Here is a 55846-nt window from a genome sequence, read left to right as displayed (position 1 = left end):
GTGATCGAAGTCGTCCGCTCGGCGACGTTCCTCTTCGCCGCCGGCCAGGAAACCACGGCCAAGCTGCTCAGCGCGGCGCTGCAGGTGCTCGGCGACCGGCCGGACATCCAGCAGGAGCTGCGTGACGACCGCAGCCTCATCCCCGGGTTCATCGAGGAATCGCTGCGGATGGACAGCCCGGTCAAGAGCGACTCCCGGCTGGCCAGAAGGGCCACCACCGTTGGCGGAGTCGACATTCCGGCCGGCACGGTCGTCATGGTGCTGCCGGGGGCGGCCAACCGCGACCCGCGCCGGTTCTCCAACCCGCACGAATTCGACCTGCACCGGCGCAACGTGCGCGAGCACATGGCGTTCGCCCGCGGCGTGCATTCCTGCCCCGGCGGACCGCTCGCCCGAGTGGAGGGCCGCGTCTCGATCGAGCGTCTGCTGGACCGGATGTCGCACATCGAGATCGACGAAGCCCACCACGGGCCGAGCGCCGACCGTCGCTACACCTACGAGCCGACGTACATCTTGCGCGGCCTGAGCGAACTGCACCTGAGGTTCACCACCGCGGACGCGGTGGCGGTCGCGGGCTGACTCAGAGGTTCAAGCCGACGAAATAGCAGCCGAGCATCGCGGCGGCCATCACCGCAACCCACGCGTCGGTGAGCCGGCACAGCACCACCGGAGCGTTGCGGACTTCCATGAACTCGCGAAAAATGATGCGCACCTTGACGAGTGCGATCACGATGACGCTCGACGTGACCACCGCGCTGGATCTCAGCGATCCGCCGGCGGAATGGTCTATCCACAGATAGGCCAGCGTCAGCGACGCCAGGATCAGCCACACCACCAGCAGCCGTTTGTTGAATTTGATTCCGATCACCTCACCACGTAGAGCAGCGCGAAGATGAGCACCCACAGGAAATCGACGGTGTGCCAGTAGGTCGCGCAGGTTTCGACGAGCTGCTGAGACTCCTTCGACTCGTGGGCTTTTCGCGCCTTGACGCGAAGTTGGTAGACGATGACGCCGAGGGCGACGAAACCGATCAGCAGGTGCACGAAGTGGATGCCGGTGAGGAAGAAATAGTAGGTGAAAAAATCGTTACTGCCCAGGCCATTTCCCATGCGGACCAACCGGGCCCATTCGAAAACCTTGCCGAACAGGAAGAGCACCGCGAACCCCGCCGTGATGAACGCGTCCCGCAGCGCCGCCGGGTAGGCGCCGGCGCGGGCGGACTGGACACACCGCGCCACCGACCACGAACTCAGCAGCAGCACAAGGGTGTTGACGACGCCCACGCGAAGGTCTAGCTGTGCCTGCGATTGCAGGAACAGTTCGGGGTTGCGAGCTCGGGAGAACAGGTAGAAGCCGAAATACGCGGTGAAGACTAGGGTCTCGAACAGCACGAAAGCCCACATGTCGGGTTGACCGGGCACGAATCTGACCCGTCGGTTCCCGTCGGCCGTCTCGGTCATCGAGCGGCCGCCTCTTTTGCCGGCAGCTCGGGCAGTGGCCCGGTGCCGAAGTCTTCGCGGCGGATCATTTGAAACAGCATGACGATGAAAGTTACTTGGTAGACGCCGAATACGACCATGTCCAGCCACCAGGCGATCTCGCCGTCCCACGCGAACACGCCACGCCGGAAGATCCAGCACGGCGCCACCACCACCTCGGTCAGTGCGTTGCACAGGTTCAAATACCCGAACCACTTGGGGAACACCCGATTCTTGTCGAGCAGGATGGCGAGCATCCAGATCAGCGAGCCGATCAGGAACACCCCCATGGTGCCGTCGAAGGACAAGAAGGCGAAGTCGTACAGCCAGCCGATCGCCTCGGGGTCGCGCTCGGGTCGCAGGGTGCCGACGATCAGCGCGATGTTGAGCAGCAGCATGCCGGGAACGGCGCTGAGCGAATAGATGAGCAGATACGAATACGCGAAGGCGCGGCTGACCGACATGCGCCGCATCGAGTAGGCGATGATCGCATTATTGAACGCGATCATGCCGCTGATCGCGAAGATGACGCCGAAGCCGAAGGGTATCCCTAGGTGGCGCTCGGAGAACCAGTGCGCCTGCGTGGCGAGATCCCAGGTGGGCTCCGGCGGGGGCTGGACCTGCGCCACGATGAAGAACATCGGGAAGAAGAGCGTGTAGAACACCATCAGGAAGCCCCACGCCAGCCACAGTTCTCGCTTGGGGCTATGCCTGATGTGCCAGCGGATCCGCCGGGGCAGCGACCCCGTGGGGGGTGGGGCGGCGGATGTCGGCGATGTGGTCACCGCGCTCACGCGTCAACCAGTTCGCCTGAGCGCCCGAGGTTCTCGACTTGCTCGCGATAAACGGCGCGCGCCAGGACGACGCCCATCACGACGATCCAGACGGCGATCGCGGTGTTCTTCACCCAGAACGACAGAAAGCCGTCCCACGCCAGCGGCCCGGTCAGCGAAACGCCGACGAACGCGGCGGGCACCAATGCGGCGGCCACGAGAAGGTTGAAATAAGCCACCCAGCGGCCGAACACCGGGCGCGGCTGATCATCGAAATAGATTGCCAGGGCGAGGATCACGCTCTGGCCGATCAGGAAAGGAACCAGGATCGTGAAGGTGATCCAGCCGAGGTCGTTGAGCAGCTGGGTCAGCCCGGGACTGCGCTCCGGCCGAAAGGCCGCCAGTAACCAGCAGACGTTGGCGACGAGGAAGAGGGTCGGGCCGCCGGCCGCGCAACCCAGCATCGCGTAGGAGAAGATCGGCGTCCGGTGCGCCATCCTGCGGATCTGCAGCACGATCAGGGCCAGGATCGGAACCAGGCATACGCCGAACCAGTTGAACACGATCATGCTGTACCGGATCTCCGGCAGGTGGGCCGGATCGCGGTAGAACGCGGCGACCTGTTCCGCGGGCATCGACGGCGACATCGGCGGGTTGAAACCCGGGAAGAGAAAGAACGCCGCGATCCAGAGGATCAGGGCCGCGGGCAGCGTCCACAGCAGGATCAGCTCACCGTCGGTCCGCCGCGGCGCTTCCCGCGTCGTCCCCCGGCCCGGTGCATCCTCCCCGTCAGCGTCGGACATCAGCACCCCTTCAGATCGGCACCCCACACGGTTCGTCTGCGAAGCTAGCCGATCGGCTAGCCTGGGTCAAGAGAGTCGTCTAGTCTCGGTGCGTGGGAACAGCACGGCGACCAGTTACCGCTGAGCAATTCTGGCTGATCGAGCACAGCCCGGCCAGGACGCGGGTACTCGATGCCGCGCTGGATCTGTTCGCCACTCACGGCGTCAGCGGCACGTCGCTGCAGATGATCGCCGACGCCGTCGGTATCACCAAAGCCGCTGTCTACCACCAATTCCGGACCAAGGAGCAGATCGTCATCGCCGTGACCGAGCGCGAGCTCGGCCGGCTCGAGCCGGCGCTCGAGGAGGCCGAGGCCTACGGCGACGGGCCGCAAGCGCGAGATGCCCTGCTGGTCAGCGTGATTGAGATGGCCGTGCGCGACCGCCGGCTGGTGCGCACGCTGCAATTCGATCCCGTCGTCGTCCGATTGCTGGCTGAGCACAAGCCCTTTCAGGTCTTCATGGACCGCCTGTACCGGGTGCTGCTGAGTGATGCCGGCCTGGACGGGCGGATCGAGGCGGCCATGTTCTCCGGTGCGCTCAGCACCGCCGTCATGCATCCGCTGGTTGCCGACATCGACGATGAGACGTTGCTCGACAGGGTCACCGATTTGAGCCGGCGCCTGCTCGGTTTGCCCCGGGGCGGGCCCGGCTGACCGGAAACGCAGTGGCTAGGTGTCGGCGCGGACCCAACTCGCTATGCCGTCGTGAGCGATACAGATTAGGAACAGACCGTCAGGTGCCTGCGCGACGTAGTTGAGGTAGTTCTGGCAGTTTGCGTTCTCATCCTTGACCCCCGCCATCGGAGGTGAGCGGAACCATCGGGGCTGGTACCTCCTAGGTGAACCGCAGAACATCAGCCGTCCGGGCTCCGAGGCGAACGACACGTATCCGTCGGCGACACCGAAGGCGTAGTAGGTGGTGTTTTCGCAAGGCGCACCTAGAACCTGGTGGGGCATGATCCCCGGGGTGCAGGCGGGGTAGTCGCAGACCGTTGGCCCCGCAAAGGATGGCGGCGCCGCCAGCAGGCCGACGCCGACCAACGCGGCCGCCATCGCCACGATGAATCGCACCCAATTACTTTGCCACACCCGAAAAGAAAATTCTCCTGCTTGGAGAAGATCACTTCGGGCGACCGGGAGTGGGCGCCGGGCCGTCTCGAACGCCGCTCCGCGCGCCTCCCGGGGGGAGCAGTTCCGCATGTCAGGGGCACAACCCAGCCGTCCGGTGAAGGCGTTGACCCCAGGTCGGAGTGATAAGCTTCCTCCCCGTGCACGATCCGGTGGGACCCGACACCGACGATTGTGGTGACCCGAGGGATTTGACCGATCCCGACGAACCGCAGTCAAACGCAGGGGCTGAGAGCGGCGACGTAGCGGCCGCATCCGGAGAGCATCCGGAAGAAGACGAAGTTGCCAACGCCGAAGCGCGTGCCGCGGCGGCTCGGGCGCGCTTGGAAAGCCTGCGCGGGGCAGCCGAAACCGAGGACGCGGAGGACCACGCCCACGACGTCGAGCAGCGATCGGCGACGTCCACCCGGAAACGGCTACGTTTGCCGCGACGACCCAGGCGGCCACGGTGGCTACGGCGCCCAGGGCGGAAGACTGTAGCCGCCGGCATCGGCATCGTTCTCTTCTCCACTTCTCTCGCCGCGAGCGGCTACATGCTGTGGCAGCATCACACCGCGTTGCATAATCGCCAACTCGCCGCGGAGTTCAGTGCAGCCGCCCGGCAAGGGATTACGGCCTTCATGTCGATCGACCCCGATCGCGCCAAGGAGAGTGTCCAGCGCGCCATCGATGCCTCCACGGGCGACCAGAAGGACCAGCTCTCCGTGCTGTCGACCCTGATGGTCAAGAGGGCCGAGGAGACGAAGGTCGGCGCCAAGGTCACCATCGAAGCCGTCGCCGTCCAGTCGTTTAGCGACAATTCCGGAGTCGTGCTTGTGGCGGCGAAAACCGATCCCATTGGGCCAGATACCGCCAAACCGCCGCCCGCCCTGTTTCGGCTCAGCGTCAATATGGACCGCGACGGCGGCCAGCTCAAGATGTCGAAAGTTGAATTCGTGCGATGACTGTCGAACCCGGCTCGCCGCCGGACGGGACCGGAAAGGCGATTGACGGCGCCCATACTTCGCCCGACGGCGAGGACGAACTGGCGCGCGCTGGAGTGGGACCGGCGCGCTTGCACCGGCTGGCCGAGATCGGGCGCCGCGCCCGCCGGTATGCGGCGAGTTGGCGTTCGATCGTCGCGACAACGTTGGTTATTGCCGCACTGGGAGTCGCTGGCGGCGTGTACTTCATCGTGTACCGGCCGGATCAGCAGGTCGACGATGTGGCGGCGCACCGGGCGATCCAGGCAGCGTCAGATGGCGCCGTGGCCGTGTTGTCGTATTCCTATGACCATTTGAACCGCGATTTCACCAACGCGAAGTCACATCTCACCGGTGACCTTCTACGGTATTACAGCAAATTCAGCGACGATGTCGTCGCGCCGACGGCGCAGAAGGGACAGCTGACGGCGTCTGCCAAGGTGATTCGGGCCGCGGTCTCGGAATTGCATCCCGATTCGGCCGTCGTGCTGGTTTTCGTCAACCAGACGACGAAAAGCGAGCAAAAGAAGGATCCTGAGAACACGCAGAGCAGCGTCCTGGTCACGCTGTCGAAAGTCAACGGCTCCTGGCTGATCGCGAAATTCGACCCCTCCGGATAAGCGCGGCTGATCTTGCCCTAACCGTTAACCGGCGGCCCGAAGCGGTGTAACGTCATCGCTCAAGAGCGCCGCAACCGACGGCGAAAAGGTGCCACAGGCACTCTCGGATTACCCGGTTCGAGGAGCAGCCGATGCGTCCAGCCAAAACACTCAGCACTGCAACGCTGGTGGCTCTCACCGCCTTCGGCGGTCTGAGCACTGCATCCACGGCCAAGGCTATAACCAAGGAAGACGTGGCGATCAACGGGACTTACCGTGCCACGTCCATCGGCGACTGGGCCCAGAGAAATGACCAGTACTTCGGCGAACCGACGGTCTACCAAGTGTGGACCATCAACTCGACGTGCGAAACCACCCAGGAATGCCATGGCACGGTCACGAGCGACCAGGGCTGGAGCGCGCCCATGTATATGAATGATGGCCAGATGTGGAAGGTGAAACACGAAGTGCCGAACTGGGAGCGGTGCGAAGACGGTACCGCGTTTTCCGGGATGCAGGCCTTCTTTTTCTATCCGGTGAATGACAATGGTGGATTCCAACTCGGGTCGCGCGTCTTCTCGGGCAAGGACAAGACGGTCGGCCCAAGCGGCGCCTGCGGGCAGAACAATTGGCTTGATATCACGATGCCGTTGCGCCTAGATCAGCTCTCCTGACCGGGCGGTCGTAGCCGCAGGCCGGCCCTGCCGACCGCTTCATGTCGGGGCGAATTCAGGTGGGGAGCATGTCCTTCCACGTCCTGGGCGCTTTCGGAGCAACGAGGTCCGACTGCTGATACAGCTTCCCGTCCGGGCCGATATAACGACCGGTGCGCGGATCGTACTTTGCCACCACGACCGAGGGCGCGGGTTTGGATGCGTTGGCTCCGAACGAGCTTGGCGCAGCCTGGGGTCCTCCGCCGCCAGCTGTGTCTGCCGGTGCCGGATCGGAAGGAACGGGCGGGGCCAAAGGCGGTGCTGGCGCGGCGGGCGGTGCGGGAAGCTCTCCCGGCGCAGGGACGTCGAGTGGCGCGATGGGCGGAAGCTCCGCCGACATTCTCGACATGGGCGCCAGCGCAAGGGGTCCGGACGACGGCACGGGCGGTACAGCAGCTCCCACCGTGCCCGGTGGGGGATTTTCGCCCCGGGGCCCCGCGGGTGAGCCGCGCGGTACGGCCCCAGGCGGCAGCGGCGTTCCCTCGACTGGGCCGAAAATCCTGTCGTTGGTGGTGATCCGGTCATCGGGCGGGACGCCCTGGGATAGTAGATTCGGATCCAGCGGATAGGGACCGAGGGCGTGCTGGCGCATCGCCAACGGCATGAACGGCTTGTCGCTGTTACAGATTTCGACGGTCGGCGCCCGCTTACCCGGGTGACCCATGCAGGGGTAGTTGCGGGCGCCGCGAACCGCGATCGGTGAATCCTGCGGGAGTTTGCAATACAACCCGTCCGGTGTGTCGATGTCGGTGAGGTCGTCCGGGGATCGCCATGTGTTGGGCGGCATGAAGCCGACCGTGCAGATGGGTGGATCCTCGACCGTGGCTGCGAAGTCACCGTAAGCCCTACCGTCGGGGTGGTTCTCACCCGCAGCGGCCTGCTCGATTGCCACGCCCGACGGAAGCAATACGAGCAGCTGCTCGAGCGAGGGATGGTAGGTGACGCCGATCTGGCCGATGGTGGTGAGGTTGGCAAGCAACACCGGCAGCGTCGGTTTGATTTGTTCGAAAAGCCGGGATGCTTCGTTCGCAGTCTCCGGACCCGTTTGCAGGATGGTGCGGAAGTGAGAATCGTTGGTCACCAGCGTATCCGAAATGCCCGCGAAGCTACGCGCCCACGTTCTTATCGAATCGAGGGTGCGCGCCTGGCTGTCCAGCAGCGGCCCGGTGTCTTCGGTGAGGGCCCGGGTGCGATCGACCACGCCGTTGGCGTCGCGGGACAACGTCTGTGACGAGTCGAGCAGTGACCCCAGGTCGTAACCGGAACCGTTGAAGCCCTGGAACGACTCGTCGAGTAATTGGCCGAGTTTGGTCTTCGGGATGCTCTGGACCAACGCATTGACCTGCTCGAGCATTGGGGCGACCGGTTGCGGAATTGTCGTGTCGCGCATGGCAATAACCGAGCCGTCGTGCAGGTAGGGCGGCGAGTCGTTCCTGGGCCGAAGGTCCACGTACTGTTCACCCACCGCGGAGACACTGAGCACCTCGGCGGTCAAGTCCGCCGGGACCTTGGGTGAAGTGCTAAGCGACAGCGTCGCTTTGGCGCCGGTCGGCGTCAAACCCACGGCGGTGACCTTGCCGAGCTGAACTCCACGATAGGTCACGTTGGAGAACCGATACAGGCCGCCGGTGGCCGGCAGCTCCAGCGTCACCGTCATCCGACCGATGCCCAGTAGCGTCGGCGCTTGGATGTAGAACAGGACCATCGCGATCACGCCAATGGTCCCGGCGATCGCGAAGATCGCCAGCTGGATCCGAACGAAGCGCGTCAGCATCTAACCACCGGCTCCCGTTCCAGGCGCCTCTGCGGGCGCCGGCGTCTGACCAGGACCCGCGTCGGGCGGCGAGGCCGCAGCCGGCGGAGGTCCGGGTAGCGGTCCATAATTCCCCAGCCCCGGTCCGGGTACCGCACCCGGCGGTGGCGGGGGCAGCGGTAATGCATTGGGATCGATCCACGGCGGCCGTAGCGGGTTATGCAGCGGATCGAGTGTGTAATTCAGGCGATACGGGTCCCCGGGCACCGGCGGCTCGGGCATATCCAGCTGTCCCCAGTGCGTCCCCAGCATCAGTCCTCGCTTAAGCCGGGGAATCGTCAGGTCGAAGTCGAAATGCAGGTTGAAGAAGTCGCCTCGGACCGCTCGGTCGACAAAGTTCTGAGTGAACGGGAACACGAACGACCCCGCGATGGCCGCGCCGAACTCCGGTCCGACGTCGGCGAGCGCCTTGATGGTCGGCTCCAGGTTTTTGAGGTTCGTGACCAGATCGGCCTGGGCATCGTTGACCAGTCTGTTGGCGGTGTTGCTGAACACACGGAGGTGGTCCAGGGCGGCCGTCAGACGAGGCCGCTCCCTGGTCAACACCTCGAGCGCCGGCGGTATTTTACGCAGCGCATCGGTAAGAACGTCGCGTTGGTCGGCGAACGTTGCCGACAGCCGATTCAGCGCCTGGATGGAGGCGACGATGTCGTCGCGCTGGTCGTCCAAAGTCCCGACGAACGTGTCCAGGCGGGTAATCAAATCACGCACGGCGCCCTCGTGCCCGGACAGGGCGGCCGAGAAGTTATGGATGACCTCCCCGATCTGTCCCAGTCCACCGCCGTTGACGACCGCGCCCAGCGACGACAGCGTCTGCTCGGTCGACGGGTAGGCCGATGACCGACTCAGCGGGATGGTGGCGCCCGGCTGCAGCCGTCCGCTTCCCTGCTGACCCGGCGGAGTATTGAGCTCCACATGCATCGAGCCCAGCAGGCTCGTCTGACCGACGGTGGCTACCACATTGGCTGGGACCACCACATCGCGCTTGACCGAGATCTCGACGTCCGCGTGCCAGCCTTGCACCTTCATCGCACCGACACTGCCGACGACGACGTCATCGATCATCACCGGCGAATTCGACTCCATCGTACCGACATTCGGGAGTTCGACGTGGTAGATGTTGGCCCCTGGCCCGCGTCCGACCGCGCCGGGCAGCGGTAGCGAATTCAGGCCGTGGAATGCGCATCCCGTGGCCGTCACCACCACGCAACAGCCGGTGGCGAATACCCGCTTGGCCGCAACCCGTGCGCTCATTGTTGTGGCCCTCCGTCTGGCAGCAGCATGCCCGACACGCTGGGCGCCGGCGGTGGTGGCGGTGTCGAAGGCGGGGGCGGCAGCGGCATCGCCGCGCCCGGTATCCGCTCCGGCGGCACCGCCCCCGGGGGGCCGACCGGATCGCCCGGCAGCCCGGTGTAGGCCGACACCGCGGGCGGGATCTCGGGCGGTCCGGGTTTCGGACCCTCGCCGCCGGGCGCCAGGCGCTGTTCGGTGTAGAGAACCTTGGACGGGTCAATCGACTTGTGTAGGAACGGGTTGATGGGAATGGGCGAGTTATTCCAGTTGGTCTGCCGCAGTCCGGGTCCGAGGAACAGCGAGCACAGCTTGCCGGATTCGACCGCCGTGATGTTCTCGATGGCGCCGATTTGCGTGCAGCCCGGTACGGACAGCAGAACCTGACCGCCCCATGTCGGATTCGCCGCATTCATGAGCCCGAATCCCCCGATGATGGTTCCGGTGTCGGCGTTGTAGTCGTTGAAGAAGTTGCCGAACGCGTTCGGCGCCGCGTGCAGGATGTTTTCCAGGGCCATGTGGTGATCGACCAGGTTCTGCGTGACATCGGCCAGCCTGGCGATTTGCTCGCTGGTCTGGTTGCGAGTCCCGGCGATGAATCGCTGCACCTCGCCGACCGCCGTCGACAGATCGGTCAGAGCCGCGTCCAGTTCGGATTTGCTGTCATTGACCACACTGGTGAGCGTGGCCAGGCGGTCATTGAACTGCACGAGCTGGACGTTGCTGTCGCGCAGGGCGCCGACAAAGGTCTGCAGGTTTTTGATGATGTCGACGATGTTGCCGCTGCCGTTGGCGAGGATCCGGCCCACGCCCGACAATTGACCGAGCGTCTGGCGCAGCTTGTCGCCGTTGCCGTCGAGTGCATTGGCGGCGCTGTCGATGAATCGGCCCACCGACGTGCCCGATACCCCGCTCTTGGGCCCCAAATCCGTTGCCAGCCGCATCAACTGGGTTTTGACCTCGTCCCACTCAACCGGCACCGCGGTCCGTTCGACTCCGATGACCGCCCCGTCGCGCATCACCGGCCCACTGTCGCGGTAAGCCGGCGTGAGCTGGACGTAGCGGGAAGCCACCAGATTCGGGGCGACGATAACGGCCTTCGCGTCGGCCGGGATGGGCACGCCGCGGTCGACCGTGAGGACCATCTTGGCCTGGGTGCCTTGCGGCGCAATGGACTTGATGCTGCCGACTTTGACGCCCGAGACCCGTACCTCGTCATGGGGATAGATCGCGGTGGCGGTGGTGAAGTAGGCGGTGATCGTTCGTGGGCCGAAAAACGTATTACGGACGAGCACGGCGGCGGCGGCAATTGTCAGCCCGACCAAGACAACCGCCGTGACGGCCGCCAGCCGCTTGCGCGGAATCCGGGAGGTCATTGTGATCCCCCGATCCGTCCGCCCAACGTGCAGCCAGGGCACTGCGGAATGGAGTTGTACGGCCAGGGGGTCAGCGCCCGAGGTACCGGTGACGGGAAGCCCGGACCCTTTGAAGTATCGAAGGTGCGGAATCCCCAGAGGTAGTCGAAGAACTCCTGGAAAAGTTGCGGGACAAGGAAGTTCGGGACGAACGCCTGGTAGGCGTACATACCGGCGATGGCCTCACCGACCGTGATCTGGAATTTGGCGAGGCCCGGCAGCGCCTTGCCGATGTTGTCGCGGTTCTTTTCCAAGACCGCGAGGACCCTGTTCAGCCTCTCCAGCGTTGGCGCCAAGGTGCTTTCGTTGTCGTGCACCAAGCCCGTCAGCTGCTTGGCCACTGCCGAGGTGTTGGCCAGCAGGTCCACGATCTCTTGCCGGCGTGCGACCAGCACTTGGAGCAGGGAATCGGAGTTGAGGATGAGCTTGTTGACCTGCATGCTGCGTTCGGAAAGTATCCCGGTGACATCACTGGCGCTTTTGAATAACTCGCCCAGGTTCTTATTGCGGCTGTTGAGGGTTCGCGATAGCCGGGTGAGCGCGTCGAAGGCCGGCCCCATTTGGGGTGCGATCTGGTCGAGCGTGGCCGCCAGCGTGTCCAACGATTGATTCAGCGCGGCGGTGTTAGTGCCGGCCGTATCCGACGTGAAGTCGCTGACCGCTTCCGTCAGCGAGTACGGAGAAGAGGTGCGCGAGACGGGGATGAGAGCCATCGGGTGCATCGTGCCGGTGCCGGCGGACTCCACCGTCAGCATGCGCTCGCCGAGCAGCGTGCCCGTGCGGATGTGGGCGGACGTTTCCGAGCCGAGCAGGACGTTGCCCTTCATCGCGAACGTCACCAGAGCGTCGCCGTGCCGCAGCTTCACGTCCGACACCGTGCCGACCTTCATCCCCGACACGATTACCGGATTGCCCTTCGCAAGGCCGCCGGCCTCGGTGAACAGCGCCTGGTACCTGACCATCGTCGCCCACTGGATGAATCGGTCGGGTGACAGGCCGACCAGGATGACCATCACCGCCAGGATGACGCCGATGAAGCCAGGCTTGACGAGCTGAGCTCCGCGATACTTGAGCATCAGGGTTCCGTGCACCTTCCTGCATCTGACCGATAGATGTTGGCGCGCACTGTCTTGCCCTGAAGATCTGTGCCGCGGATCCCGAACTGGCAGAGGTAGTACGGGATGGTGGCGCCGTTCACGCCCAGCCGGACCAGCTTGCGGTAGTTCTTCGGCGCCTTCTGAAGTGCGCCGTCGAGGCGGTCCCTGTCGCCGTCGAGAATCGGCGCCAGCCGATTCAGCTGAGCTACTGTGCCAGACAGCGGCGGGCGGGCCTCGGCAAGCAGATCCGCCAACGACGCGGTTCCCTTGTCCAAGGCGTCGATGGCGGAGCCGATCGTGTCGCGGTCATTCGACAGGCCGCTGACAAGCTGCTCGAGTCGATCGATCGTGCCAGAGAACTGTTTGCCGTCTTTGGAAACCGTGCCGATCACGATGTTGAGGTTGTCGATCAGTTGCTGCACGGTTTGATCGTTGTCGGCCAGAGCGTTTGAGAACGACGTCGTCTTGGCGAACAGCGAGTCGAGGGTCCCGCCCTGCCCCTGGAAAACCTGTAACAATCCCGCGGTCAACGCGTTGACGTCACGCGCATTCAGGCCTTGGGTAACGGGTTTGAGTCCACCGAGTAGCAGATCGAGGTCTAGCGCTGGCGCCGTCCGGTTGACGGGGATCTGCCCGCCGGCCGGCAGCCGCTTGGTCGAGCCCGGGCCATCGACGAGTTCGAGGTAGCGGTCGCCCACCAGGTTCAGGTAGCGGACCGCCGCCCGGGAGCCCTCCGTCAAGACGATGTTGCGGTCGACGTCGAACTTCACCACGACTTTCTTGTCCGGCTGCAGAGAGACGCCGTTGACGGTGCCGACCCGGATCCCGGCGACCCGCACCGACTGCCCCGGCTTGAGACGCGAAACATCGGTGAACACCGCCGAATACCCGTTCGTCGCACCCGTCCGGTACTGGCCGAAGATGAAGAACAGGAAGGCGGTCAGCGTCGCCATCACGATCGCGAAGATCGTGAATTTGACCAGCGTGGCGCGTGTTCTCATCCCGGTTGTCCGATCTGGGCGGAGTTGCGCGGCGGTCCGGCGATCGGTCCGTACAGCAGCTCTTTGAGCAGATCGGAATTGATCATCAGCTGCGGATTTCCGTACACCACCGGGTCCGCGCCGATGTCGGCAATCAGCTGCGGGGGAGCCGTATTGAACGGCAGCGACGGCAGACCCACGCAGCGCGGACCGCCCGTCGCCGCAACCTTGGGCAGGTTCGTCGGATACCGATAACGTTCGGCACCCCAGACGAGACTCGCCGAGATGTTGATACTGGGTTCCGACAGTGGCGCCGCGTGCGATAGGCGTACGAGTCCGCCAAAAGCGCAGGTAAGCGCGGGGTTGTACTCATTGGTCAGATCGGTGGTTGGCACCAACAGATGCATGACGTCCGTCAGCGGTTGGCGGTTCGTCGACAGGACGTCGTTGCCGATGTCGGCCAAGCCGATCGTGCTGATCAGCAACGCATCCAGGTTGTGCTGCTCATCGACAATCGTCTTGCTGATTCGGGTCGCGTTGGCCGCGGTCTTCACTAGGTCGGGTGCCGCGTCGGCATAGGCGTTGGCTACCGCCGGTAAGACCGAGAAGTCATGACGGAACGCGGGCAGGCTCGGCTCCAGTTTGGCCAGGAACGAATCCAGGTCGCTCAGCGACTGACCAAGCTGTGGGCCCCGCCCGCTGAACGCTTGGGCGAGGGCGCCCAGTGACTCGTTGAGCTTGGGCGGGTCGATGTGGCTGAGCACCGAAACCAGTTGCTGGAACACGGTATTGATTTCGACCATGACGTGCTGGCCTTGCAGCGTCTGGCCCCCGTGCAGACGCTGGGCCGCGGGCTGGGCGGGCTCCACCAGCTGGACGGACTTCGCGCCGAACACCGTCGACGACGCGATGTCGACGAGCACGTTGCTTGGGATGAAGCGCAATTGCGACGGGTCCATCGCCAGATGAATGGCGGCCTCGCCGTTGGGCAGCGGCTCGATCGAGGAGACCTTGCCCACCTGCACGCCGCGCATCTTGACCTTGGCGTCGGGATTCATGACAAGGCCGGCTCGTTGCGAGATCACCGTCACCGGCACGGTTTCGGTGAAGGAGCCCTGAAACAGACCGACCGCCACGGCGAAAATCACGCCAATGATGAGAACCGTGGCCAACCCGAGCAGGGGCGGCAGGTAGTTGCGTCCGACCGGTGGCCGGGCGTGACCGGCGCGCGGGTGCCGGCCGCCGACGGCACCGCGACCCGCTGGCACACTCTGCGTCACTGCCCTTTCACCTCCTTTACTAACCGGACAGGTTGAAGTTGCCGTTCGTACCGTAGATAGACAGCGAGACCAACAGCGTTACCGACACCACGACGATCAGCGAGGTGCGCACGGCGTTGCCGGTCGCGTTGCCGACACCGGCCGGCCCGCCGGAGGCGAAATAGCCGTAGTACGTGTGGATCAGCAGGATGGTGAGCGCCATCAGGATGGCCTGCAGGAACGACCACAACAGGTCTATCGGGTTCAGGAACGTGTTGAAGTAGTGCTGGTACAGCCCCTGCGACTGCCCGAGCAGGAACGTAGTGGTGAACTGGCTGGCCAAGAACGACAGGATCACGGCGATGCTGTACAGCGGCGTGATCGCCATCATGCCCGCCAGGATCCTGGTGCTGACCAAGTACGAAACCGGCCGAATGGCCATGCTTTCCAACGCGTCGACTTCTTCGTTGATCCGCATGGCGCCCAACTGAGCGGTCACCCCCGCGCCGAAGGTCGCCGCCAGCCCGATCCCGGCGACCACCGGCGCCGCGATGCGCACGTTGATGAACGCGGCCAAAAAGCCCGTCAGCGCCTCGATCCCGATGTTGCCCAGCGAGGTGTAACCCTGAATGGCCAGCGTGCCGCCCGCCGCCAGCGTCAGGAAGCCGACGATCACCACGGTTCCGCCGATCATCGCCAAAGTGCCCGCGCCCATGCTGATCTCGGCCACCAGGCGAACGACTTCGCGCGTGTAGTGGGTGGCCGCGAACGGCACCCCGGCGAGCGCCTTGCCGTAAAACAGGGTGTGGTCGCCAATCCGGCCCAACGAGGCGACCGGCCTCTCGAATTGGCGGAACAAACGCGGATATGCGGCCCTCAGCGCCATTGGCAGCCCCTACTTCGCCGTCATCTTGATGCCGATCGCGGTGACGACCACGTTGACGACGAACAGGGACATGAAGGCATAAACCACGGTTTCGTTGACCGCGTTGCCAACGGCTTTGGCGCCCCCACCGGTGATCGACAGGCCCCGATAGCAGGCGACCAGGCCGGCGATAAGGCCGAAAAGCGCTGCCTTGACGCACGAAATGATGACCTCGGGCACGCCCGTGAGCAAGGTGATGCCCGCGGCGAACGCGCCGGGGTTGACGTCTTGCACAAACACCGAGAACACGTAGCCGCCCAGCACGCCGATGATGACGACGAGGCTGTTCAGCAGGAAGGCGACCAACCCGGAGGCCAGCATGCGCGGGGTGACCAGCCGCTGCACCGGGTTGATGCCCAGCACTTCCATCGCGTCGATCTCTTCCCGAATTGTTCGCGCCCCCAGGTCGGCACACATCGCGGTGGCGCCCGCGCCCGCGACGATGAGAACCGTGACCAGCGGTCCAAGTTGGGTGACCGCACCGAACGCGGCGCCCGCACCGGATAGGTCCGCGGCGCCCAGTTCCCGCAGGAGGATGTTGAGCGTGAAGCTGACGAGGACGGTGAACGGGATCGCGACCAAGAGGGTGGGGGCCAGCGACACCCGCGCGACAAACCAGGACTGCTCCAAGAACTCCCGCCACTGGAACGGCCGGCGGAACACGAACTTGACCGCATCGGCCGACATCGCGGACAGGGCGCCCACCGCCTGCATGGGCCCCGAAATGTCCCATTTCAGTTTCAGCTGAGGCAATCCCGCGGACCAGCGGTCTGCTCCCCTTGTTGCCATCGGCCTCAGGTCCTTTCCTGAGTTATGAGACCGATGGTCTTGTTGTGGGGTGCGGGCTGCGGTAGATTCGGCTGAGGCAACGGCCACGAGGGCAAGCAGTCGACGGCGAAACGCCCAGTCGGCAGCCCAAATTCAGCGATCACGTCGGGCATGACAGCACTGTCCATCCTCACGCCAGGCCCTCCGTTCTGTTGCGTGAGTCGCGCATCAAAACGTGGGGCCCCATGTCTTGAAGCGTCCGGCGATTATGACTCATGCCGAGTCCGGGCGGAATGGAAAACGCATAACCGTTATCGGACAAGCCATCAGCTCGCCGCTCAGCCGGGGCGACTTGGGCGCGACCGACGCGACGGCTGGCTCGAACATGTGGGACACCTCCGGTCGCTGTCGTACTCAAGTGACGGCGCCGGCCGTCTTCAGCTCGATGATGCGGTCCCAGTCGAGCCCGAGTTCCATCAGGATCTCGTCGGTCTGCTCGGCGAAGCCGGGCGCCGGACCAGTCCGCGGCGCCGCCACGTCGAACTGGACCGGGTTGGCGACCAATTCCAGCTCGCCCGCGCGCACCATGTACTCGTTCGCCCGAATCTGCGCGTCGTCCGCGGCCTGCAGGGTGTCCTGCACCGGGGCCCACGGCCCGGCGAGCGTGGCGAAGCGGTCGCTCCACTCGGCCAGCGTGCGGGTCGCGATCGCCTTCGTCAGCATCTCCACGGCGTCGGCGGTGTTGGCGGCGATCGATTCGACGGTGGCGAAGCGGGGGTCGTCGGCCAGCTCCGGGAGGTCGACGTGCAGGCACACGTCGGCCCAGAACTTGGTGGGCTGCATCATCACGAACGAGATGTAGCGGCCGTCGGACGTGGTGTAGAGGCCCACCAACGGATTGTTCGGGGCGCCGTGCACGCCCGGCGGCGGCGCTTCCATCCGCTGTCCCAAGTGCTTTGTCAGCGCGACCGTGTGGCCCATCGCCCAGAAGCCACTGCCCAGCAGCGACACATCGACGACCGACGGGTCGCCGGTGCGTTCGCGCTTGAGCAGCGCCGCCGCGATGCCGCCGGCGAGGTTGGTGCCTGAGATGGTGTCGCCGTATGCCGGGCCGGGGGGCGCGATCATGCCGGGCATTCCCGCCGGGGTGATGGTCGCGGCGGTTCCGGCCCTGCACCAGAACGCGGTCATGTCGTAGCCGCCCTTTTCTGACTCGGGGCCGCGCGGACCGAGCGCGCTCCCGCGGGCGTAGACGATTTTCGGGTTGACCGTACGAATGTCCTCGACGTCGATGCCGAATTTCTTCCGGTGAGCGGGAAGAAAACTGGTCAAGAACACATCGGCCCGGCGGGCAAGCTCGTAGAGCACCTCCTTGCCCTCGGGCACGGACATGTCCAGGCCGATGCTGCGCTTGCCCCGGTTGGCGTGCTCGATGTTGGGGTTCGGGTCGCCCTCGACGCGCAGCATGCCGGTCTGGCGCAGTCCGCGCTGGGGGTCGCCCGTCACCGCGTGCTCGACCTTGACCACATCCGCGCCCCACTCGGCGAGCACGGCGCCGGCCGAAGGGACGAAGCCGTACATGGCCACTTCCAGGACGCGGATCCCCTCCAGCGGCCTCATGCCCGGGCCACCGCCGCCGGCACCGCAAACGTCTTGCGCTCCAGGAACTCCCCGTCAGGGGCGTACCCGATGACGGCGCCGGTCGCGGGATTGCTGGACGGGAACGTCCTGTCGGTGGCGACCAGTCGGCCACCGATCAAGAGCCGGCGGTCGACGGGTGACTCGGGCGCGGCGTTCTCAATGGTCGCTGTGATCGCAGGCTCTGCCGTGTTCTGGGCAGGCATCCGCACTCCCTAATGTGGTGACGGTCACGATAATTTCATTCTCCTTCCCGGCGAATCTTACATTCGAGTCTCGATAATTCAAGAAACTCTCAGGAATGGGACCGGGCCACTGACCAGCGCCGCAACCGTCGGCCGGGTGAGAGACACCGCAGTTTGACGCAGGCCAAACAGGGTTTCCCGAGCGTGTTGCACGCCGCTTCGGCCTGAGAGTAAGGTTCTCATAATTGTAAGCGAGATTCTTTGTGGCTGAGACGGTCACCCCGGGAGTAAAGGTCTCAACGTGAAGACTGCGGTGGTCACCGGTGGCGGGTCCGGCATCGGTCTTGCCGTCGTGCAACGGCTGCGCGCCGACGGCCTCGACGTCGCCACGATCGACCTCCGGCCCTCGGACGACGACCACTCTTTTACCGCGGACGTCACCGACCGATCGCAGGTGGATGCCGCCCTGGCGGCGATCCGCGCCCAGCTCGGGCCGGTCACCGTGCTCGTCAACGCGGCCGGGCTGGACGGATTCAAGCGCTTCAACAACATCACCTTCGACGACTGGCAGCGGGTGATCGACGTCAACCTCAACGGGGTCTTCCACACCATCCAGGCGGTGTTGCCCGACATGCTCGAGGCGAACTGGGGGCGGATCGTCAACATCTCCTCGTCGAGCACGCATTCCGGCGCGCCCTACATGAGTCACTACGTGGCGGCCAAGTCCGCCGTCAACGGGCTCACCAAATCCCTGGCACTCGAATACGGCCCCAGCGGCATCACCGTCAACGCCGTGCCACCCGGTTTCATCGACACCCCGATGCTGCGCGCCGCGGCGGAGAAGGGATTCCTGGGCGACATCGACGAAACCATCGCCCGAACCCCCGTACGCCGGATCGGCAGGCCGGAAGACATCGCGGCGGCCTGCGCCTTCCTGATATCCGAGGAAGCCGGCTACATCACCGGGCAGATATTGGGCGTCAACGGCGGGCGCAACACCTGAGCCGTCCGGCCTCGGCGAGTACTCGAGCCCCAACGAACCACCGCAAGGAGACACCGTGAAGGTCTGGGTTGATCCGGAGCGCTGTCAGGGCCACACCCTGTGCGCGATGATCGCGCCGGAGTCGTTCGAGCTCAGCGACATCGATGGGAGCTCGTCCGCGGTCGATGAAGTGGTGCCGGAAGATCGGCAGGACCAGGTTCGTGAAGCCGCGCAATCCTGCCCGGAGCAGGCCATCATCATCACCGACGACGCCTGAGCCGGCAGATACTGACCGACGAAACACGTAGGGAGACAGAGCGTTGAGTGTCGACGACGTCGTCAGCGGCAGCGACCGCAAGAAAAACACCTTCCACTTCGACCGGCATTCGCCGGAGTACCGGTCGCAGTTCAAGGCGATCACCAAGGAGATGCACGCCAAGTGCCCGATGGCATGGAGTGACACCTACGGCGGGCACTGGGTCGCGGCCGGCAGCCACGAGGTCTTCGAGCTGGCCCGCTGCCCCGCGGTGTCCAACGATCACGACATCCACGGGGAACGCCGCGGCTATAAAGGCATTTCGATCCCCACCGCCAGCCGCGTCAGCGCGGTCCGGGGCGGCATCCTCGAGATGGACGAACCCGAGCACCGCATCTATCGCACGGTGCTCAACCCCTACCTGTCGCCCGCCGCAGTCAAGCGCTGGGAACCCTTCATCGACGACGTGACGCGCGCCTGCCTGGACGAGAAGATCGAGGAGGGCAGGATCGACTTCGTCGACGACCTGGCCAACATCGTGCCGGCCGTCCTGACGCTGGCCATGCTGGGCATTCCGCTGAAGAAGTGGAACATGTACAGCGAGCCGGTGCACGCCGCGGTCTACACCCCCGAGCACTCCCCGGACATCGAGCGCGTCACCGAGATGCACCGCCAGATGGGGCTCGACATGGTCAACACCATGATCGAGATTCGCGAGAACCCGCGGCCCGGAATCGTCAACGCGCTGCTGCAGATGCGCATCGACGGCGAGCCCGCCCCGGATCTGGAGATCCTCGGCAACCTCGGCCTGGTCATCGGGGGTGGATTCGACACCACCACCGCGCTGACCGCCCACTCGCTGGAATGGCTCTCCGAGCACCCCGCCGAACGCGAACTGCTCAGCGAGCAACGCAAGACCCTGTTGGACCCCGCGACCGAAGAGTTCCTGCGTTACTTCACCCCCGCACCCGGCGACGGCCGCACATTCTCCGACGATGTCGAACTCGACGGCACGCGATTCAAAGAGGGGGAGCGCCTATGGATTTCCTGGGCGATGGCCAACCGCGACCCGGCGGTGTTCCACGACCCGGACGACATCGTCCTGGACCGTAAAGGCAACCGCCACTTCAGCTTCGGATTGGGCGTGCACCGGTGCGCCGGATCGAACGTGGCACGCACCGTGTTCAAATCCATGCTGACCGCGGTTCTGGACCGGATGCCCGACTACAAGTGCGACCCCGAGGGCACCGTTCACTACGAGACCATCGGCGTCATCCAGGGCATGCGCAAGTTGCCGGCCACCTTCACCCCTGGCCGAAAAATCGGCGCGGGCCTCGACGAGACGCTGGAGAAGCTGCAGCGCATCTGCGACGAACAAGAGCTCGCCAGGCCGATCACCGAACGCAAGGAAGCCGCGGTAATCAACTAGGTGGGCCCGCGACTTCACCCCGGCGACAGCCGGACGCCGACGGCGCCAATTATTACGAGTAGCCCTGTTCACGGTGGCCGCACCCTATATTTGGGCCAAGCGCGTATGCAGAGATGGGAGACGCATCGGTGAAGACTTTCGCAGTGAGCCTTGCGCTTGCCATGGTCGCGCTGACTGTCCCGCCCAACGCCCACGCGGGCATGCCGTATGCCAACTACAGGGTGGACACGACCCGGGACCCCGGCCACAGCTGGATTTGGTCGATCAACCCGTGCGCCCACCCGGAACCGGAATGCGTGAGCGTGTACGCAACTCCGCAGCCCAACGGGCAAGCGGCGCCCTACCGGGGAGACGCCCGTCTGTCCAACGGCCGCTATACCCTGTCCGTTGATGTGCCCGACGGTGTGCGCTGCGTGGTCCAGTTCTTTCCCTCGCACGACGTGTACTCGTGGGATGCGGTGACGCTGGCCGGTCAAGTCGACTCGACGTTCGACACCGGCTGCGGCGGCGGACCGGGGGGCACCAGCAGTTGGCCGTTCTCGCTCGTGCGATGGTAGCCGCGTGAGAGGTACAGGAGTCGGTTGATCATGAGGGCTGCGGGCATTAAGCACGATGGCTGAGGCAAAGAAAACGCGGGACGATTCGGCCACTTCGAAAACGGACGTGAAGGCGTTACTCGAGGAAGCCGAGGCCGAGGCAGCCGAAGCCGAAGCGCTGGCCGCCGCGGCGCGCGCCCGCGCTCGTGCCGCCCGGCTCCGCCGCGAAGCGCAGGCGGCCGACGACGCTGCGGCCGCCGAATCCGGCGAGGACAAATCGCCGGACGCCGACCAAGACGCAACCGGCACCGCCGAAGCGGAGGTCGAGGACGACGTCACCGAAACTGTCGAAGCCACGGATGCCGACGAACCGGAGACCGAGGAGGAAGCGTCCGACGAGCCCCCGGAAGACGCGGAATCGGAGGCCGAGCCCGCACGGCCCCGGCGGCGGCTGCACCTGCCATCGCTGTCGGTGGCGTGGAAAGCGGCCGCCATCGTGCTCATCGTTGCCTTCACGGCGGCCAGCGGATACATGATGTGGAACCGCCATGAAACCGTCGAGCGCAATCAGCGCGCCGCAAACTTCATCGCGGGGGCCCGCCAGGGTGTCGTCAACCTGACCTCCATGGACTTCAATAAGGCTAAGGAGGACGTCCAGCGGGTGATCGACAGCTCGACCGGCCAGTTCCGGGACGACTTCCAGGCCCGTGCAAAAGATTTCACGACCGTCGTCGAGCAGTCCAAAGTGGTCACGCAGGGAACCGTGAATGCGGCGGCCGTGCAATCCATAAACGGGGATTTCGCGTTGGTTCTCGTCGCGGCGACATCGCACATCACCAACGCAGCGGGCGCCAAAGACGAACCGCGCAATTGGCGACTCAAGGTGACCGTCAAAGACGAAGCCGGGCAATACAAGATGTCCAACGTGGAGTTCATCCCATGAGCGAGGACAAGCAGAGCACCGACACCGCCGACGACTCTGCCGAACAGACCGACCGCGGTGAAAGCAGCGAGCCTCGCGCGCGGCGGCAAGTGAAAGCCGTTCCCGTCATCCTGATTTCACTGCTGTTGATTTCCGGTGGCGTGGCGACCTGGCTGTATTTCAAGCAATACCGGCCCGATAAACAAACCGACACCCGCGTCGCGAACACGGTCGTAAGCGCGGCGTCCGACGGAACGGTCGCCTTGCTGTCGTATTCGCCCGACACCCTCGACAAGGACTTCGCCGCCGCCAAGACGCACCTGTCCGGCGATTTCCTGTCGTACTACAACCAATTCACCGACCAGATCGTCGCGCCGGCGGCCAAACAGAAGTCGCTGAAGACCAGCGCCCGGGTGATAGGCGCCGCCGTCTCGGAATTGCGGCCCGACTCGGCGGTCGTGTTGGTGCTGGTCGACCAGAGCACCACCAGCAAGGACAACCCGGACCCCGCGATGGCGTCCAGCAGCGTGCTGGTGAGTATGGCCCGGGTCAACGGCCAGTGGCTGATCACCAAGTTCGACCCGGTCTAGCCCGCCGCATTGCCCGGGGCGGCTAGCCTCGCGGGAGCCCGAGCACCCGTTGGGCGATGATGTTGCGCTGGATCTCCGAGGTGCCCCCGGCGATCGTGCCGGAGAAGCTGCGGGCGTAGCGCTCGAACCAACTGGCGAAGTAGTGGTCGAGGTTCATGTGCGCGTACGGCCCCGTCAGCCCGGGATGGACGAGCCCGTCGGATCCCGCCGACGTGAGCGCGAGCTCCATGCCGCGCAGCTCGGCCTCGGATCCGAGCAGCTTCAGGACCGAGATCGCCGCCACGTCATCTTCGCCGCGCGCGGCGCGGGCCAGGGCCACTGAACCCAGCAGCCGCAGCGCCTGCTTGTCCATGATCGTGCTGGCGTACTGATCGCGCTCGACCTCGGTGCTGGGGTGGAAGTCGTCGATCATGTTGTCGAGTCGATCGGCGAAACCCAGCCACATCATCGTGCGTTCGTGGCCCAGCGAACCGTTGGCGACCCGCCAGCCCTGGTCGAGTTCACCGACCAGATTCTCCGCCGGCACGCGGACATCGGTGAAGAAGACCTCATTGAAATCCAGGTCGTCGGCACCGCAGATCGACGGGAACGGCCGGCGCACCACACCGGGGGTGTCGGTGGGGATGATCAGCACGCTGATTCCCTTGTGTTTCGGCACATCTGGATTGGTCCGCACGAACGTCAACAACACGTCGGCATCGTGGGCGCCCGAGGTCCACACCTTCTGCCCGTTAACCACGAAGTGATCACCGTCCAGCACCGCGCGCGTGCGCAGCGACGCCAAATCGGAGCCCGCGCTGGGTTCGCTCATCCCCAGCGACGCGGTGATCTCGGCCCGCAGGATGGGCACGGCCCAGCGCCGCTTCTGCTCGTCGCTTCCGAACGACAACAGCGAAGCGGCAACGATATTCACGCCCTGCGGGTTGAAGCTGTGGTAGATCCGCCGGCGGCTGAGTTCCTCGAGGTAAACGAACTGCTGGATGACCGTCGCGTTGCGGCCGCCGAACTCCGGCGGCTGGCTCGGCAGCAGCCAGCCGTTGTCGAACAGCAGCCGCTGCCAGTCGCGCGCCCACTGCGGCATGTGCGAGACGGAGCGCGGTCGCTCGAGCGTTTCGCTTGCGGGGGGCAGGTTTTCGTCGAGGAACGCCGAAAACTCGGCCCGGAACTCCTCGACGTCGGAATCAAAAGTCAGCTGCACGGTATTCCTCCGCGATCCGCGCCCGGTGCTCGGCCGCGCCGCCGAGCATCAGCTCACCCGCTTTGGCCCGCTTCAGCGCGAACTGCAGATCGTTCTCCCACGTGAATCCCATTGCGCCATGCAGCTGTAGGCCGTGCCGGAACACCAGCGACTGGCATTCGCCCGCCGACGCCTTGGCCATCGCCGCCGCCAGCCGGCGGCGCGGATCGTCGGCGGCGATCGTCAGCGCGGCGAAGTACGCGAGGGCCCGGGCGCGTTCCACCGCGACGTGCATGTCGGCCGCCTTGTGCTGGACGGCCTGGAACGAGCCGATCGGCACACCGAACTGCTGACGGCTGCGCACGTGTTCGAGCGCCAGATCGAGGATGCGTTGGCAGGCACCGACCATCGTGATCGCCATGCCCGTCAAGGCAATATGGCGCGCGCGCTCGCAATCGACGGCGAGGCGGGCGGTGTCGAGCACGCGGACTTCGTTGAACGACAAGTCGGCGACGTGCAGGACGGGGTCGAACACCGCGACCCGCCGGGCGGTTACCTGATTGGCCCCGACGAGGAATACCCCGGCGTCGGTCACCACCGCCAACCGGTCGACCCGATCGCCGTCGAGCACATGGCGCGCGGTCCCGTCCAGCACCCAACCCTCGGCGTCCCGGTGCGCCACGACACCGGCGTACACGGCGGTGCCCGACTGGTGCGGATCGAAGTGCTCGGCCGCCAGCGGCGCGAACTGACTCATCGTCGCCAGGAATGGGGTGGGATCGGTGGCGTGCCCCAGTTCCTCGAGGATGATGGCGAGTTCCACCGTGCTCTCGGGGTCATTCAGCTCGGTCCAACCCTGGTCGACGTAGGCCTTCCACAATCCTTCCCAGCGGGGCGTTGGGTCGCCCTTGTCCTCGGCCACGCTCCGGACCAGCGAGGGCGGGCACTGCTTGGCGACGGCGTCGCGCACGGTGCTCTGCCACAGCCGCTGATCAGCATCGAATTCCAACAGCATCCGCGCCGCCTCCTGTCGTCACCGCCATTGCGAGAATAACATTCTCCGATGTGGAAGTAATAATCTCGGAATCCGGGCATGAGCTCACCAACGGCAGTTGGGGGGCGTTAACCGTCGGCCAGCAGTGCGCCGCCGTAGGACGCCCAGCTGGTGAGGCAGGCGTCCAGGCCGTGGGCGCGGGCGGCCAAGCACCGACATGAATTCACCGGCGGGGTCATGCAATTCGTAGGTCGCCCGGTAGGTGCGGGCGCGGCGGCCGGTGTCTCCGGCGGCGATGGGAGACTGCGGTCGGGGCGAATGCAAGCGCCGACGCCGCCACGACGAAGGAGAAGACCATTGGATCGCGAAACCTACCAGCGGGGACTGCACGTCCGCTCCGAGGTGCTCGGCGAGGAGTACGTCAACCGCGCCCTGGCCGACGCGGACGACTTCACCGGGCCGCTACAGGAGCTCGTCACCGAATACTGCTGGGGAGCCATCTGGGGTCGCGAAGAGCTGCCCCGGAAGACGCGCAGCATGCTCAACCTGGCGATGATCTCGGTATTGAACCGGCCGAACGAATTACGCACGCACGTCAAGGCGGCGCTGACCAACGGCGTCAGCCGCGAGGAGATCCGCGAAATCTTCCTGCAGGTGGCGATCTACGCCGGGGTGCCGGCGGCCGTCGACAGCTTCCGCATCGCGCGCGAGGCCTTCGCCGAGCAAGGGGACTAGGGCCGCGTCGTGGAGGTGGGATTCATCGGGCTCGGCAACATGGGTTTTCCCATGGCGCGCCGCCTTATTCAGGAAAGCCATGAGGTCGTCGCCTTCGACACCCGCGAGGCGGCGCTGCGGCGCATCGTCGACCTCGGCGCGCGCGCCGCGTCGTCACCGAATGAAGTCGCCGACCGTACCGAAACCGTAATGGCCAGCCTCCCGACGCCGCTCGCCTCGCTCGAGGTCGCGACGCGCGTTCTCGAGGGGGCGCGGGTCAAGCGCTATGTCGACCTGTCCACCGTCGGCAGCCGCACCGCCGTGCAGATCCATGACCGACTCGCCGAGCGAAACATCGCGGCACTCGACAGTCCGGTCAGCGGCGGGGTCGGCGGAGCGGAGAAGGGCGCGCTCGCGGTCATGGTGTCCGGCCCGCGCGCCGAATTCGACGCTGTGCGAACCACACTCGCGGTGATCGGCCGGCCCTTCTACGTCGGGCCCAAACCCGGCTCGGCGCAGACGATGAAGCTGGCCAACAACATCCTGGCGGCCAACGTCCTGGCCGCCACCGCAGAGGTCGTCGTGATGGGCGTCAAGGCCGGTCTCGACCCCGGCGTGATGATTGAGGTGCTCAACGCCGGCTCGGGCGCGACCAGCGCGAGCCGCGACAAATTCCCCCGCGCGATCCTCCCGCGGACCTTCGACTACGGGTTTGCCACCGGGTTGATGGTCAAGGACGTGCGCCTGTATCTGGAGGAGGCGGAGGCGCTCGGCGTGCCGACGGACGTCGCCGCAACCATCGCCCGCCTCTGGGAGCGGACCGCGGATGACCAGGGCGCCGATTCCGACTTCACCGCGGTGATCAAACCTTTCGAGAAGGCTGCCGGGGTGACCGTGGGCCGCCCGCCCGAGTAAGTCCGTCGGCGCGCTCCGACCGGCGCCGGACCTGCGGTCGCGACGACGAGAATGTTATTATTCCGATTTAAGAACGATACTTGCACGCTAACTGCGAAAGTGCCCTCCACCAGGGGCGATGGTTAAACGAAACGCTTACGGGAAACCCATTGATGGACCGCTGAAGAAAATGTTAGATTATCTATCATATGACCCGAGTGGGGTCGCTTCGACTGCCGATGGATGGCCTTCGTGATCGAACACGCCGACGGAACCCGCACACCGCTCATCGACGCGAGCGTGCACATCTTCTTTCCGTCCAACAAGGCGCTGCGGGAGACCCTGCGCGAGCCGTTCAAGAGCCGCGGCTTCCCCGATTACGAGATGGACTGGTACGGGGCACCGGGCGGTGAATACGCGCCCGACACCGAGGGCCCGGACCGCCAGTACCCCGGCTCGGACCCGGAATTCGTTGCCAGCGAACTCTTTTCGAAGCGCGGCGTCGACATCGCGGTGCTGCACCCGATGGCGCGCGGCATCATGCCGGACCGCCACCTGGGCAGCGCCTTGCACGCCGCGCACAACGAGATGATGGTGTCGAACTGGCTGGAATCCCACGAGTTCGGCGAGCGGTTCCGCGGCACCATCCGGGTGAACCCCGACGACATCCCCGGCGCGCTGCGCGAGATCGAGCGGTGGCGCGGGCACCCGCGGGTGGTCCAGATCGGCGTCCCCCTGCAATCCCGCGAGCTCTACGGCAAGCCGCAGTTCTGGCCGCTGTGGGAGGCCGCGGTCGACGCCGGCCTCCCAGTGGCCGCCCACATCGAAGTCGGCTCCGGCATCGCCTTTCCGCCAACACCGAACGGGAACACCCGGACCTACGAGCAGTACGTCAGCTTCATGGCGCTGAATTACATCTATCACCTGATGAACATGATCGCCGAGGGAGTGTTCGAGCGCTTCGACGGCCTCAAATTCGTCTGGGGCGACGGAGCGGCGGACTTCTTGACGCCGTTCATCTGGCGGATGGACACCTTCGGCCGGCCCCACCTGGAGCAGACGCCATGGGCGCCGCGGATCCCCAGCGACTACCTGCCCGGCCACGTGTATTTCGTTCAGGGCAGCCTCGACGGCCCCGGTGAGACCGAGTTCGCCGGCGAATGGTTCGGCTTCACCGGCAAGGACGACATGGTGATGTTCGGCTCCAGCTACCCGCACTGGCAGTGCGGTGACATCACGAAGCTTCCCCGCGCGCTGTCGGCGCAACAGCGCGAGAAGCTGTGCTGGCGCAACGCGGCGCAGCTCTACAACATAGACATCCCCGCCGGGGTGGGCGCACAGTAGAAGTACGACGTGAGACCGAGGAGTTTGCGATGACGTTGACCCATTCGCAGGAGCGGGTCCCCGCTGCCGAGCGCATAGCCGTCCGCTGCGTCGACTCAGACGTCCACCCCGCACCCAAGCGCGGCGAACTCCTGCCCTACATCCCCGAGCCCTGGCGCAGCAAATACTTCCTCACGCGCACCGTGGGTGAGCAGATCTACTACGACGCCCCCGACTACGCCCACTCCTACGCGATGCGGGTGGACTCCTTTCCCCCCAACGGCGAATTCCCTTGCAGCGACCCGGATATGGCGTTTCGCCAGCTGATCATGGAGGCCGGTTCCGACATCGCGATCCTGGAACCCGCCGCCTACCCGGCGCGCCTGCCCGAGGCGCAGCACGCGATGTCGAGCGCGCTGAACGAGTGGCAGGCCAATCACTGGCTGGACAGCCACAACAACTGGCACCAGCGGTGGCGCGGTTCAATTTGTTGCGCCATCGAGGAGCCGGAAGAGTCCGTCCGCGAGATCGAGAAATGGGCCGGGCACCCCTACATGGCCCAGATCCTGATCAAGGCCGAGCCGCGGCCGTCCTGGGGTCACCCGAAGTACGACCCGATCTGGGCCGCCGCCACCAAGCACGACATCACCGTGAGCTGCCACCTGTCGCGCAGCCAATTCGACGAGCTGCCCATCCCGCCGGTGGGGTTCCCCAGCTACAACCACGACTTCATGGTGACCTACTCGCTGTTGGCGGCGAACCAGGTGATGAGCCTGATCTTCGACGGCGTGTTCGACCGGTTCCCGACGCTGCGGATCGTCTTCGTGGAGCACGCGTTCAGCTGGATCCTGCCGCTGATGTGGCGCATGGATTCGATATATGAGGCCCGCAAATCGTGGGTGGAGATCAAACGCAAGCCCTCGGAGTACGTCAAGGACCACATCAAGTTCACCACCCAGCCGCTGGACTATCCCGAGGACAAGACGGAGCTGACCCGCGCGTTGGAATGGATGGAGTGCGAGAAGATCCTGCTGTTCTCCTCGGACTACCCACACTGGACGTTCGACGACCCCCGCTGGTTGGTCAAGCACCTGCCCAAGGCGGCCCGAGACGCGGTGATGTACAAGAACGGCATCGCCACCTATCACCTGCCCGAGACCGTGCCGGTCCTCGAGGGTCAGACCCGGGTGCTCTGAGTTGACGGAAGACACCAAGCGGCCCGAGCCCCGTCTCGCCCAGGGCCGCGAGCACGTTGTCGCCACGGTCGACGAGATCCCGCCGGGCAAGCACAAACTCGTGCCCATCGGGCGCCACGGCGTCGGCGTCTACAACGTCAACGGCAGCTTCTATGCCATCGCCAATTATTGCCCGCACCAGGGCGGTCCGCTCTGTTCGGGCCGCGCGCGGGGACGCACGATCGTCGACGAGACCACCCCGGGCGACTCGGTCATGGTTCGCGACCTGGAGTACATCTATTGCCCTTGGCATCAATGGGGTTTCGAGCTGGCGACCGGCACCACCGCGGTCAAGCCCGAATGGAGTATCCGCACCTACCCGGTGCGCGTCGTCGGCAACGACGTTCTGGTGCAGGCCTAACCACAGGAGAATTCGGGTGCCTTCAATCGAGATCAACGGGGGAAATGTCGTCTACGAAATCCTCGGGGAATCCGGAGATCTCATTGCCCTGACGCCGGGCGGCCGGTTCAGCAAGGAGATCGAGGGCCTGCGCCCGCTTGCCGACGCGCTTGCCGCCGGCGGCTACCGCGTGTTGTTGTGGGACCGGCCCAACTGTGGCGCCTCCGATGTGCAGTTCTACGGCCAGAGCGAATCGCACATGCGGGCCGAGACGCTGCACAAGCTGGTAACCGGGCTGGGCTTCGAGCGCTGCATTCTCGCCGGCGGCTCCGGCGGCGCAAGGGATTCCATGCTCACCACGATGCTCTACCCCGAGATGGTCACCAAGCTCGTGGTGTGGAACATCGTCGGCGGCATCTACGGCACCTTCGTGCTCGGCTCTTTCTACATCGTGCCGAGCATTCTCGCGGTGCGCGGCACCGGGATGGACGGCGTGGTGAAGGTGGCCGAGTGGCGCGATCGCATCGAGGAGAACCCGAACAACAAGCAGCGCTTCCTCGACTTCGACTCCGGCGAGTTCCTCAAGGTGATGCTGCGCTGGCTCAACGCTTTCGTCTCCAAACCGGGGCAGACGATCCCGGGCGTCGAGGACGAGATGTTCGACCGAATCAAGGTGCCCACGTTGATCATTCGTGGCGGCGAGAACGACATGGATCACCCCAAGCGGACCTCGCTCGAGGTCAGTTGCCTGATCAAGGGATCGAAGCTGATCGATCCGCCGTGGCCGGAGGACGCGTGGGAGCGCGCGGCCGAGGACCGCGCGGCGGGCCGGGTGCAGCACTTCAACATGTTCGACACGTGGGTGCAGGCCGCGCCCGCGATCCTCGAGTTCCTCGGCTCGTGACGGCGCTAGCGGGTGCGGATGTGAACCTCGCAGTTGAGCGACGCCTCCAGGGCCGTGTGCACCCGGCTCTCCGGGATGCGTTCGAGGTCGGACTCCCGCAGCGTCACGTACACAATGTCGAAACCGTCGTCGCCCGGCGTCCGCTCGATGTCACCGGTGAGCCCGAAGCCGGACAGCACCCCGTGCGCGTCGTCGTCGGTGCCCCGGCTGATGAAGGTGACCACCCCCGGGACCGGTTTTGCGGCGAATACCTTGGCGCACAACCGCATCGCCGTACTCCTGGCCGCCTCCACGTCTTCGGCCCCGATCAGCAATTCGACTTCACGGCGGCCCGCGGGCATCGCCGCGAGGTCGTTCTCGACCACGTCGGCCCCCGCCGCACGCGCAAGCCCGAGGAGCTCCGCCATGCCGTCTCGTAGCTGCGCGGCCGTGCAGGAGCTCGCCGGGTCGACGTTGACGCGCACCACCGCAGTTCGCATGTGCGCAAGCCTAACTAAGACGATGGCAGGCCAGCCGTGAACACCACCCAATCCACTTCCGTCACCACCGCCACCCCGCCCGGGCTCGAACCCCGGCTGCTGGCCGGGCAGCGGGAAGATCTCGCGGCCTATCGAAGGCTCGGCGGGTACCGGCCCGTCGCCGGCACCGAGGAATTGCTGCGCGAGGTCGAATCCAGCGGGCTGGTCGGTCGCGGCGGCGCGGCCTTCCCGCTTGCGGTGAAATTGCGCGCGGTGCGCGACAACGGGCGCGTCGCCGGCGGCGCCGTCGTCGTCGCCAACGGCGAAGAGGGTGAACCGGCTTCGGTCAAAGACCGCTGGCTGCTGCGCAACCGACCCCACCTGATCCTGGACGGACTGCGGTTGGCCGCCGCGATGGTCGAGGCCGACCGCGCCCACGTCTACGTGTCCGACCCGGAGTCTGCGCACAGCGTCGAAACCGCCCTGGGCGAGCTCGATTCCGGCGCGCTCGGCGGTGTCACGGTCGGCATGTTTCACGTGCCGCCCGGCTATGTGGCCGGCGAGGAGACCGCCGCCGTCCGAGCGATCAACGGCGGCCCGGCCAAGCCGACGGACAAGCCCCCGCGCCCCTTCGAAACCGGCGTCGACGATCGTCCGACGTTGGTGAGCAACGTCGAAACCCTGGCCAATCTGCCCTTCCTGCAGAGCCACGGCTCGACCGCGTTCCGCGCGCAAGGCACGTCGCTGTCCCCGGGCACCTTCCTGGCCACCATCACCGGGGCAGGCCGCCCGCCCGTCCTCTATGAACTCCCCCACGGTCTGCCGTTTACGGAACTTCTTGCGCTGCACGGTGTTTCGCACGACCAGGTGCGCGGTGCGCTGATGGGCGGCTACTTTGCCGGCCTGCTCAACCGCACCGTGCTGGACACGACCTTGGACCACGAAACCATGCGGCGCCTCGGCAGCGGTCTGGGCTGCGGCGCGATCTCGGTGATCACCGACGACTGCCCCGTCGCCGTCGCGGCGTCGGTACTCGCCTACTTCGATCGGGAGAACGCCGGGCAGTGCGGATCGTGCTTCAACGGGACCGCGGCGATGGCGGCCGCCGCCGGCGCGTTGCGCGACGGCGCCGCCACGACGGAAGACGTCGAACGGTTGCGCCGCTGGTCGGTGCTGCTGCGCGGCCGCGGCGCGTGCGCGACGCTGGACGCCGCCACCAACGTGGCCGCCAGCTTGCTCGGTCAGTTCCCCGCCGAAGTCGCCGCGCATCTCGACGGCACCTGCCAGGGCTGCGTCCGCGGCGTGTTTCGCGCCGAGCGCCCCTACGAGGCGGAACGGAGGCACGCATGAAGATCCGCCTGGACCGCACCGTCTGTGACGGCTTCGGCATCTGCGCGAAGTACGCGCCCGGATACTTCTCACTGGACGACTGGGGTTACGCGTCCCTCATCGGCGATGGCACCGTAGCGGAGTCCGATCGCGACGCCGTCATGCGCGCCCTGATGGACTGCCCCGTGCACGCGATTGCCGAGATCGGCGAGCGCACCTCCCCCGCCCCGCACCCGCCGCTCACCGACGCCGAGGATCCCGCCGCGCACCTGAAAACCGAAGAGAACGAGGCGGAGTGGGGTTTCACGCGCTGATCACGGCGCGGTAGTGAGCGCGGCCAGGCGGCCCCGCTACGGCACATACCGGTCCCACTCGAACGGCACCACCGTGAAAAACGGTGCGGCGAACAAGGGTTGGACACCCGGGTCCGCCCAGCGGGCCGCGAGCACCGGACCCAGTCGGATGGCGGTGTCAACCGGGTCGTCGTCGAGGAAGCAATACGTGATGGACTGCCCCCCTTGGGCGCTGGCCAGATTCGCGTCGACCAGCCGCGAGAGTGCGGACCAGACGCCCGCGACGCCGGCCACCTCCACGAGCGGGTCCGTCGCCGCCGATCCCCGCTCGACCAACACGAACGCGCCCCGCACGGGCAGCCAGGGCAGGACGTCCGACCCGACCTTGACCCGGGGCGAGGCCGCCTTGCTCTGCACCTCGTAAACTCCGCGCTCGACGGGCGGCAGCAGCGGGATCTTACGGTCGGCGTTCCCGAGTGCCGTGGACAGCTCGTTGAATCCGCGCAGTCCGGCCGGGTCGGTGAAGAAGTACGTCATCACGTGGTCGACCGCGTCCAACGGTCCCCCGTCGATCGCCCGGGCGGAGCGGCAGGCGGGCGTCGACACCAACCGCAACGAGGCGCGCACCGCGGCCAACCGGTGCTGCTCCGGCCGGTGGTCGAGGGTGTGCCAGTACAGGTACTCGGCGTCTCGTCCGTCGGGATGGCGGGTCGCCATGGACACGAACAGCGTTGTGATGTCGCCACGTCCGGCGGCGAGGATCTCGCCGACCTCGTCCGATGGCGTGCCGGGAAGCTGCATGGCGCGACCTCAAGCCCTCGTCGAATCGTGTTCCGGCAGCGTGATTTCGGGGTGTCGGGCCGCGATCATGCGCCGGAATCCCTCACGCCAGGGCACTTTCGTGCGGCCCAGCACCTCGTGCATGCGGGTGACATCCGGCCATAGCGGCGGATGCGCCTGCGGCGTGTATTCGAAGATCGGCTCGACACCGATCAACTGCCCCATGAACGTGCAGTAGTCCTCGACGCTGACCGTCTCGCTGCCGGCCCAGTTCACGACCACCGGCGGCACCGCGGCGACCTCCATCGCACGGATGCCGAGTTCGACGTAGTCGTCTTCATAGATTGGGTTGTAGTTGTTCGGTTTGTCGGGGTGTAGGCGAATTGGTTTGCGCGCCAGCATCGCATCGAGGCGGTCGGCGGGCGCGCCGCCCTGCGGCCCATAGGTTGAGCAGATCCGGATGATGGTCAGCGGGATTCGATAATGCCTGGCGACCCAGGTGCACACGGCCTCCGCCGCAACCTTGGAGAAGCTGTAATTCGCGCGCAGGGGTACGCCGGGCGGATCGGCCTCGGTCAATGGACGGTGTCCCTGGTACGCGTAGATCGAGCCGGTCGAACACAACACGAAACCCTTGGCGGTACGGCAGTGGTAGAGCAGCTCGCCGGACACCTGCGCGTTCGTTTCGAGGCAGCGGTTCCAATCGTCCGCACCGGGGTCCACCGCGGCATGGAAGACGTAGGTGAAATCGTCTGGAAGGCCGGCCAAATCGCCCGCCCCGAGATCCAGCGCGAGGGGCTTGATACCGGCGGCGACCAACCTTTCGCGACCGGCGGAGTCTTTGAGGCGCGCGGCGCCCCATACCTCGTTCGATGACGAAAGGGCGCGCGCGACGGGAAACGCGATCTTGCCCGTCGCCCCGGTGATCAGGATCTTCTCCGCGTCGAGCAATCAGCCCTCCGACAATGTGTGAAGTACTTGATAAGCCGTTGGGCAGCATAACGCCCGGGCGAAAGGAAATCTCGCCTGCGGCCGGCCGGGTTCCGCGACCTTTTTGGCCATGGTCGTGGCGGTCTCAACGGAATAAACTGAACCCGCCAGGGTCACGATGGCCCATCGGGAGGCACACCATGAGGTGGTTTATTGCTCGCCTGATCGCCGTCATAGCGATCGCGTTCGTAGCGACGGCGGTCACTGTGATGGTGACGCCGGGGATCAGCTCGGCGGATTGCGACCCGAACATGTCGTTCAATCCGGCAACCCGGACGTGCACGCCGCCACCGGCCCTAGCGGACTGGTACACCCCTCCGCCGGCGTACTCGCCGCCGTTCGCCGCACAGGATGTGCCGCCGCCGCCACCGCCGCGGCCATGGTGGTCACCGAACGAACCGATGTGGAATGCCGGCTTTCACCAATGGGGTACCTATTTCACCGGCACCTGGGTGCCCTACTGACCGGTATTACCGGCGGCGCCCAACGCCTGCGGACGGCTAGCGCCGATACTGTCTCGATCGCGCCTGCCGGGAAGTGATAACGTAATTCTCCGATTCGTATAACGGCCCTACCAAGTAGCAGCCGGGCCGTTCGACTCGCGGAGGTGACGTGTCAGCAGCACCGCGACGCCCCCTGCCCCTGATCACGCAGGACAACGAATTCTTCTGGGCATCGGGCGCCGACGGCACGCTGCGGCTGCAGGCATGCAATAGCTGCGCATCGCTGATCCATCCACCCGCGCCGATATGTCGCTATTGCCGCTCACTGGATGTGGGAGTGCGCGCGGTCTCCGGCAAGGGAACGCTGGCCGGGTTCACGATCAACGAGCGGTTCAGTTTGCCCGGGTTGCCGGCGCCCTACGTCATCGCGCAGGTGGCCATTGCCGAAGATCCGCGTGTCCGGCTGACCACCAACATCGTGGAGTGCGATCCCGAGCGGCTCGAGCTGGGCCAACAAATGGAGGTCGTCTTCGAACAGGTCGAGGACGTCTGGTTCCCCCTGTTTCGGCCCTCGCAAGGCGCCGAACCCGCTCCTCTGCCGGCCGACGAGATCGCGCCCGAACGGTTCGGCGAAAACGTCCGGCCGATGCTGACCGCCGAGAAGTTCGAGGACAAGGTCGCGCTGACCGGGATCGGGATGTCACCCATCGGGCGCCGGCTGATGCAGCCCCCGCTGGCGCTGACGGTGCAAGCGTGCGAGGCGGCGATCGCCGATGCCGGGCTGACCTACGCCGACATCGACGGCCTGTCCACCTACCCCGGCGCGATGACGGTCGCGGGCATGGGCGAAGGTGGCGTCACCGCCCTGGAGGCCGCGCTGGGAATCCGGCCCACCTGGCACAACGGCGCCATGGAGACGTTCGGCCCGGGCGGCTCGGTGATCGCGGCCATGATGGCTGTCGCGTGCGGATTGGCGCGGCACGTGCTGTGCTTCCGGACGCTGTGGGAGGCCACCCACGCCGAGCTGATGAAGCAGGGCAAGATCACCCCGTCGATGGGCCGAATGTCGGGCTGGCAGATGCCCTTTGGCGCCACCTCGGCGGCCCACACCCTGGCGATGAACGCGCAGCGGCACTTTCACCGCTACGGCACCACCAAGGAGACGCTGGGCTGGATCGCCTTGAACCAGCGCGCCAACGCCGAACTCAACCCGACCGCCATCTACCGCTCCCCGATGACCATGGACGACTACCTGAACGCCCGGCCCATCACCACACCGTTCGGTCTCTACGACTGCGACGTGCCGTGCGACGGCGCGATCGCCGTCATCGTTTCCGCCGTCGACGCCGCTCGTGACCTCGCCAAGCGGCCCGTGCTGGTCGAGGCGGTGGGCACCCAGATCGTTGAGCGAATCGACTGGGATCAAAGCACTTTGACCCACGAACCGCAGGTGCTGGGCCAGTCGGCGCACGTCTGGACGCGGACTGCGCTGCGGCCTGCCGACGTCGATGTCGCCGAACTCTACGACGGCTTCACCATGAACTGCCTGTCGTGGATCGAGGCGTTGGGCTTCTGCGGGATCGGTGAGGCCAAGGAATTCCTGGACGGCGGCAAGAACATTGCGCGCGACGGCCTGTTACCGCTCAACACCCACGGCGGCCAACTCTCGCACGGTCGCACGCACGGCATGGGTCTCCTGCACGAGGCCATCAGCCAACTCCGCGGCGAGGCGGGCGACCGCCAGGTCGTCGATGCCCGCGTCGGCGTGGTCAGCAGCGGGGGCCTGACTCCCAGCGGCGTGCTCCTGCTGCGGGCGGACGCATGACGCCGCCGCGCCCCCGGCTGGTGATCGTCGACGGCGTGCCGATGTCGGCGCTCGTCTGCGAAGCGGATCAACCCAAGGCCGTGATCGTGGCCATCCACGGCGGCGGCACCACCGCCGTCTATTTCGACTGCCCGGGCCACCCTGGCTACTCCCTGCTGCGGTCCGGTGCGGCGGCCGGATTCACGGTGGTGGCGCTCGATCGTCCCGGCTACGGCAGCTCGGCGCCGTATCCCGAGGCGATGGCCGAGGGCGAGCAACGCGTCAACCTGGCGTATGGGGCGATCGACCGCATCCTCGGCGAACGCTCAAGCGGCGCCGGCCTATTCGTGTGGGGCCATTCGGGTGGGTGCGAGCTGACGATGCGGATGGCGGCCGACGCGCGCGGCGCCGACCTGCTGGGCATCGAGCTCGCGGGCACGGGCCGGCACTATCACCCGGCCGCTCGGGAAATACTGAGAACGGCAACCCGCGATAGCCGCCCGCCGGGCATGCGCGGGCTGCTGTGGAGCCCGGAGGAGCTGTACCCGCCCGAGGTCCTCGGCGGCGCAACGGTTTCCCCGTCGGCGCCGGCCTACGAGGACCAGATGGTGTCGAACTGGGCCCGCCAAACCTTCCCGGAGCTCGCACCCGCCGTTCGCGTCCCAGTGCATTTCAGCATCGCCGAGCACGAAAAGGTCTGGCAGGCCGACGATTCGGCGGTGACGGAGATCAGCGCCTTGTTTTCCGCGGCGCCGCGATTCGTCGTGCACAGACAGCCGGGGGCCGGGCACAACATCAGCCTGGGGCACGCCGCCCCCGAATACCACGCGAATGTCCTTGCCTTCGTAGAGGAATGCGTGGGTGCGCGGCCGGCCGAGCCCGATCGGGAGGCCGGATGAGAGTCGGATTCATCGGGCTGGGCAGCCAGGGCGGACCGATGGCGCGGCGGATCGTCGAGGGCGGTTATGAGACGACGCTATGGGCGCGCAGGCCCGAGACCCTCGAGGCATTCGCCGACACGCGGGCGAAGGTCGCGAAGTCCCCGGCCGAGCTCGGCGCGGCCAGCGATCTGGTCTGCCTGTGCGTCGTGGGCGATGCCGACGTCGAACAGCTCGCCGGGGGCGAGCGAGGCCTGTTGTCGGCGATGAGGCCCGGCGGGGTGATCGCGGTGCACAGCACCGTGCACCCCAACACCTGCCGGGACCTGGCGAACCGGGCCGCGAGCCAAGGCGTTTCGGTCATCGACGCGCCGGTGAGCGGCGGTGGTCAGGCGGCCGCCGAAGGGCGCCTGCTGGTGATGGTCGGCGGGGACGCCGACGTGGTCGAGCGGTGCCGCCCGGTCTTCGCCACCTACGCCGACCCGATCGTCCACCTCGGTGAGCTGGGTTCGGGGCAGACCACCAAGCTGCTGAACAACCTTTTGTTCACCGCCCACCTCGCCACGGCGGCCTCCGCGCTGTCGCTGGCCGGCGCGCTGGGCGTCGATCCGGGCCGTCTCACCGAAGTCGTGTCACGCAGCAGCGGGAACAGCTTCGCGCTCAACGCCCTTGGCGGCATCGGCGGGTTGGAGCGGCTAGCCGCCGTGGCCGCGACGCTGCTGCAAAAGGACGTCCGCCTGGTGGTGGACCTGGCCGACCGAGCCGGGGCCAGCGGTGGCGCCGTGCTGGACACGGCCGACGCGGCGCTTGCCCTCATGGGACATCCGAGATGAGGGTCGGGTTCGTCGGTGCGGGGCGAATGGGCGGGCCGATGGTGGCCCGGCTGGCAGCGGCCGGATGCGACGTCGTCGCCCTGGGCCGGACCGCGGGCAAGCGCCGCGATCTCGAACGGCTCGGCGCGCGGGCCGTTGGCGAGCCGGCCGAGGCGGGTGCGCACGCCGACGTCGTGGTGCTCTGCGTGTTCACCGATCAACAGGTGCGAGAGGTCTGCCTGGACGGCGGGCTGCTGCGCGCCATGTCGCCCGGCTCGGCGCTGATCATCCACACCACCGTGAGCCCGACGACCATCGACGCCGTCGCCGCGCGCGCCAACGACGTCGACGTCGTCGACGCCGCGGTCAGCGGGGGCCCGCAGCATGTTGCCGCCGGCCTGCTCACGTTGTTCGTGGGCGGTGCCGACGACGCGGTGACGCGGGTGCGCCCCGTGCTGGACTGCTACGGCGATCCCGTACTGCACGTCGGTCCGCGCGGCTGCGGCCAGAAGGTGAAGCTGGTCAACAACGCCTTGTTCGCCGGTCACATCGGGCTGCTCGCGGAATCCGTCAGGCTGGGCGAGCTGCTCGGCGTGCCGGAGCCGACCCTGCTGGGCGCGCTGTCGCACGGCAGCGCGAGCAGCCGCGTCCTGAGCATGGTGGCGGCGGGCGGTTCCGTCGCGTCGTTCATCGAGGTTGCCGGCGAATTCGTGAACAAGGACGTGAGCGTGGTGCGCGGGGTCGCCGAGGAACTCGGTGGCGATCTGGGTGCCTTGAACCACGTCATCAAGGCCTTCGGATCCAGGACGACCGCGCCGAAGGGGGTTTGAAATGCTCGCGTTTCGGTCTTTCCGGTTCGTCACGAAGGTATTACCGTTACCTTTACAGTCAACCACTCCGCTGTAACGGTTTCAGCCCGCCCTCGCCGCTGAGGAGAGAATCAGTGACAAAACCGAAGGTCGTCTTCGATCCGTACTCCGAGGACTACTACAACAATCCGTTCGACATCTACCGGCGGATGCGGGAGGACGCGCCGCTGTATTACGACGAAAAGGAGGACTTCTACGCGCTGACCCGTCACGTGGACGTCGCGGCGGCGTTCAAGGACTTCGAGACGTACTCCTCGGCGCGCGGCTGCGACCTGGCGATGGTGCGCAAGGGCATCGCTCCCGAGCAGAAGTCGATCATCTTCATGGATCCCCCGGAGCACCGCCACATGCGCAGCCTGCTCAACAAGGCGTTCACCCCGCGGGCGATCCAATCGCAGCGCGACACCGTCATCGAAGTGATCGAAAAATACCTGGGTGCCGCCGACCCGGAAAACTTCGATGTCGTGCAGGATTTCTCGGGACCGTTCCCGGTTGAGGTCATCACCCGGATGGCGGGGGTGCCCGAGGAGTACCGCCAGCAGGTGCGCCACTGGATCGACACCAGCCTGTCCCACGAGCCGGGCCAGATCGAGATCAGCGAAGCCGGCATGCAGGCCAACATCGACACGGCGATGTACTACTTCGGCCTGGTGCAGGAGCGCCGCCAGGAACCGCAGGACGACATGATCAGCCGCCTGATCGCTGCCGAGGTCCCGGGCGAAGACGGGCAGCTGCGCAAGCTCGACGACATCGAGATCTGCGGGTTCGCAACCCTTCTCGGCGGTGCGGGCGCCGAGACCGTCACCAAACTGCTCGGCAACGCGGCGGTGATCTTCGCCCGTCACCCCGACCAGTGGCAGAAGCTACAGGAGGACCGCGACAAGATCCCCGGGGCGGTGGAAGAGCTGCTGCGCTACGAGGGACCGGTGCAGTACAACGTCCGCTACACGCTCAAGGAGGCACACGTCAGCGGTGGCGTGATCCCTGCGGGCAAGCCGGTGTTTCTCTGCGGCGCCGCGGCGAACCGCGATCCGGAAGCCTTCACCGACGCCGACACCTTCGACATCGAGCGTGACCAGACCGAGGCCCAGCACCTCGGGCTCGGTTACGGGATCCACAGCTGCCTCGGGGCGGCGCTGGCCCGCATGGAAAGCAGGATCGCGCTGGAGCGGCTCCTCGACTTCATGCCGCGCTACGAGGTGGACTGGGCGGGCTGCCAACGGGTAACCATGCAAAACGTCGCGGGCTGGAAGAACGTGCCCGTCAAGGTACTTCGGTAAGGGGGTTGCCGTGACAAAGAAAATCGAAGTCGATTGGGGACTCTGCGAGAGCAACGGCGTCTGCATGGGCATCAATCCGGAGATCTTCCTGCTCGGCGACGACGACATGCTGACGGTGTTGCAGGAAGAGGTCACCCCGGAAAACGAGCATGACGTGCGCGAGGCCGTGCGTCAGTGCCCTCGGCAGGCCATCTCGATCGTCGGCGAGTAGGACGATCAGAAGCCGGAGAGGATGACGGCGTTGCAGTCGGCCGCCGCCTGCCGCAGTTTCGCCGCCTTTTGATACCCCTCGGACTCGTACCAGGCGCGCGCGGCGTCCACCGATTCGAATTCCAGCACGACGGTCTGGTCGCCGTGCCAGGTGCCCTCGATCACTTTGGGCGCGGTGTCCACCGCCAGAATGGTGGCACCGGCCATCGCCGAACCGGCGGCCTTGCCATAGGCCTTCATGCCCTCCGGGTCCTTGATGGCCTCCGTGAGGATGACGTAACCTTTCGCCACTGAATCTCCTTGACTGGATTAGATTTTGCTGATGGCCTGCTCAGGACAGCACTCGATGGCCTCCTGGGTTGCCGCTTCGAATTCGCTTGGCAAGTCGGCGGATATCGCCTCGGCGTAACCATCGTCGGTGAGGCTGAAGACCTCGGGGCACAGCGTCGTGCAGACGCCATGGCCGCGGCAGCGCTGGTCGTCGACCGTGACTTTCATGCCGGGGTGAACTCCAGGTGCAGCTCGGTCAGCCCGCGCAGGATGTAGGTCGGAACGTATTGGTACCGGCGGTCATTCGCCGGCCCGTGGACCTTCTCGTTGATCCTGATGTCGGACGTCCGGTCGAGCAGGCGCTCGATCGCCACCCGGGTTTCGGCGCGGGCCAATGGCGCGCCCGGGCAGCTGTGGATACCTCGCCCGAACGAGATGTGCTGACGGGCGTTCTTGCGGGCCGGGTCGAAGGTGGTCGGGTCTTCGAAGCGGCGGGGATCACGGTTGGCGGCCGCCTGCACCACCATCACGGTGGTCCCCGCCGGCAGGTCGACGCCGCCGACATTGACGGGCACCCGGTTCAACCGGAAGTCGCCCTTGACCGGGCTCTCGTGCCGCAACGACTCCTCGATGAAGTTGGGGATCAGGCTGCGGTCCTTGCGCAACTGCGCCTGGATGTCGGGCCGCTCCCCGAGGGTCTGCAAGGCCGCGCCCAGCAGCCGCACGGTGGTCTCCTGGCCGGCCGAGAACACGTTGCTGGCGACCCGGGCCACGTCTTCGACCTCCGGGGTCGAGCCATCCGGGTAGGTGGCGGTGGCCAGACCGGTCAGCACATCGTCGCGCGGCTCGCGCCGGCGGTCGCGGACGTAGTCGGAAAAGAGGCCGTAGAGGAATTCCAGTGGGCTGTGTGCCAGCGAGCCCTTGGTGCCCCCGACGCCGCCACCCGAGTTGTCGCGGATGCCCTTGACGAACTTGTCGCGATCCTCCTCGGGCACGCCGAGCAGGTCCGCGATGACCAGCAGCGTGAAGGGCCCGGCGAAGCCCTTGATCCAGTCGCCGTGCCCGGGCGCCAGGAAGGTGTCGAGCACCTGGTCGGCCAACACCCACATGGCGTCCTCGTTCTCCTTGAGGCGCTTGGGGGTGATCAACCGCATCAGCAGCGAGCGGTGGTTGGTGTGGGTGGGCGGATCGAGGGTGGGCAGCTGGTCGCTGAACGGCAATTCGTCGCGGTGTTGCTCGATCAGCTCGGTGATGTCGTCGCCCTCCAGCGGCACCGGAAAGCCGGGGAACGGGCCGGTCACCGAGATGCAGGAGGACCACGTCTCGGCGTCGTTGAGCACGGCGCAGGCCTCGTCCCAGCCGGTGATCATGGTGACGTCGTGATGGCTCTCCCGGGTGACGGGGCACTGCGCGCGCAGCGCCTCGTAGTAGGGGTACGGGTCTTCGATGAGCTCGGTGCCGCGGAAGAAGTCCAACTCGGAGAATTCGCTCGCCATCTCCCGCTCCTTGAATCTCGGCTAGTGAGAACGCGCCTCTCGCAGATGAGTATTACATTTCCATACGGCAACCTGGCCGTCAACGAGGGGTCGGCGCGTGGGATGCCGGTGTCAGCTCGCGGGAACCAGATCCGCCGCCACCGACGGCCAGGCCAGCAGCCCGCTGCGGAACGTCTCGACATGGCCGATGGAAGCGTGCGGAAGCGCGGCGGCGGCCAGGGCCTGGGCCTTGAACGTGTGGGCGGCCATGCTCAGCCGGTGCTGCACCAGGCCGACGCTGTCGTCGAGCTCGGCCGGCCAGTTCTCCCCCCACAGCGTGACCTCGGTGACGCCGTGATCGAGGGCCTGCAACACCCCTTGGCGCACGCGGGAGTCGCACCCGAACAGGTCCGCCGCGGCCGCCAGGGCCTGCGGACGGGGGCGGGATTGCACCGACGCCAGGGCCTGTTCGAGGTCGACCACCCGGGCGCCCAGGATCTGCAGCGGCCGGTCGTCCGGATGGTCAGCGACGAGGACCGTGACGTCCCACCCGGCCATCGACCGGTCGAAGAGCCAGCCGCCGGCGAAGCGGACGACGTCGACGACGGTCGCCGCGACCACGTCGAGCCGGTACCTCATGTCGCCGCGCGGCTCGTCTGCGGGGCGAAGTCCCGCGCCAGTGTCTCGGCGTACTGCTTGAACACCTCGGTTAGCGGTATCGATGGATCGAGCAACCATGTGGTTTCCATTCCGTGGACGAAGGCGAGAATCTCCACCGCCTTGACGGCGGGGTCTATGTCCGTGCGATACCGGCCATCCGCCTGCCCGCGGCGGATGAGGTCGGCGACGATGTCGGTCGCCGCGCGATGCCGGGCCAGCATCCGATGGTGCAGCGGGGCGTCGGGAAGGACGTTTTCAACGAGCAGCACCGTGAACGTTCCGACCAGTTCGGGTGCCCGGTTGAACCGGTCCGCGACCTGGGCGATCTGGGCGAACAGATCGCCGGTCCGGTCGGCGTGCAGGTCGTCGTCGAGGTCGCGGGCATCGAGGACGGCGTGCAGCAGCTGCTCTTTGGATTCGAAGTGATGCAGCAGGCCCGCGGGGGTGACGCCGGCCTCGCCGGCGATCTGGGCGAGGGTGGTGCTGCGCCAGCCGTTGCGGGTGAGCAGCCGTTGCGCGACGTCGAGGATGCGCTGCTTACGGTCCTCGCCTTTGGCGAGCAACGTGTCGTATGGCCGTGCGTCTGGCACCGGACTCCTTTGACCAACGGGCGGGACGAACCAACCTAGTGAACACACAGTAGGTTAGTTGGGCCGCTGTGACAAGGGTCACCCAGGGACCGTTTTCTCGCGGTGGGCCTCGCCGGAGCTAGCCCACGAGTTCGACCAGGGTGGCGTTGGCCGTGCCGCCGCCCTCGCACATGGTCTGCAGCCCGTAGCGAATCCCGTTGGCGCGCATGTGGTGCGCCATCCGGGTCATCAACACCGCCCCGGACGCGCCCAGCGGGTGCCCCAGCGCGATGGCGCCGCCGAGCGGGTTGATGAGGGTGGGGTCCGCCGCGGTCTCGGCGATCCACGCCAGCGGCACCGGCGCGAAGGCCTCGTTCACCTCGAACACGCCCACCTCGGCCAGCGGCACGCCGGCCTTCTTCAGCACCTTCTCGGTCGCGGGGATGGGCCCGGTGAGCATCAGCACCGGATCCGCCCCGGTCACCGCGCCGGCCAGGTAACGCACCAGCGGGGTGAGCCCCAGTTCGACCGCCATCTCCGCCGTCGTCACCAGCAGGGCGGCCGCGCCGTCGGAGATCTGCGAGGAGTTGCCCGCGTGGATCACGCCGTCCTCGGTGAACGCCGGCTTGAGTCCGGCCAGCTTCTCGACCGTGGTGCCCCGCCGCACGCCCTCGTCGGCGGCGACGACGGTTTCGTCATCGGTGAACACCGGAACGATCTGATCGGTGAACGCGCCCGCGTCCTGGGCCGCGGCGGCCCGTTCGTGGGACTCTGCGGAGTATTCGTCGAGCCGGGTGCGGGAGAATCCCCACTTCTTGGCGATCATCTCCGCCGACAGCCCCTGGTTGAACGAGAAGTCGTCGTAACGGGCGAGGACCTTCGGGCCGTACGGCATGCCGGTCGCCCTGGCCGAACCGAGGGGAACCCGGCTCATCACCTCGACGCCCCCGGCGACGACGACGTCCTGCTGGCCGGACATCACCGCCTGCACGGCGAAGTCGAGCGCCTGCTGACTGGACCCGCACGCGCGGTTGACGGTGGTCCCCGGGATGGTCTCGGGCCAGCCCGCGGCCAGGACCGCGTAGCGGCCGATGTTGCTGGACTGGTCCCCGACCTGAGACACACACCCCCAGACCACGTCGTCGACGATCTCCGGGCCGACACCGGCGCGCTCCAGCAGTTCGTTGAGGACGACGGCGGACAGGTCGGCGGGATGCACCCCGGACAGGCCGCCGTTGCGCTTGCCCACCGCGGTGCGCACGGCTTCGACGATGACTGTTTCCCGCATGTCCCTACTCCGCATCCTTGGATTTCGATAGCGTCCACCGGCCAGTAAACGACGGCTCCCGCCGCTGCGCGAAGGCGGCATACGCCGCGGCCGCGTCCGCCGTCGCGAAATTGCCGACCTGCGCTCGGGCCTCGTTGGCCAGCGCGTCGCGCATGGAGCCGTGCGCGCCCTCGTTCAGCAGGGCCTTGGTGTGGGCCAGCGCGATCGGGGGTCCGGCCGCCAGGCGGCCCGCGAGGTCGTCGACGAAGCCGTCGATCTGCTCGCCCGGCACCACCCACGTCACCAGGTTCAGGGCGTGCGCCTCTTGGGCGTCGATCGTCTCGGCGAGCAGCGCGAGCCGCTTGGCCTGTTGCAGGCCAACGAGTTTGGGCAGCAGCCAGGAACCGCCGAGGTCGATCGACAGGCCCCGCTTGGAAAAAATCTGGCAGAACGTCGATTCCGGTGTGGCGACCACGAAGTCGCAGCCGAGCGCGAGGTTCCATCCCGCGCCGACGGCCACTCCGGTCACCTTGGCGACCGTGGGGATCGCCAGCTCGTGCAGGGCCAGCGCCACGTCGGTCAGGCGCTGCAGCTTGTAGTTCGGATGGGTGTCGTCGGGAACCGAGATGTCGGCGCCCGAGCAGAAACTGCCGCCGGCTCCGGCGATCACCAGCGCGCGGACGGTGCGGTCGTGGCCGGCAGCGTGCAGGGCGTCGCGCAACGCGACCCACAGCCCGGGGTTGATCGCGTTCTTACGACGCGGCCGGTTGAGGGTGAGCGTGCGTACCCCGTCGCGGTCATCCGACAGCAGCACGCCCCCCTCGGTCGCGCTCAATAGCTCCTCGGCAATTTCAGGACGTTGGATCCCAGGAAATTGAGGATCATCTCCTGACTGACCGGCGCTATCTTCATCAGCCTGGCCTCGCGGAAGTAGCGGGTGATGTGGTACTCCTCCGCGTAACCCATGCCGCCGTGAGTTTGCAACGCCCGGTCCGCGGCGGCGAAGCCCGCGTCGGCGCACAGATATTTCGCCGTATTCGCCTCGCGCCCAGAGGGTTTGCCGTTGTCGTACAGCCAGGTGGCCTTGCGCAGCATCAGCTCGGCGGCGTCGAGCCGTGCCAGCGAGTCGGCGAGCGGGAACTGCAGGCCCTGGTTCATGCCGATGGGGCGGCCGAAGACCTCGCGCTCGTTGCCGTATTTCACCGCCTTATCCAGCGCCACCCGGCCGATGCCGAGCGCCTCGGCGGCGATCAGCATGCGCTCCGGATTCAGGCCGTCCAGGATGTACTGAAAACCCTTGCCCTCCTCGCCGATCCGGTCCTCGACGGGTACTTCGAGGTTGTCGATGAACAACTCGTTGGAACTGACGGCGTTGCGGCCCATCTTGCGGATGGGCCGGACGTCGACGCGGCTGCGGTCGAGATCGGTGATGAACAAAGTCATCCCGTCCGTCTTCTTGGTGACCTCGTCGTAGCTCTGGGTGCGGGTGAGCAACAGGATCTTGTCCGACTCCATCGCTTTGGAGATCCAGACCTTGCGGCCGTTGACGATGTAGCGATCGCCGTCGCGTTTGGCGAAGGTGGTGATCCGCGACGTGTCGAGCCCCGCGCCGGGTTCGGTGACGCCGAAGCAGACATGCACCTCACCGGTGGCGACCTTGGGCAGTGTGCGGGCCTTGAGCTCGTCGGAGCCGTGCACCACCACCGGTTGCATGCCGAAGATGGACAGGTGAATCGAGCTGGCGGCGTTCATGGCGCCGCCGGATTTGGCGACCTCCTCGAGCAGGATGGTGGCCTCGGTGATCCCGAGGCCGTGACCGCCGTATTCGGTGGGAATCGTCATGCCCAGCCAGCCGCCGTCGGCGATGGCCTGGTAGAACTCGGCGGGGAATTCGTGCGCTTGGTCTTTTTCCATCCAGTACTGGTCGTCGAACTTGCTCGCCAGCTCGGCGACCGACCGCCGGATCAGCTCCTGGTCATCGGTCAGCTCGAAGTTCATGCCATCGCCGGGCATTGGCACACCTCCATTGAGCGCGAGCAGACGCGAAATCGCACGATTGCGGCCCACACAGTGCGATTCTGCGTCTGCTTGCGGGGAACGGGACCGCTAGTCCGTGTTGCCGGTGAGGGCCTTCGCGTTGGCCGCGAACTCCGCGAAGGACGAGCCGCCCCGGGAGTCCTTTTCGTGGCCCGCCGCCTTGATGGACACGTCATGCCCCTCGGCGGCCTTGCGCAGCGCGCCGACGGTCGCCTGTTCGCGTGAGATGTGCGTGAACGGGTCGAACGAATACCACCGCATCGCGTTCTCGTACGTCATCTTGTTGATCTCGTCGTCGGGAACGTTGTTGATACTCAACACGTCCCACAACTCTTCGGGCGCGCCCGGCCACATCGAGTCGCTGTGCGGGTAGTCGGCTTCCCAGCAGATGTTGTCGATGCCGATCATGTTGCGCAGGGCCACGCCGACCTTGTCGCTGATGAAGCAGGTCAGGAAGTGGTCGCGGAACACCTCGCTGGGCAGCTTGCCCTTGAAGTCCTGGTGCGTCCAGGTGGAGTGCATCTCGTAGGTGCGGTCGGCCCGCTCCAGGAAATACGGGATCCACCCGGTGCCGCCCTCGGACAGGGCGATCTTGAGGTCGGGGTACTTCTTGATCGGTGCCGACCACAGCAGGTCCGCCGCCGCTTGCACGATGTTCATCGGCTGCAGTGTGATCATCACGTCCATCGGCGCATCCGGCGCGGTGATCGCCAGGCGGCCCGAGGACCCGATGTGGACGTTCATCACGGTGTTGGTGTCGCACAACGCTTCCCACAACGGGTTCCAGTATTCGTTGTGAAAGCTGGGGTAGCCCATCGCGGCGGGGTTCTCGGTGAAGGTCAGCGCGTGCACACCCTTCTTGGAGACGCGACGCACCTCGGCGGCGCACGCCTCGGCGTCCCAGATCACCGGGATCGCCATGGGGATGAAACGCGCCGGGTACGCCCCGCACCACTCGTCGATGTGCCAGTCGTTGTAGGCCTGCACCAGCGCGATCGAGAACTCCGGGTCGTCGGTGGCGAACAGCCGCCCGGCAAAGCCCGGGAAGGACGGGAAACAGATCGAGGCCAGGATGCCGCCGGCGTTCATGTCCTTGACGCGCTCGTCGACGTTGTAGCAACCCGGTCGGATCTCGTCGAGCCCCGTCGGCTCGATGCCATACTCCTCCTTGGGCCGACCGGCGACCGCGTTCAGCGCGACGTTCGGGATCACCGTGTCGCGGAACTTCCACATGTCCGAGCCGTCGGCGTTGTGCACCAGCCGCGGCGCGTCGTCGATGTACTTCTTCGACAGGTGGTTCTTGAACATGTCCGGCGGCTCGACGGTGTGGTCGTCCACGCTGATCAGCATCATGTCTTCTTTGTTCATGGCCGTTGCCCTTCCATCGGGTCCGTCTGTTCGATTCCGCTCCCACGCGGCCTCGGCGAATCGCTGTCCCGTGCCAAGATCACTAAAATGAAAACTATCTTCTCGCCAGGCGAGAATCAACATCCAGCACACACCGCGACCGGCGTTCGTCATCTGAGCAGCGGCGGAAGCCGCCACCAAATTGCCCGGCCCGGAGCGGCGCCGCGCTGGGGCGGCCGCCGCGTGTCGGGGTAACGCGGTCCGTTCGCCGCCGTTTGCGCTGCAAAAAGCGCGCCGCGACCGCCGCCGGCGCGCCCAGCATCCACCCCCGGACCGGCCCCCGACCGGCGGCATTGACCGGCCGCGCGATTCATGCAACTCTATTGGTTGGAAATGAGAATACGATTCTCCTTGACCGAGAGGTGGCCGGGAGGATGGCGAGAGGGGAGCACGGATGCGGTTGCCGCCGCTGCCGGCTGATCAGTGGGACGAGGCCACCCACAACGCGCTCTCGGCGATGCGCGGCGCGGAGTCCAACAACGCGCTGTCCACCCTGGCCCACCACCCGGCGCTGGCCAAGGCGTTTCTGCGGTTCAACGTTCACCTGTTGACCTCGTCCACGCTGCCCCCGCGGATCCGCGAACTGGCCATCCTGCGGGTCGCGCATCGCCGCGACTGCGCCTACGAGTGGTCGCACCACGTCCGCATGGCCAAGGACGAGGGAATCACCGACGACGAGATCGCCGCGGTGAGACGGGGCGAGGCCGCCGACGAGTTCGATCGCGCGGTGATCGCCGGCGTCGACGAGCTCGAGGAGAAATCGCAGCTGTCCGACGAGACATGGGCCGCGCTGGGCCAACGCCTGGACGACCAGCAGCGGATGGATTTCGTATTCACCGTCGGCTGCTATGCCGCGCTGGCCATGGCCTTCAACACTTTTGGCGTGCAGCTCGAACACGCCGATCAGCAACGATAAGAGAGGTAAGAACGTTGCCCCACTTCCCGAAGCCGGCCGCTGGCAGCTGGACAGAGAATTATCCCGAACTCGGGACCGCACCGGTCGATTACACCGACTCGATCGATCCGGCGTTCTTCGAGGCCGAGCGCGAGGCGGTCTTCAGGAAGACCTGGCTCAACGTCGGCCGGGTCAATCGCCTGCCGCGCACCGGCAGCTACTTCACCAGAGAACTGCCGTCTGCCGGCAAGGGCACATCGGTGATCATCGTCAAAACCAAGGACGGGGCCGTCAAGGCTTATCACAACGTCTGCCGCCACCGCGGAAACAAGCTGGTGTGGAACGACTTCCCCAACGAGGAGACCTCCGGCACCTGCCGCCAGTTCACCTGCAAGTACCACGCCTGGCGGTACAGCCTCGACGGCGACCTGACCTTCGTCCAGCAGGAAGAGGAGTTCTTCAACCTCGACAAGGGCAACTTCGGCCTCGCACCCGTCCGCTGCGAGGTATGGGAAGGCTTCATCTTCATCAACTTCGACGACAACGCGGCGCCGCTCACCGACTACCTCGGTCCGCTGGCCAAGAGCATCGAGGGTTACCCCTTCGGCGAGATGACCGAGACCTACTCCTACCGGGCCGAGGTCGGCAGCAACTGGAAGCTGTTCATCGACGCGTTCGTCGAGTTCTACCACGCGCCGATACTGCACCAGGGGCAGTACACCAAGGAAGAAGCCGCCAAGATCCAGAAGTACGGCTACGAGGCGCTGCACTACGAGTTGGCCGGCCCGCACAACCTGCAGTCGACGTGGGGTGGTCAGGCGCCGCCGTCGGACATGTCCATGGTCAAGCCGATGGACCAGGTGTTGCGCAGCGGCTTGTTCGGCCCCTGGGACAAGCCGGAGATCATCGAAAACCTCGAGCTGCCACCGGGTGTCAACGTGAAACGGGTGCCGCAGTGGGGCATCGACTCGTGGCTCTTCTACCCGAACTTCATGCTGCTGATCTGGGAGCCGGGCTGGTTCCTCACCTACCACTACTGGCCGACCGCGGTCGACAAGCACATCTTCGAATGCACGCTGTACTTCGTGCCGCCACGCAACGCGCGGGAACGCCTGGCCCAGGAGTTGGCAGCCGTGACGTTCAAAGAGTACGCGCTGCAGGACGCCAACACGCTGGAAGCCACCCAGACCATGATCGGCACCCGGGCCGTCAAAGAGTTCCTGCTGTGCGACCAGGAGGTCTTGATTCGCCATCTGCACAAGACGACCGGTGACTATGTGAAGGAGTACCAGCGCAATGGCGCTACCGTCTGAATTCGCCGATCTCGAACCCTATTTGGACTGGGATCTGGCCACCGAACCCGAGCGCTACGCCAAGCGGCTGGCCTCGACGATGGCCGAAATGCAGGCGTTCTACGACGCGGCATTCCCGCGCCTCAACGACGTGATCGCCTACTGTGACAACTACCCACTCGACGATCTGCCCGAGGACGCACAGACGCTCATGCACATGATGCAGTCGCTTGTCATGGTGTCGTTTCCGATCGAGGCGTGGAAACAAGCGCGGGTGCCCGACAGCGGCGCGGCCTGGGTGGAGTGCATCAAGGAACCGGTGATCTGAGAGGTGCTGACACTCAAGGCCGCGGGGCTGCTGGACGTCGACGCCGGCGAGATCCTGCGGCCCGGCGTGGTGCAGGTCGAGGGCGACCGGATCGTCGCCGTCGGGGGCGATCCCGACGGCGAAATCCTGGACCTCGGCGACCAGATCCTCCTGCCCGGGCTGATGGACATGGAGGTCAACCTGTTGATGGGGGGCCGCGGCGAAAAGCCCGGGCTCTCACAGGTTCAGGATGACCCGCCGACGCGGGTGCTGCGCGCGGTCGGCAACGCGCGGCGCACGCTGCGAGCCGGATTCACCACCGTGCGCAACCTGGGCCTGTTCGTCAAGACCGGCGGGTACCTGTTGGATGTCGCGCTGGGCAACGCCATTGACGCGGGCTGGATCGACGGCCCGCGCGTGGTGCCGGCCGGGCATGCGATCACTCCCACCGGCGGACACCTGGACCCGACGATGTTCGCGGCGTTCGCGCCCCACGCGCTGGAGCTGACCGTCGAGGAAGGCATCGCCAACGGGGTCGACGAGATCCGCAAGGCCGTGCGCTACCAGATCAAACACGGCGCCGAGCTGATCAAGGTCTGCTGCTCGGGCGGCGTGATGTCGCTGACCGGACCGCCCGGCGCGCAACACTATTCGGATGAGGAGCTGCGCGCGATCGTCGACGAGGCGCACCGGCGTGGCCTGCGGGTGGCCGCGCACACGCACGGCGCGGAGGCGGTCATGCACGCCGTCGACGCCGGCATCGACTGCATCGAGCACGGCTTCTTGATCGACGACGACGCGATCGCGTCGTTGGTCGAGCACGGCACCTTCCTGGTGAGTACCCGGCGCCTGGCCGACGGAGACGCGATGGACGTCTCGCACGCGCCGCCGGAGTTGCGGGCCAAGGCCGCCGAGATGTTCCCCAAGGCGCGGACGTCCATTCTGGCCGCCTATGAAGCCGGCGTGAAGATCGCGGTCGGGACCGATGCGCCCGCGATCCCGCACGGACGCAACGCCGACGAGCTGGTCACCCTGGTCAATTGGGGGCTGCCGCCGTTGGCGGTGTTGCGGGCGGCGACGGTGACCGCGGCCGAGCTGATCAACTCGACCGACCGCGGACGGCTCGCGGCGGGCCAGCTCGCCGACATCATCGCGGTGCCCGGAAACCCGTTGGAAGACATCACCGTTACCCAGAACGTGAGCTTTGTCATGAAAGGCGGCAAGGTCTATGTCGACAAATCAGCCAACTCGAACTGACGACCTGGTCGAGATTCAGCAGCTGCTGGCCCGCTACGCGGTCACCATCACCCAGGAAGACATCGACGGGCTCATCGGCGTCTTCACCCCGGACGGAACCTACAGCGCATTCGGCTCCACGTATAAGTTGGACAGGTTTCCCGAGCTGGTGGCGGCGGCCCCAAAGGGGTTGTTCCTCACCGGAACCGCATTGGTGGAAAACATCGACGGCGATTCCGCGAGCGGGACCCAGCCGTTGTGCTTCATCGACCACGCCACGCATGACATGCGGATCGGCTACTACCGCGACACCTACGCCCGCACCACCGACGGCTGGCGGCTGAAAACCCGTGCGATGACGTTCATCCGGCGCAGCGGCGTGCACGACTCGGGGCGCCCGCACGCCGTCGGCCGTCCCACACCGTGAATGTCGAGGAGTTCCGCGCGGGTTTGCGCGCGTGGCTCGGCGACAACGACCTGACGCCCGGGGCGGATCACTCGCTGCAGGGCCACATGCGGCAGTTCGCCAGGGTCAGTCGCGCGCTGTACGACGCCGACTGGATGCGCTACGGCTGGCCCACGGAAGTCGGCGGGTTGGGCGGTCCCGCGGTGCTGCGCGCGATCGTCGGCGAAGAGGTGGTCGGTCGCCGACTCGCCGAACCCGGACCCTATTCGATGCTCGAGGTGCTCGCACCCACGATGATCGACTACGCCCCGGCCGAGCTCGCCGCCGAGATGGTGCCGCGGCTGCTGCGCGGCGAAGAGCATTGGTGCCAGGGCTTTTCCGAGCCGGGATCGGGCAGCGACCTCGCCTCGCTGACCACCCGCGCAACGCAGCAAGGCGACAACTGGATCGTCAGCGGGCAGAAGGTGTGGACCAGTTTCGCGCAATTCTCGACGCGCTGCGTCCTGCTCACCCGCACCGCGCCCGGCCATGACGGGATCACCGCGTTCTTCGTCGACCTCGACACCCCGGGCATCACGGTCCGGCCGCTGCGGACGATGCACGGCGTGGACGAGTTCTGCGAGGTGTACTACGACGACGTGGTGATCCCGTCCAGCCGGATGCTCGGCCGGCCCGGCGACGGCTGGAAACTCGCGATGGACCTGCTCCCGTATGAGCGCTCCACCTGCTTCTGGCAACGCATCGCCTACCTGTACTCACGGTTCGACGAACTCATCGCCCAGGCATCCGATACCGACGAATCCAGCCTTGGCGCAGCATATTTGGCGCTGCACACATTGCGCTGCCGATCCCGCGACACCCAGCACCGGCTGCGCGACGGTGCGCGGCTGGGGCCGGACACGTCCATCGACAAGGTGCTGCTGGGCGGCGCCGAGCAGCGCCTCTACGACACCGTCCGCGACCTGCTGCCCGGCGCGCTCGAGCTGGACGACACGCCGTGGCGGTCGGAGTACCTGTACTCGCGCGCCGCGACCATCTACGGCGGCACCGCGGAGATCCAGCGCAACATCATCGCCCGCCGGCTGCTCGACCTCGGGAAGGAGTGAACCGTGGAGTCGACGGATCCCGAGTCGCTGCGCCTCCTGGAAGGTTCGCTGCGCACGACGATGACCGCCGCATCCGGGGCCAAGCTCGATGCGGCACTGAAAGACCTGGGCTGGCACGACATGCTGGACGAAATGCCCAATGCCGCAATCCCTTTGGTGTTCCGGCTGCTCGGCGAGACGGGCGCGCACGCCCCGGTGCTCAACGACGTCGTGCTGCGGGCGACGGGCGGCGCGCCGGGGGGCGCCCCGCCGCTGCCGTTCGCCGGCGACTCCTGGGTCATCTGGGACCGCGACGATTTCGCCGGCTCGGCGGTCGACGAGACGTTGCCGCTGCGGCGCGCCTCGCGGGGCGATTCGTTGCCGCCGGCCGCGCTGGATGCGGGGCGGCGCGCGCTGGGCTGGTGGTTGCTGGGCACGAGCCGGGCCATGCTGTCGCTGGCCCGCCGCCACGCCCTCGATCGCGTCCAGTTCGGGCGGCATGTCAGCTCGTTCCAGGCGATCCGGCACCGGCTGGCCGAGACGCTCGTCGCGATCGAGGGCGCCGAAGCGACCCTGCACGTCGCGGCGCAGTCCCAAGACCACGATGGCCTGGCCTCGCTGCTGGCCAAGGCCGCCGCCGGCCAGGCCGCGCTGACCGCCGCCCGGCACTGCCAGCAGGTACTCGGCGGGATCGGCTTCACCGCCGAGCATCCGCTGCACCACCACGTCAAACGGTCGCTGATCCTGGACGGGTTGCTGGGTAGCGCGCGCGAACTGACCCGGGAGGCGGGAAAGGCGTTGCTGGATAACGGGTCCGCCCCGCGGCTGGCCCAGCTCTAGCCGGACGGGACCGCAAAGCTGCGCGTAGACTGCGTCTGGCCGCCGAGAAGATGGGACGCGATGAGCCAGCCCGACGCACCCCGAAACGAGATGGGCGTCGCTTCGCTGCTCGTCGGCGTGGTCGCGCTGCTGACCTGCTGGATGCTGCTCGGTGTGCCGTTCGGCATAGCGGCGGTGATCACCGGAGATGTCGCGCGCAGGCGCGTCCAGCGGGGCGAGGCCACGAATGCGCGAACCGCGTTGGCGGGCATGGTGTTAGGGGCGGTGTCGATCGCGGCCGGGATCGTCGCGATCGGGTACTACGCCTGGGTGGACGCCCGTTAGTTCCGCGGCAACCCGAGCACCCGCTCGGCGATGATGTTCCGCTGAATCTCCGACGTGCCGCCGGCGATCGTCGCGGCAAAGCTGCGCGCGTAGCGGTCGAACCAGCTGCGGTAGTGACTGTCCAGGTTCAGCGGCGCGAAGGGGGCCGTCACCGCGCGGTGGACGAGCCCGTCGACGCCCGCGGAGTCCAGCGCATCCTGCGACGCCCGTTGCAGCGCCTCGGAACCCAGCAGCTTGAGCACCGACTGGGCCGGTACGTCCTCTTCCCCGCGCGCAGCCCGGGACAGTTCCGCCGACCCCAGCAACCGCAGCGCGTAGGCGTCCATCACCAGGGTGGCGTAGCGGTCCCGCTCCAGCGAACCGCACGGCTGATAATCGATGCTCAACTCGTGCAACAGGTCGACGTACCCCATCCACAACATCACGCGTTCGTGGCCGAGGGAGCCGGTGGCCACGCGCCAGCCTCCGTTGAGCTCGCCCACCAGATTCTCGACCGGCACCCGCGCGTCGGTGAAAAACACCTCGTTGAAATCGATCTCGTTGCTGTCGCACATCGAGGCGAACGGTCGGCGCACCACCCCGGGCGTGTCCGTCGGGATCAGCAGCACGCTGATTCCCTTGTGCTTCGGCGCCTTTGGGTCGGTCCGCACGAACGTCAGCAGCACGTCGGCATCGTGGGCGCCCGACGTCCAGACCTTCTGCCCGTTGACGACGAAGTGATCGCCGTCGAGCACCGCCCGCGTCTTGAGCGAGGCGAGGTCCGAACCCGCTCCGGGTTCGCTCATTCCCAGCGACGCGGTGATGTCGGCCCGCAGAATCGGCACCGCCCACTCCCGCTGTTGCTCGGGCGTCCCGAAGGACAGCAACGAGGCCGCGATGATGCCAACACCTTGCGGATTGAAGCTTTGATAGATGCGCCGGCGCCCCAACTCCTCCAAGTACACGTACTGCTGCAACAGCGTGGCGTTGCGCCCGCCGAACTCGGGCGGGTTGCCCGGCAGCAGCCACCCGCTGTCGAACAGCAGTCGTTGCCAGCGCCGCGCCCATTCCGGGACGTGCGAGCTGGAGCGGGGCCGTTCGAACGCCTCGGCCTCGGAGGGCAGATGCGCGTTCAGGAAGTCGACGAATTCGGAGCGGAACGCCTCCACGTCGGCGTCAAAGGCGAGCTGCACGGACCTCCCCGCAACGGTCGTGAGCAGTCCCCTGCGTCGGTAGATCATGATTTCCGCCGACGGCGCGGTTCGCTCTTATGATTACGCTTCCAAACACACGTCTAAGAGAATAGTATTCTCGTGACGAGAAAGTTACAATCTCAGACACATGATCCGTGAGGGGGTCGAGCGCAGCGATGTCACGGCGTTCTCCGGTAGAGTCCAATCATGTTCTCCCCTCGCGGCAATCAGGTGAGTCGGCCGTGACCAGTCCGAGCGAAGAGCCCGCCTGGAAGCAGCGCGCCGTCGAGAGGT

At 66.3% G+C, this 55846-nt stretch carries 64 protein-coding genes and 2 pseudogenes (2 of these 66 cut by a window edge); 35 read left to right on the top strand and 31 right to left on the bottom strand.

Going from position 1 to position 55846, the window contains the following annotated elements; translation table 11 throughout:
* Positions 1-579: the 3' end of a cytochrome P450 gene (locus tag A5680_RS06185; RefSeq protein WP_067817291.1), read on the top strand. It extends 717 nt beyond the left edge of the window; the window shows 579 of its 1296 coding nt (coding positions 718-1296); its start codon lies beyond the left edge, outside the window; its stop codon occupies positions 577-579.
* A gap of 1 nt (position 580) precedes the next feature.
* Here the strand turns inward: A5680_RS06185 and A5680_RS06180 are convergent, their stop codons facing one another.
* Genes A5680_RS06180 through A5680_RS06165 form a run of 4 tightly spaced genes read right to left on the bottom strand, consistent with a single transcriptional unit; the run spans position 581 to position 3055 of the window.
* Positions 581-865 carry a cytochrome C oxidase subunit IV family protein gene (locus A5680_RS06180; RefSeq protein ID WP_055400331.1) on the bottom strand — a complete coding sequence of 95 codons (285 nt, stop codon included), beginning with the start codon at positions 863-865 and terminating at the stop codon, positions 581-583.
* Positions 865-1461: a cytochrome c oxidase subunit 3 family protein gene (locus A5680_RS06175; protein ID WP_067817288.1), complete on the bottom strand. Its 597-nt coding sequence runs from the start codon at positions 1459-1461 to the stop codon at positions 865-867. The genes A5680_RS06180 and A5680_RS06175 overlap by 1 nt, the downstream gene beginning before the upstream one ends.
* The gene (locus tag A5680_RS06170) at positions 1458-2273 is read right to left on the bottom strand and encodes a hypothetical protein (RefSeq protein WP_067817285.1); all 816 of its coding nucleotides are present in this window, start codon (positions 2271-2273) and stop codon (positions 1458-1460) included. The genes A5680_RS06175 and A5680_RS06170 overlap by 4 nt, the downstream gene beginning before the upstream one ends.
* Positions 2270-3055: a hypothetical protein gene (locus A5680_RS06165; protein ID WP_067817349.1), complete on the bottom strand. Its 786-nt coding sequence runs from the start codon at positions 3053-3055 to the stop codon at positions 2270-2272. Before A5680_RS06165 ends, A5680_RS06170 begins: the two co-directional genes overlap by 4 nt.
* Before the next feature lie 92 nt (positions 3056-3147).
* Here A5680_RS06165 and A5680_RS06160 point away from each other — a divergent pair, with 92 nt between their 5' ends.
* On the top strand, positions 3148-3750 hold the full coding sequence (locus tag A5680_RS06160) for a TetR/AcrR family transcriptional regulator (protein WP_055400300.1): 603 nt from the start codon (positions 3148-3150) through the stop codon (positions 3748-3750).
* 15 nt (positions 3751-3765) lie between these two features.
* On the opposite strand, the gene A5680_RS06155 is transcribed toward A5680_RS06160, so the two are convergent.
* Positions 3766-4149 carry a hypothetical protein gene (locus tag A5680_RS06155; protein WP_197281097.1) on the bottom strand — a complete coding sequence of 128 codons (384 nt, stop codon included), beginning with the start codon at positions 4147-4149 and terminating at the stop codon, positions 3766-3768.
* A 215-nt stretch (positions 4150-4364) separates the two neighbouring features.
* On the opposite strand from A5680_RS06155, the gene A5680_RS06150 reads away from it, so the two are divergent.
* The 3 genes from A5680_RS06150 (at position 4365) to A5680_RS06140 (ending at position 6459) form a co-directional block, all read left to right on the top strand.
* Complete coding sequence (locus A5680_RS06150) at positions 4365-5168, top strand: hypothetical protein (RefSeq protein ID WP_082970278.1); 804 nt, start codon at positions 4365-4367, stop codon at positions 5166-5168.
* Positions 5165-5806: a hypothetical protein gene (locus A5680_RS06145; RefSeq protein ID WP_055400302.1), complete on the top strand. Its 642-nt coding sequence runs from the start codon at positions 5165-5167 to the stop codon at positions 5804-5806. Before A5680_RS06150 ends, A5680_RS06145 begins: the two co-directional genes overlap by 4 nt.
* 131 nt (positions 5807-5937) lie before the next feature.
* On the top strand, positions 5938-6459 hold the full coding sequence (locus A5680_RS06140; RefSeq protein ID WP_067817282.1) for a hypothetical protein: 522 nt from the start codon (positions 5938-5940) through the stop codon (positions 6457-6459).
* 55 nt (positions 6460-6514) lie between these two features.
* On the opposite strand, the gene A5680_RS06135 is transcribed toward A5680_RS06140, so the two are convergent.
* From A5680_RS06135 to A5680_RS06090, 10 genes and pseudogenes are all read right to left on the bottom strand, one after another.
* On the bottom strand, positions 6515-8272 hold the full coding sequence (locus A5680_RS06135; RefSeq protein WP_067817280.1) for an MCE family protein: 1758 nt from the start codon (positions 8270-8272) through the stop codon (positions 6515-6517).
* Complete coding sequence (locus A5680_RS06130) at positions 8273-9565, bottom strand: MCE family protein (protein ID WP_055400308.1); 1293 nt, start codon at positions 9563-9565, stop codon at positions 8273-8275.
* Positions 9562-10977: an MCE family protein gene (locus A5680_RS06125; protein WP_055400309.1), complete on the bottom strand. Its 1416-nt coding sequence runs from the start codon at positions 10975-10977 to the stop codon at positions 9562-9564. The genes A5680_RS06130 and A5680_RS06125 overlap by 4 nt, the downstream gene beginning before the upstream one ends.
* Positions 10974-12092, bottom strand: coding sequence for an MCE family protein (locus A5680_RS06120; RefSeq protein WP_055400339.1), 1119 nt, complete (start codon positions 12090-12092; stop codon positions 10974-10976). The genes A5680_RS06125 and A5680_RS06120 overlap by 4 nt, the downstream gene beginning before the upstream one ends.
* The gene (locus tag A5680_RS06115; RefSeq protein ID WP_055400311.1) at positions 12092-13114 is read right to left on the bottom strand and encodes an MCE family protein; all 1023 of its coding nucleotides are present in this window, start codon (positions 13112-13114) and stop codon (positions 12092-12094) included. Before A5680_RS06115 ends, A5680_RS06120 begins: the two co-directional genes overlap by 1 nt.
* Positions 13111-14373 (bottom strand): MCE family protein, encoded by a 1263-nt coding sequence (locus tag A5680_RS06110; RefSeq protein ID WP_055400313.1) that lies wholly within the window; start codon positions 14371-14373, stop codon positions 13111-13113. The genes A5680_RS06115 and A5680_RS06110 overlap by 4 nt, the downstream gene beginning before the upstream one ends.
* 19 nt (positions 14374-14392) lie before the next feature.
* A complete protein-coding gene (locus A5680_RS06105) occupies positions 14393-15238 on the bottom strand; it encodes an ABC transporter permease (RefSeq protein WP_055400314.1) in 846 nt (281 codons plus the stop codon).
* Between the two features lie 9 nt (positions 15239-15247).
* On the bottom strand, positions 15248-16066 hold the full coding sequence (locus tag A5680_RS06100) for an ABC transporter permease (protein ID WP_067817276.1): 819 nt from the start codon (positions 16064-16066) through the stop codon (positions 15248-15250).
* 393 nt (positions 16067-16459) lie between these two features.
* On the bottom strand, positions 16460-17665 hold the full coding sequence (locus tag A5680_RS06095) for a CaiB/BaiF CoA-transferase family protein (protein WP_067817273.1): 1206 nt from the start codon (positions 17663-17665) through the stop codon (positions 16460-16462).
* Positions 17665-17889 (bottom strand): annotated as a pseudogene (locus A5680_RS06090) (aldehyde dehydrogenase); the annotation flags it as partial. The gene A5680_RS06095 and the pseudogene A5680_RS06090, both read right to left, overlap by 1 nt.
* Before the next feature lie 280 nt (positions 17890-18169).
* Between A5680_RS06090 and A5680_RS06085 the strand changes: the two are divergent.
* The 6 genes from A5680_RS06085 to A5680_RS06060 all read left to right on the top strand — a co-directional run bounded on the left by A5680_RS06085 (position 18170) and on the right by A5680_RS06060 (position 22583).
* Complete coding sequence (locus tag A5680_RS06085; RefSeq protein WP_067817268.1) at positions 18170-18871, top strand: SDR family NAD(P)-dependent oxidoreductase; 702 nt, start codon at positions 18170-18172, stop codon at positions 18869-18871.
* Positions 18872-18926: 55 nt separating this feature from the next.
* Complete coding sequence (locus tag A5680_RS06080; protein WP_055405378.1) at positions 18927-19127, top strand: ferredoxin; 201 nt, start codon at positions 18927-18929, stop codon at positions 19125-19127.
* 43 nt (positions 19128-19170) lie between these two features.
* Positions 19171-20535 carry a cytochrome P450 gene (locus tag A5680_RS06075; protein ID WP_067817265.1) on the top strand — a complete coding sequence of 455 codons (1365 nt, stop codon included), beginning with the start codon at positions 19171-19173 and terminating at the stop codon, positions 20533-20535.
* A gap of 113 nt (positions 20536-20648) precedes the next feature.
* Positions 20649-21092 carry a hypothetical protein gene (locus A5680_RS06070; RefSeq protein WP_197499731.1) on the top strand — a complete coding sequence of 148 codons (444 nt, stop codon included), beginning with the start codon at positions 20649-20651 and terminating at the stop codon, positions 21090-21092.
* A 55-nt stretch (positions 21093-21147) separates the two neighbouring features.
* Complete coding sequence (locus A5680_RS06065) at positions 21148-22014, top strand: hypothetical protein (protein ID WP_067817259.1); 867 nt, start codon at positions 21148-21150, stop codon at positions 22012-22014.
* Entirely contained in the window at positions 22011-22583 is a 573-nt protein-coding gene (locus A5680_RS06060) for a hypothetical protein (protein WP_067817256.1), read from the top strand. The genes A5680_RS06065 and A5680_RS06060 overlap by 4 nt, the downstream gene beginning before the upstream one ends.
* A 22-nt stretch (positions 22584-22605) precedes the next feature.
* Here A5680_RS06060 and A5680_RS06055 read toward each other — a convergent pair whose 3' ends face one another.
* From A5680_RS06055 to A5680_RS25060, 3 genes and pseudogenes are all read right to left on the bottom strand, one after another.
* On the bottom strand, positions 22606-23781 hold the full coding sequence (locus A5680_RS06055) for an acyl-CoA dehydrogenase family protein (protein ID WP_067817251.1): 1176 nt from the start codon (positions 23779-23781) through the stop codon (positions 22606-22608).
* Positions 23765-24775 carry an acyl-CoA dehydrogenase family protein gene (locus A5680_RS06050; RefSeq protein ID WP_067817247.1) on the bottom strand — a complete coding sequence of 337 codons (1011 nt, stop codon included), beginning with the start codon at positions 24773-24775 and terminating at the stop codon, positions 23765-23767. Before A5680_RS06050 ends, A5680_RS06055 begins: the two co-directional genes overlap by 17 nt.
* 119 nt (positions 24776-24894) lie before the next feature.
* Positions 24895-25048, bottom strand: a pseudogene (locus tag A5680_RS25060) (nitroreductase); the annotation flags it as partial.
* A gap of 63 nt (positions 25049-25111) precedes the next feature.
* Between A5680_RS25060 and A5680_RS06045 the strand changes: the two are divergent.
* From A5680_RS06045 to A5680_RS06020, 6 genes are all read left to right on the top strand, one after another.
* The gene (locus A5680_RS06045) at positions 25112-25489 is read left to right on the top strand and encodes a carboxymuconolactone decarboxylase family protein (protein WP_067817243.1); all 378 of its coding nucleotides are present in this window, start codon (positions 25112-25114) and stop codon (positions 25487-25489) included.
* A gap of 9 nt (positions 25490-25498) precedes the next feature.
* Positions 25499-26383: an NAD(P)-dependent oxidoreductase gene (locus A5680_RS06040; protein WP_067817240.1), complete on the top strand. Its 885-nt coding sequence runs from the start codon at positions 25499-25501 to the stop codon at positions 26381-26383.
* Positions 26384-26614: 231 nt separating this feature from the next.
* Positions 26615-27706 (top strand): amidohydrolase family protein, encoded by a 1092-nt coding sequence (locus A5680_RS06035; RefSeq protein WP_067817343.1) that lies wholly within the window; start codon positions 26615-26617, stop codon positions 27704-27706.
* A gap of 29 nt (positions 27707-27735) precedes the next feature.
* Positions 27736-28881 (top strand): amidohydrolase family protein, encoded by a 1146-nt coding sequence (locus tag A5680_RS06030; RefSeq protein ID WP_055405449.1) that lies wholly within the window; start codon positions 27736-27738, stop codon positions 28879-28881.
* A 1-nt stretch (position 28882) separates the two neighbouring features.
* Positions 28883-29281, top strand: a complete 399-nt coding sequence (locus tag A5680_RS06025; protein ID WP_067817237.1) for a Rieske 2Fe-2S domain-containing protein — start codon at positions 28883-28885, stop codon at positions 29279-29281.
* A 16-nt stretch (positions 29282-29297) separates the two neighbouring features.
* Complete coding sequence (locus tag A5680_RS06020; RefSeq protein WP_055405451.1) at positions 29298-30164, top strand: alpha/beta fold hydrolase; 867 nt, start codon at positions 29298-29300, stop codon at positions 30162-30164.
* A gap of 5 nt (positions 30165-30169) precedes the next feature.
* Here A5680_RS06020 and A5680_RS06015 read toward each other — a convergent pair whose 3' ends face one another.
* On the bottom strand, positions 30170-30643 hold the full coding sequence (locus tag A5680_RS06015; RefSeq protein WP_055405452.1) for a hypothetical protein: 474 nt from the start codon (positions 30641-30643) through the stop codon (positions 30170-30172).
* A 36-nt stretch (positions 30644-30679) separates the two neighbouring features.
* On the opposite strand from A5680_RS06015, the gene A5680_RS06010 reads away from it, so the two are divergent.
* Both A5680_RS06010 and A5680_RS06005 read left to right on the top strand, forming a co-directional pair.
* Positions 30680-31972, top strand: coding sequence for an NADH-ubiquinone oxidoreductase-F iron-sulfur binding region domain-containing protein (locus A5680_RS06010; protein WP_067817235.1), 1293 nt, complete (start codon positions 30680-30682; stop codon positions 31970-31972).
* Positions 31969-32265 carry a ferredoxin gene (locus A5680_RS06005; protein WP_055405454.1) on the top strand — a complete coding sequence of 99 codons (297 nt, stop codon included), beginning with the start codon at positions 31969-31971 and terminating at the stop codon, positions 32263-32265. The genes A5680_RS06010 and A5680_RS06005 overlap by 4 nt, the downstream gene beginning before the upstream one ends.
* Positions 32266-32301: 36 nt before the next feature.
* On the opposite strand, the gene A5680_RS06000 is transcribed toward A5680_RS06005, so the two are convergent.
* Positions 32302-33045 (bottom strand): hypothetical protein, encoded by a 744-nt coding sequence (locus A5680_RS06000; RefSeq protein WP_067817232.1) that lies wholly within the window; start codon positions 33043-33045, stop codon positions 32302-32304.
* Positions 33046-33054: 9 nt separating this feature from the next.
* Positions 33055-33975 (bottom strand): NAD(P)-dependent oxidoreductase, encoded by a 921-nt coding sequence (locus A5680_RS05995; protein ID WP_067817229.1) that lies wholly within the window; start codon positions 33973-33975, stop codon positions 33055-33057.
* Positions 33976-34154: 179 nt separating this feature from the next.
* On the opposite strand from A5680_RS05995, the gene A5680_RS25055 reads away from it, so the two are divergent.
* From A5680_RS25055 to A5680_RS05960, 7 genes are all read left to right on the top strand, one after another.
* Complete coding sequence (locus A5680_RS25055) at positions 34155-34478, top strand: hypothetical protein (protein ID WP_082460000.1); 324 nt, start codon at positions 34155-34157, stop codon at positions 34476-34478.
* Positions 34479-34626: 148 nt separating this feature from the next.
* Positions 34627-36282: an OB-fold domain-containing protein gene (locus A5680_RS05985; RefSeq protein WP_067817226.1), complete on the top strand. Its 1656-nt coding sequence runs from the start codon at positions 34627-34629 to the stop codon at positions 36280-36282.
* Positions 36279-37160 carry an alpha/beta hydrolase gene (locus A5680_RS05980; protein WP_067817223.1) on the top strand — a complete coding sequence of 294 codons (882 nt, stop codon included), beginning with the start codon at positions 36279-36281 and terminating at the stop codon, positions 37158-37160. Before A5680_RS05985 ends, A5680_RS05980 begins: the two co-directional genes overlap by 4 nt.
* The gene (locus A5680_RS05975; protein ID WP_067817222.1) at positions 37157-37972 is read left to right on the top strand and encodes an NAD(P)-dependent oxidoreductase; all 816 of its coding nucleotides are present in this window, start codon (positions 37157-37159) and stop codon (positions 37970-37972) included. Before A5680_RS05980 ends, A5680_RS05975 begins: the two co-directional genes overlap by 4 nt.
* Positions 37969-38781 (top strand): NAD(P)-dependent oxidoreductase, encoded by an 813-nt coding sequence (locus A5680_RS05970; protein WP_231977572.1) that lies wholly within the window; start codon positions 37969-37971, stop codon positions 38779-38781. The genes A5680_RS05975 and A5680_RS05970 overlap by 4 nt, the downstream gene beginning before the upstream one ends.
* A gap of 113 nt (positions 38782-38894) precedes the next feature.
* Complete coding sequence (locus tag A5680_RS05965) at positions 38895-40100, top strand: cytochrome P450 (RefSeq protein ID WP_067817221.1); 1206 nt, start codon at positions 38895-38897, stop codon at positions 40098-40100.
* Between the two features lie 10 nt (positions 40101-40110).
* The gene (locus A5680_RS05960; RefSeq protein WP_007168596.1) at positions 40111-40311 is read left to right on the top strand and encodes a ferredoxin; all 201 of its coding nucleotides are present in this window, start codon (positions 40111-40113) and stop codon (positions 40309-40311) included.
* Positions 40312-40316: 5 nt separating this feature from the next.
* Here the strand turns inward: A5680_RS05960 and A5680_RS05955 are convergent, their stop codons facing one another.
* The 9 genes from A5680_RS05955 to A5680_RS05915 form a co-directional block, all read right to left on the bottom strand.
* Positions 40317-40550 (bottom strand): DUF1330 domain-containing protein, encoded by a 234-nt coding sequence (locus tag A5680_RS05955; protein ID WP_231633779.1) that lies wholly within the window; start codon positions 40548-40550, stop codon positions 40317-40319.
* A 69-nt stretch (positions 40551-40619) separates the two neighbouring features.
* On the bottom strand, positions 40620-40808 hold the full coding sequence (locus A5680_RS05950) for a ferredoxin (protein ID WP_067817220.1): 189 nt from the start codon (positions 40806-40808) through the stop codon (positions 40620-40622).
* Positions 40805-42076: a cytochrome P450 gene (locus A5680_RS05945; protein WP_055402013.1), complete on the bottom strand. Its 1272-nt coding sequence runs from the start codon at positions 42074-42076 to the stop codon at positions 40805-40807. Before A5680_RS05945 ends, A5680_RS05950 begins: the two co-directional genes overlap by 4 nt.
* A 111-nt stretch (positions 42077-42187) precedes the next feature.
* Positions 42188-42694, bottom strand: a complete 507-nt coding sequence (locus A5680_RS05940) for a hypothetical protein (protein ID WP_067817218.1) — start codon at positions 42692-42694, stop codon at positions 42188-42190.
* Positions 42691-43305 carry a TetR/AcrR family transcriptional regulator gene (locus A5680_RS05935; RefSeq protein WP_067817215.1) on the bottom strand — a complete coding sequence of 205 codons (615 nt, stop codon included), beginning with the start codon at positions 43303-43305 and terminating at the stop codon, positions 42691-42693. Before A5680_RS05935 ends, A5680_RS05940 begins: the two co-directional genes overlap by 4 nt.
* Positions 43306-43423: 118 nt before the next feature.
* On the bottom strand, positions 43424-44572 hold the full coding sequence (locus tag A5680_RS05930; protein WP_067817212.1) for a thiolase family protein: 1149 nt from the start codon (positions 44570-44572) through the stop codon (positions 43424-43426).
* Positions 44573-44576: 4 nt separating this feature from the next.
* Positions 44577-45386: an enoyl-CoA hydratase/isomerase family protein gene (locus A5680_RS05925; protein WP_067817209.1), complete on the bottom strand. Its 810-nt coding sequence runs from the start codon at positions 45384-45386 to the stop codon at positions 44577-44579.
* Entirely contained in the window at positions 45383-46549 is a 1167-nt protein-coding gene (locus tag A5680_RS05920; protein WP_067817336.1) for an acyl-CoA dehydrogenase family protein, read from the bottom strand. Before A5680_RS05920 ends, A5680_RS05925 begins: the two co-directional genes overlap by 4 nt.
* A gap of 108 nt (positions 46550-46657) precedes the next feature.
* Positions 46658-47956, bottom strand: a complete 1299-nt coding sequence (locus tag A5680_RS05915; protein WP_067817206.1) for an amidohydrolase family protein — start codon at positions 47954-47956, stop codon at positions 46658-46660.
* 433 nt (positions 47957-48389) lie between these two features.
* Here A5680_RS05915 and A5680_RS05910 point away from each other — a divergent pair, with 433 nt between their 5' ends.
* Genes A5680_RS05910 through A5680_RS05875 form a run of 8 tightly spaced genes read left to right on the top strand, consistent with a single transcriptional unit; the run spans position 48390 to position 54380 of the window.
* Complete coding sequence (locus A5680_RS05910; RefSeq protein ID WP_055402001.1) at positions 48390-48911, top strand: carboxymuconolactone decarboxylase family protein; 522 nt, start codon at positions 48390-48392, stop codon at positions 48909-48911.
* 14 nt (positions 48912-48925) lie between these two features.
* Positions 48926-50203, top strand: coding sequence for an aromatic ring-hydroxylating dioxygenase subunit alpha (locus A5680_RS05905; protein WP_055402000.1), 1278 nt, complete (start codon positions 48926-48928; stop codon positions 50201-50203).
* On the top strand, positions 50187-50510 hold the full coding sequence (locus A5680_RS05900) for a hypothetical protein (protein WP_055401998.1): 324 nt from the start codon (positions 50187-50189) through the stop codon (positions 50508-50510). The genes A5680_RS05905 and A5680_RS05900 overlap by 17 nt, the downstream gene beginning before the upstream one ends.
* A gap of 3 nt (positions 50511-50513) precedes the next feature.
* Positions 50514-51746 carry an amidohydrolase family protein gene (locus A5680_RS05895; RefSeq protein ID WP_067817204.1) on the top strand — a complete coding sequence of 411 codons (1233 nt, stop codon included), beginning with the start codon at positions 50514-50516 and terminating at the stop codon, positions 51744-51746.
* Positions 51718-52152, top strand: coding sequence for a nuclear transport factor 2 family protein (locus A5680_RS05890; protein WP_067817202.1), 435 nt, complete (start codon positions 51718-51720; stop codon positions 52150-52152). The genes A5680_RS05895 and A5680_RS05890 overlap by 29 nt, the downstream gene beginning before the upstream one ends.
* Positions 52149-53237: an acyl-CoA dehydrogenase family protein gene (locus A5680_RS05885; protein WP_067817198.1), complete on the top strand. Its 1089-nt coding sequence runs from the start codon at positions 52149-52151 to the stop codon at positions 53235-53237. The genes A5680_RS05890 and A5680_RS05885 overlap by 4 nt, the downstream gene beginning before the upstream one ends.
* A gap of 60 nt (positions 53238-53297) precedes the next feature.
* The gene (locus A5680_RS05880) at positions 53298-54056 is read left to right on the top strand and encodes an acyl-CoA dehydrogenase family protein (RefSeq protein WP_082970276.1); all 759 of its coding nucleotides are present in this window, start codon (positions 53298-53300) and stop codon (positions 54054-54056) included.
* A 60-nt stretch (positions 54057-54116) separates the two neighbouring features.
* Positions 54117-54380, top strand: coding sequence for a DUF4190 domain-containing protein (locus tag A5680_RS05875; RefSeq protein ID WP_067817192.1), 264 nt, complete (start codon positions 54117-54119; stop codon positions 54378-54380).
* Here the strand turns inward: A5680_RS05875 and A5680_RS05870 are convergent.
* Positions 54377-55552: an acyl-CoA dehydrogenase family protein gene (locus A5680_RS05870; RefSeq protein WP_067817190.1), complete on the bottom strand. Its 1176-nt coding sequence runs from the start codon at positions 55550-55552 to the stop codon at positions 54377-54379. The genes A5680_RS05875 and A5680_RS05870 overlap by 4 nt on opposite strands.
* A gap of 242 nt (positions 55553-55794) precedes the next feature.
* On the opposite strand from A5680_RS05870, the gene A5680_RS05865 reads away from it, so the two are divergent.
* A protein-coding gene (locus A5680_RS05865) for a TetR/AcrR family transcriptional regulator (RefSeq protein ID WP_055401984.1) crosses the window boundary here: on the top strand, positions 55795-55846 show its start. Its footprint extends 599 nt past the window's final position; the window shows 52 of its 651 coding nt (coding positions 1-52); its start codon is at positions 55795-55797; its stop codon lies beyond the right edge, outside the window.

It is taken from the genome of Mycobacterium sp. E2989 (genome assembly GCF_001667595.1).
Lineage (GTDB): Bacteria > Actinomycetota > Actinomycetes > Mycobacteriales > Mycobacteriaceae > Mycobacterium.
Note: the sequence above shows the minus strand (reverse complement) of the source record. Positions and strands in the feature narration are given on the sequence as shown.

What these genes read in the sequence shown, in the direction of transcription:
- A5680_RS06115 (WP_055400311.1), bottom strand. Translation starts at nt 13,114, where the DNA reads ATGAGAACACGCGCCACGCTGGTCAAATTCACGATCTTCGCGATCGTG.
- A5680_RS06155 (WP_197281097.1), bottom strand. Translation starts at nt 4,149, where the DNA reads ATGGCGGCCGCGTTGGTCGGCGTCGGCCTGCTGGCGGCGCCGCCATCC.
- A5680_RS05970 (WP_231977572.1), top strand. Translation starts at nt 37,969, where the DNA reads ATGAGGGTCGGGTTCGTCGGTGCGGGGCGAATGGGCGGGCCGATGGTG.
- A5680_RS06145 (WP_055400302.1), top strand. Translation starts at nt 5,165, where the DNA reads ATGACTGTCGAACCCGGCTCGCCGCCGGACGGGACCGGAAAGGCGATT.
- A5680_RS06175 (WP_067817288.1), bottom strand. Translation starts at nt 1,461, where the DNA reads ATGACCGAGACGGCCGACGGGAACCGACGGGTCAGATTCGTGCCCGGT.
- A5680_RS05880 (WP_082970276.1), top strand. Translation starts at nt 53,298, where the DNA reads ATGACCGCCGCATCCGGGGCCAAGCTCGATGCGGCACTGAAAGACCTG.
- A5680_RS06135 (WP_067817280.1), bottom strand. Translation starts at nt 8,272, where the DNA reads ATGCTGACGCGCTTCGTTCGGATCCAGCTGGCGATCTTCGCGATCGCC.
- A5680_RS06130 (WP_055400308.1), bottom strand. Translation starts at nt 9,565, where the DNA reads ATGAGCGCACGGGTTGCGGCCAAGCGGGTATTCGCCACCGGCTGTTGC.
- A5680_RS05975 (WP_067817222.1), top strand. Translation starts at nt 37,157, where the DNA reads ATGAGAGTCGGATTCATCGGGCTGGGCAGCCAGGGCGGACCGATGGCG.
- A5680_RS05875 (WP_067817192.1), top strand. Translation starts at nt 54,117, where the DNA reads ATGAGCCAGCCCGACGCACCCCGAAACGAGATGGGCGTCGCTTCGCTG.
- A5680_RS25055 (WP_082460000.1), top strand. Translation starts at nt 34,155, where the DNA reads ATGAGGTGGTTTATTGCTCGCCTGATCGCCGTCATAGCGATCGCGTTC.
- A5680_RS05955 (WP_231633779.1), bottom strand. Translation starts at nt 40,550, where the DNA reads ATGAAGGCCTATGGCAAGGCCGCCGGTTCGGCGATGGCCGGTGCCACC.
- A5680_RS06095 (WP_067817273.1), bottom strand. Translation starts at nt 17,665, where the DNA reads ATGAGGCCGCTGGAGGGGATCCGCGTCCTGGAAGTGGCCATGTACGGC.
- A5680_RS05890 (WP_067817202.1), top strand. Translation starts at nt 51,718, where the DNA reads ATGTCGACAAATCAGCCAACTCGAACTGACGACCTGGTCGAGATTCAG.
- A5680_RS06140 (WP_067817282.1), top strand. Translation starts at nt 5,938, where the DNA reads ATGCGTCCAGCCAAAACACTCAGCACTGCAACGCTGGTGGCTCTCACC.
- A5680_RS05980 (WP_067817223.1), top strand. Translation starts at nt 36,279, where the DNA reads ATGACGCCGCCGCGCCCCCGGCTGGTGATCGTCGACGGCGTGCCGATG.
- A5680_RS05930 (WP_067817212.1), bottom strand. Translation starts at nt 44,572, where the DNA reads ATGCGGGAAACAGTCATCGTCGAAGCCGTGCGCACCGCGGTGGGCAAG.
- A5680_RS06060 (WP_067817256.1), top strand. Translation starts at nt 22,011, where the DNA reads ATGAGCGAGGACAAGCAGAGCACCGACACCGCCGACGACTCTGCCGAA.
- A5680_RS05945 (WP_055402013.1), bottom strand. Translation starts at nt 42,076, where the DNA reads ATGGCGAGCGAATTCTCCGAGTTGGACTTCTTCCGCGGCACCGAGCTC.
- A5680_RS06015 (WP_055405452.1), bottom strand. Translation starts at nt 30,643, where the DNA reads ATGCGAACTGCGGTGGTGCGCGTCAACGTCGACCCGGCGAGCTCCTGC.
- A5680_RS05940 (WP_067817218.1), bottom strand. Translation starts at nt 42,694, where the DNA reads ATGAGGTACCGGCTCGACGTGGTCGCGGCGACCGTCGTCGACGTCGTC.
- A5680_RS06065 (WP_067817259.1), top strand. Translation starts at nt 21,148, where the DNA reads ATGGCTGAGGCAAAGAAAACGCGGGACGATTCGGCCACTTCGAAAACG.
- A5680_RS06050 (WP_067817247.1), bottom strand. Translation starts at nt 24,775, where the DNA reads ATGCTGTTGGAATTCGATGCTGATCAGCGGCTGTGGCAGAGCACCGTG.
- A5680_RS06100 (WP_067817276.1), bottom strand. Translation starts at nt 16,066, where the DNA reads ATGGCAACAAGGGGAGCAGACCGCTGGTCCGCGGGATTGCCTCAGCTG.
- A5680_RS05900 (WP_055401998.1), top strand. Translation starts at nt 50,187, where the DNA reads ATGGCGCTACCGTCTGAATTCGCCGATCTCGAACCCTATTTGGACTGG.
- A5680_RS06165 (WP_067817349.1), bottom strand. Translation starts at nt 3,055, where the DNA reads ATGTCCGACGCTGACGGGGAGGATGCACCGGGCCGGGGGACGACGCGG.
- A5680_RS05915 (WP_067817206.1), bottom strand. Translation starts at nt 47,956, where the DNA reads ATGAACAAAGAAGACATGATGCTGATCAGCGTGGACGACCACACCGTC.
- A5680_RS06125 (WP_055400309.1), bottom strand. Translation starts at nt 10,977, where the DNA reads ATGACCTCCCGGATTCCGCGCAAGCGGCTGGCGGCCGTCACGGCGGTT.
- A5680_RS06005 (WP_055405454.1), top strand. Translation starts at nt 31,969, where the DNA reads ATGAAGATCCGCCTGGACCGCACCGTCTGTGACGGCTTCGGCATCTGC.
- A5680_RS06105 (WP_055400314.1), bottom strand. Translation starts at nt 15,238, where the DNA reads ATGGCGCTGAGGGCCGCATATCCGCGTTTGTTCCGCCAATTCGAGAGG.
- A5680_RS06000 (WP_067817232.1), bottom strand. Translation starts at nt 33,045, where the DNA reads ATGCAGCTTCCCGGCACGCCATCGGACGAGGTCGGCGAGATCCTCGCC.
- A5680_RS05920 (WP_067817336.1), bottom strand. Translation starts at nt 46,549, where the DNA reads ATGAACTTCGAGCTGACCGATGACCAGGAGCTGATCCGGCGGTCGGTC.
- A5680_RS05950 (WP_067817220.1), bottom strand. Translation starts at nt 40,808, where the DNA reads ATGAAAGTCACGGTCGACGACCAGCGCTGCCGCGGCCATGGCGTCTGC.
- A5680_RS06120 (WP_055400339.1), bottom strand. Translation starts at nt 12,092, where the DNA reads ATGCTCAAGTATCGCGGAGCTCAGCTCGTCAAGCCTGGCTTCATCGGC.
- A5680_RS06030 (WP_055405449.1), top strand. Translation starts at nt 27,736, where the DNA reads ATGACGTTGACCCATTCGCAGGAGCGGGTCCCCGCTGCCGAGCGCATA.
- A5680_RS06070 (WP_197499731.1), top strand. Translation starts at nt 20,649, where the DNA reads ATGGGAGACGCATCGGTGAAGACTTTCGCAGTGAGCCTTGCGCTTGCC.
- A5680_RS05910 (WP_055402001.1), top strand. Translation starts at nt 48,390, where the DNA reads ATGCGGTTGCCGCCGCTGCCGGCTGATCAGTGGGACGAGGCCACCCAC.